This is a genomic window from Amycolatopsis saalfeldensis, from assembly GCF_900110575.1.
GTDB classification, from domain to species: Bacteria; Actinomycetota; Actinomycetes; order Mycobacteriales; family Pseudonocardiaceae; genus Amycolatopsis; species Amycolatopsis saalfeldensis.
In genome coordinates, this window is the sequence record NZ_FOEF01000017.1 from 1 (window position 1) to 57,412 (window position 57,412).

At 71.5% G+C, this 57,412-nt stretch carries 55 protein-coding genes and 1 pseudogene (1 of these 56 cut by a window edge); 40 read left to right on the top strand and 16 right to left on the bottom strand.

Features of this window, described 5'->3' with window-relative positions; genetic code table 11:
- The first annotated feature begins 310 nt into the window (after positions 1–310).
- The 4 genes from BMY97_RS48730 (at position 311) to BMY97_RS31210 (ending at position 2,122) form a co-directional block, all read left to right on the top strand.
- Positions 311–820, top strand: coding sequence for a type VII secretion-associated protein (locus BMY97_RS48730; protein ID WP_245787596.1), 510 nt, complete (start codon positions 311–313; stop codon positions 818–820).
- 9 nt (positions 821–829) lie between these two features.
- Complete coding sequence (locus BMY97_RS31200; RefSeq protein WP_091623786.1) at positions 830–1,186, top strand: hypothetical protein; 357 nt, start codon at positions 830–832, stop codon at positions 1,184–1,186.
- Between the two features lie 257 nt (positions 1,187–1,443).
- Positions 1,444–1,764, top strand: coding sequence for a WXG100 family type VII secretion target (locus BMY97_RS31205; protein ID WP_091623789.1), 321 nt, complete (start codon positions 1,444–1,446; stop codon positions 1,762–1,764).
- Positions 1,765–1,834: 70 nt separating this feature from the next.
- On the top strand, positions 1,835–2,122 hold the full coding sequence (locus tag BMY97_RS31210) for a WXG100 family type VII secretion target (RefSeq protein ID WP_091623792.1): 288 nt from the start codon (positions 1,835–1,837) through the stop codon (positions 2,120–2,122).
- A 262-nt stretch (positions 2,123–2,384) separates the two neighbouring features.
- On the opposite strand, the gene BMY97_RS31215 is transcribed toward BMY97_RS31210, so the two are convergent.
- Complete coding sequence (locus tag BMY97_RS31215) at positions 2,385–3,050, bottom strand: DUF4333 domain-containing protein (protein WP_091623795.1); 666 nt, start codon at positions 3,048–3,050, stop codon at positions 2,385–2,387.
- 940 nt (positions 3,051–3,990) lie between these two features.
- Positions 3,991–4,881: a hypothetical protein gene (locus BMY97_RS31220; RefSeq protein ID WP_091623798.1), complete on the bottom strand. Its 891-nt coding sequence runs from the start codon at positions 4,879–4,881 to the stop codon at positions 3,991–3,993.
- A 266-nt stretch (positions 4,882–5,147) separates the two neighbouring features.
- Between BMY97_RS31220 and rplM the strand changes: the two genes are divergently transcribed.
- The 9 genes from rplM (at position 5,148) to BMY97_RS31265 (ending at position 13,549) form a co-directional block, all read left to right on the top strand.
- The gene (rplM, locus tag BMY97_RS31225) at positions 5,148–5,600 is read left to right on the top strand and encodes a 50S ribosomal protein L13 (RefSeq protein WP_091623802.1); all 453 of its coding nucleotides are present in this window, start codon (positions 5,148–5,150) and stop codon (positions 5,598–5,600) included.
- Positions 5,601–5,614: 14 nt separating this feature from the next.
- The gene (gene rpsI / locus BMY97_RS31230) at positions 5,615–6,112 is read left to right on the top strand and encodes a 30S ribosomal protein S9 (protein ID WP_091623805.1); all 498 of its coding nucleotides are present in this window, start codon (positions 5,615–5,617) and stop codon (positions 6,110–6,112) included.
- A 195-nt stretch (positions 6,113–6,307) separates the two neighbouring features.
- Positions 6,308–7,642, top strand: coding sequence for a phosphoglucosamine mutase (gene glmM / locus BMY97_RS31235; RefSeq protein ID WP_091623807.1), 1,335 nt, complete (start codon positions 6,308–6,310; stop codon positions 7,640–7,642).
- An 85-nt stretch (positions 7,643–7,727) separates the two neighbouring features.
- Positions 7,728–8,042, top strand: a complete 315-nt coding sequence (locus BMY97_RS31240) for a hypothetical protein (protein WP_245787597.1) — start codon at positions 7,728–7,730, stop codon at positions 8,040–8,042.
- Positions 8,042–10,462 (top strand): WXG100 family type VII secretion target, encoded by a 2,421-nt coding sequence (locus BMY97_RS31245; RefSeq protein WP_091623812.1) that lies wholly within the window; start codon positions 8,042–8,044, stop codon positions 10,460–10,462. Before BMY97_RS31240 ends, BMY97_RS31245 begins: the two co-directional genes overlap by 1 nt.
- A 21-nt stretch (positions 10,463–10,483) precedes the next feature.
- Positions 10,484–10,936 carry a hypothetical protein gene (locus BMY97_RS31250; RefSeq protein ID WP_091623814.1) on the top strand — a complete coding sequence of 151 codons (453 nt, stop codon included), beginning with the start codon at positions 10,484–10,486 and terminating at the stop codon, positions 10,934–10,936.
- Between the two features lie 94 nt (positions 10,937–11,030).
- Positions 11,031–11,339, top strand: a complete 309-nt coding sequence (locus BMY97_RS31255; RefSeq protein WP_091623817.1) for a hypothetical protein — start codon at positions 11,031–11,033, stop codon at positions 11,337–11,339.
- Entirely contained in the window at positions 11,336–12,967 is a 1,632-nt protein-coding gene (locus tag BMY97_RS31260) for a WXG100 family type VII secretion target (RefSeq protein WP_091623820.1), read from the top strand. The genes BMY97_RS31255 and BMY97_RS31260 overlap by 4 nt, the downstream gene beginning before the upstream one ends.
- Positions 12,968–13,063: 96 nt before the next feature.
- On the top strand, positions 13,064–13,549 hold the full coding sequence (locus tag BMY97_RS31265) for a hypothetical protein (RefSeq protein ID WP_245787598.1): 486 nt from the start codon (positions 13,064–13,066) through the stop codon (positions 13,547–13,549).
- A 1-nt stretch (position 13,550) separates the two neighbouring features.
- Here BMY97_RS31265 and BMY97_RS31270 read toward each other — a convergent pair whose 3' ends face one another.
- Entirely contained in the window at positions 13,551–14,447 is an 897-nt protein-coding gene (locus BMY97_RS31270; protein ID WP_091623822.1) for a dienelactone hydrolase family protein, read from the bottom strand.
- Positions 14,448–14,642: 195 nt separating this feature from the next.
- Between BMY97_RS31270 and glmS the strand changes: the two genes are divergently transcribed.
- The 8 genes from glmS (at position 14,643) to tsaE (ending at position 24,117) form a co-directional block, all read left to right on the top strand.
- Entirely contained in the window at positions 14,643–16,505 is a 1,863-nt protein-coding gene (gene glmS / locus BMY97_RS31275) for a glutamine--fructose-6-phosphate transaminase (isomerizing) (RefSeq protein WP_091623825.1), read from the top strand.
- Positions 16,506–16,523: 18 nt separating this feature from the next.
- Complete coding sequence (locus BMY97_RS31280) at positions 16,524–17,975, top strand: NAD(P)H-hydrate dehydratase (RefSeq protein ID WP_091623827.1); 1,452 nt, start codon at positions 16,524–16,526, stop codon at positions 17,973–17,975.
- Between the two features lie 117 nt (positions 17,976–18,092).
- On the top strand, positions 18,093–18,896 hold the full coding sequence (locus tag BMY97_RS31285) for a DeoR/GlpR family DNA-binding transcription regulator (protein WP_091623830.1): 804 nt from the start codon (positions 18,093–18,095) through the stop codon (positions 18,894–18,896).
- Positions 18,886–20,325 carry a xylulokinase gene (gene xylB, locus BMY97_RS31290; protein WP_091623833.1) on the top strand — a complete coding sequence of 480 codons (1,440 nt, stop codon included), beginning with the start codon at positions 18,886–18,888 and terminating at the stop codon, positions 20,323–20,325. The genes BMY97_RS31285 and xylB overlap by 11 nt, the downstream gene beginning before the upstream one ends.
- A gap of 3 nt (positions 20,326–20,328) precedes the next feature.
- Complete coding sequence (locus BMY97_RS31295) at positions 20,329–21,420, top strand: ABC transporter ATP-binding protein (RefSeq protein ID WP_091623835.1); 1,092 nt, start codon at positions 20,329–20,331, stop codon at positions 21,418–21,420.
- 29 nt (positions 21,421–21,449) lie between these two features.
- Positions 21,450–22,568, top strand: coding sequence for an alanine racemase (gene alr, locus BMY97_RS31300; protein WP_091623838.1), 1,119 nt, complete (start codon positions 21,450–21,452; stop codon positions 22,566–22,568).
- A complete protein-coding gene (locus BMY97_RS31305) occupies positions 22,565–23,656 on the top strand; it encodes an alpha/beta fold hydrolase (RefSeq protein WP_177231627.1) in 1,092 nt (363 codons plus the stop codon). The genes alr and BMY97_RS31305 overlap by 4 nt, the downstream gene beginning before the upstream one ends.
- Positions 23,653–24,117, top strand: coding sequence for a tRNA (adenosine(37)-N6)-threonylcarbamoyltransferase complex ATPase subunit type 1 TsaE (gene tsaE / locus BMY97_RS31310; protein ID WP_218156922.1), 465 nt, complete (start codon positions 23,653–23,655; stop codon positions 24,115–24,117). Before BMY97_RS31305 ends, tsaE begins: the two co-directional genes overlap by 4 nt.
- Here the strand turns inward: tsaE and BMY97_RS31315 are convergent.
- The 3 genes from BMY97_RS31315 to BMY97_RS31325 are packed head-to-tail and all read right to left on the bottom strand — an operon-like array spanning position 24,085 to position 27,799.
- Positions 24,085–25,050 carry a prenyltransferase/squalene oxidase repeat-containing protein gene (locus tag BMY97_RS31315; RefSeq protein WP_091623843.1) on the bottom strand — a complete coding sequence of 322 codons (966 nt, stop codon included), beginning with the start codon at positions 25,048–25,050 and terminating at the stop codon, positions 24,085–24,087. The two genes, tsaE and BMY97_RS31315, sit on opposite strands and share 33 nt — an antisense overlap.
- Entirely contained in the window at positions 25,047–26,381 is a 1,335-nt protein-coding gene (locus BMY97_RS31320; protein WP_091623846.1) for a carboxyl transferase domain-containing protein, read from the bottom strand. The genes BMY97_RS31315 and BMY97_RS31320 overlap by 4 nt, the downstream gene beginning before the upstream one ends.
- Positions 26,378–27,799 (bottom strand): acyl-CoA synthetase, encoded by a 1,422-nt coding sequence (locus BMY97_RS31325; RefSeq protein ID WP_091624289.1) that lies wholly within the window; start codon positions 27,797–27,799, stop codon positions 26,378–26,380. Before BMY97_RS31325 ends, BMY97_RS31320 begins: the two co-directional genes overlap by 4 nt.
- A 158-nt stretch (positions 27,800–27,957) precedes the next feature.
- On the opposite strand from BMY97_RS31325, the gene tsaB reads away from it, so the two are divergent.
- From tsaB to tsaD, 3 genes are read left to right on the top strand one after another with little or no spacing between them, the layout of a single operon-like run.
- On the top strand, positions 27,958–28,623 hold the full coding sequence (gene tsaB, locus BMY97_RS31330; RefSeq protein ID WP_091624291.1) for a tRNA (adenosine(37)-N6)-threonylcarbamoyltransferase complex dimerization subunit type 1 TsaB: 666 nt from the start codon (positions 27,958–27,960) through the stop codon (positions 28,621–28,623).
- Entirely contained in the window at positions 28,620–29,102 is a 483-nt protein-coding gene (gene rimI / locus BMY97_RS31335; RefSeq protein WP_091623848.1) for a ribosomal protein S18-alanine N-acetyltransferase, read from the top strand. The genes tsaB and rimI overlap by 4 nt, the downstream gene beginning before the upstream one ends.
- Entirely contained in the window at positions 29,102–30,148 is a 1,047-nt protein-coding gene (tsaD, locus tag BMY97_RS31340) for a tRNA (adenosine(37)-N6)-threonylcarbamoyltransferase complex transferase subunit TsaD (RefSeq protein WP_091623851.1), read from the top strand. Before rimI ends, tsaD begins: the two co-directional genes overlap by 1 nt.
- 3 nt (positions 30,149–30,151) lie before the next feature.
- Here tsaD and wecB read toward each other — a convergent pair whose 3' ends face one another.
- The 3 genes from wecB to BMY97_RS31355 form a co-directional block, all read right to left on the bottom strand.
- Complete coding sequence (wecB, locus tag BMY97_RS31345; protein ID WP_091623854.1) at positions 30,152–31,309, bottom strand: non-hydrolyzing UDP-N-acetylglucosamine 2-epimerase; 1,158 nt, start codon at positions 31,307–31,309, stop codon at positions 30,152–30,154.
- Between the two features lie 68 nt (positions 31,310–31,377).
- Entirely contained in the window at positions 31,378–31,557 is a 180-nt protein-coding gene (locus tag BMY97_RS31350; RefSeq protein ID WP_091623856.1) for an LPXTG cell wall anchor domain-containing protein, read from the bottom strand.
- 18 nt (positions 31,558–31,575) lie between these two features.
- Positions 31,576–32,325 (bottom strand): choice-of-anchor protein CoaP, encoded by a 750-nt coding sequence (locus BMY97_RS31355; protein ID WP_281246944.1) that lies wholly within the window; start codon positions 32,323–32,325, stop codon positions 31,576–31,578.
- Positions 32,326–32,658: 333 nt separating this feature from the next.
- Here BMY97_RS31355 and xrtP point away from each other — a divergent pair, with 333 nt between their 5' ends.
- Complete coding sequence (xrtP, locus tag BMY97_RS31360; protein WP_091623862.1) at positions 32,659–33,162, top strand: exosortase P; 504 nt, start codon at positions 32,659–32,661, stop codon at positions 33,160–33,162.
- Positions 33,159–34,544 (top strand): glycosyltransferase family protein, encoded by a 1,386-nt coding sequence (locus tag BMY97_RS31365; protein WP_483860486.1) that lies wholly within the window; start codon positions 33,159–33,161, stop codon positions 34,542–34,544. The genes xrtP and BMY97_RS31365 overlap by 4 nt, the downstream gene beginning before the upstream one ends.
- A gap of 104 nt (positions 34,545–34,648) precedes the next feature.
- Here the strand turns inward: BMY97_RS31365 and BMY97_RS49650 are convergent.
- Positions 34,649–34,747 (bottom strand): annotated as a pseudogene (locus tag BMY97_RS49650) (IS481 family transposase); the annotation flags it as partial.
- A gap of 347 nt (positions 34,748–35,094) precedes the next feature.
- Positions 35,095–37,029 carry an N-acetylmuramoyl-L-alanine amidase gene (locus BMY97_RS31375; protein WP_091623865.1) on the bottom strand — a complete coding sequence of 645 codons (1,935 nt, stop codon included), beginning with the start codon at positions 37,027–37,029 and terminating at the stop codon, positions 35,095–35,097.
- 332 nt (positions 37,030–37,361) lie between these two features.
- Between BMY97_RS31375 and groES the strand changes: the two genes are divergently transcribed.
- The gene (gene groES / locus BMY97_RS31380) at positions 37,362–37,655 is read left to right on the top strand and encodes a co-chaperone GroES (protein ID WP_009072407.1); all 294 of its coding nucleotides are present in this window, start codon (positions 37,362–37,364) and stop codon (positions 37,653–37,655) included.
- A gap of 99 nt (positions 37,656–37,754) precedes the next feature.
- Positions 37,755–39,371 (top strand): chaperonin GroEL, encoded by a 1,617-nt coding sequence (gene groL / locus BMY97_RS31385; protein WP_091623868.1) that lies wholly within the window; start codon positions 37,755–37,757, stop codon positions 39,369–39,371.
- A 158-nt stretch (positions 39,372–39,529) separates the two neighbouring features.
- Here groL and BMY97_RS31390 read toward each other — a convergent pair whose 3' ends face one another.
- Positions 39,530–39,829 (bottom strand): WhiB family transcriptional regulator, encoded by a 300-nt coding sequence (locus BMY97_RS31390; RefSeq protein WP_218156923.1) that lies wholly within the window; start codon positions 39,827–39,829, stop codon positions 39,530–39,532.
- Between the two features lie 248 nt (positions 39,830–40,077).
- Here BMY97_RS31390 and BMY97_RS31395 point away from each other — a divergent pair, with 248 nt between their 5' ends.
- From BMY97_RS31395 to BMY97_RS31415, 5 genes are all read left to right on the top strand, one after another.
- Positions 40,078–40,992, top strand: a complete 915-nt coding sequence (locus BMY97_RS31395) for a MerR family transcriptional regulator (RefSeq protein ID WP_177231628.1) — start codon at positions 40,078–40,080, stop codon at positions 40,990–40,992.
- 132 nt (positions 40,993–41,124) lie between these two features.
- A complete protein-coding gene (locus BMY97_RS46300) occupies positions 41,125–42,168 on the top strand; it encodes a coiled-coil domain-containing protein (RefSeq protein ID WP_425425354.1) in 1,044 nt (347 codons plus the stop codon).
- Between the two features lie 131 nt (positions 42,169–42,299).
- On the top strand, positions 42,300–42,896 hold the full coding sequence (locus tag BMY97_RS31405) for a response regulator transcription factor (RefSeq protein WP_020662719.1): 597 nt from the start codon (positions 42,300–42,302) through the stop codon (positions 42,894–42,896).
- A 423-nt stretch (positions 42,897–43,319) separates the two neighbouring features.
- A complete protein-coding gene (locus tag BMY97_RS31410) occupies positions 43,320–43,892 on the top strand; it encodes a sigma-70 family RNA polymerase sigma factor (protein ID WP_091623879.1) in 573 nt (190 codons plus the stop codon).
- Complete coding sequence (locus BMY97_RS31415) at positions 43,893–44,855, top strand: anti-sigma-D factor RsdA (protein ID WP_245787599.1); 963 nt, start codon at positions 43,893–43,895, stop codon at positions 44,853–44,855.
- A gap of 137 nt (positions 44,856–44,992) precedes the next feature.
- On the opposite strand, the gene BMY97_RS31420 is transcribed toward BMY97_RS31415, so the two are convergent.
- Positions 44,993–45,388: a DUF5319 domain-containing protein gene (locus BMY97_RS31420; protein WP_091623882.1), complete on the bottom strand. Its 396-nt coding sequence runs from the start codon at positions 45,386–45,388 to the stop codon at positions 44,993–44,995.
- Positions 45,389–45,528: 140 nt separating this feature from the next.
- Here BMY97_RS31420 and guaB point away from each other — a divergent pair, with 140 nt between their 5' ends.
- The 5 genes from guaB (at position 45,529) to BMY97_RS31450 (ending at position 52,590) form a co-directional block, all read left to right on the top strand.
- Positions 45,529–47,040 (top strand): IMP dehydrogenase, encoded by a 1,512-nt coding sequence (gene guaB / locus BMY97_RS31425; RefSeq protein ID WP_091623884.1) that lies wholly within the window; start codon positions 45,529–45,531, stop codon positions 47,038–47,040.
- Between the two features lie 138 nt (positions 47,041–47,178).
- On the top strand, positions 47,179–48,318 hold the full coding sequence (locus BMY97_RS31430) for a GuaB3 family IMP dehydrogenase-related protein (RefSeq protein WP_091623887.1): 1,140 nt from the start codon (positions 47,179–47,181) through the stop codon (positions 48,316–48,318).
- Between the two features lie 76 nt (positions 48,319–48,394).
- A complete protein-coding gene (locus BMY97_RS31435; RefSeq protein ID WP_091623890.1) occupies positions 48,395–50,101 on the top strand; it encodes a GMC family oxidoreductase N-terminal domain-containing protein in 1,707 nt (568 codons plus the stop codon).
- Between the two features lie 16 nt (positions 50,102–50,117).
- The gene (locus tag BMY97_RS31440) at positions 50,118–50,819 is read left to right on the top strand and encodes a maleylpyruvate isomerase family mycothiol-dependent enzyme (protein WP_091623893.1); all 702 of its coding nucleotides are present in this window, start codon (positions 50,118–50,120) and stop codon (positions 50,817–50,819) included.
- A gap of 310 nt (positions 50,820–51,129) precedes the next feature.
- Positions 51,130–52,590, top strand: coding sequence for an FAD-binding oxidoreductase (locus BMY97_RS31450; RefSeq protein WP_091623896.1), 1,461 nt, complete (start codon positions 51,130–51,132; stop codon positions 52,588–52,590).
- 4 nt (positions 52,591–52,594) lie between these two features.
- Here BMY97_RS31450 and BMY97_RS31455 read toward each other — a convergent pair whose 3' ends face one another.
- Together BMY97_RS31455 and BMY97_RS31460 are read right to left on the bottom strand one after the other, a co-directional pair.
- Positions 52,595–54,040 carry an aldehyde dehydrogenase family protein gene (locus BMY97_RS31455; RefSeq protein WP_091623898.1) on the bottom strand — a complete coding sequence of 482 codons (1,446 nt, stop codon included), beginning with the start codon at positions 54,038–54,040 and terminating at the stop codon, positions 52,595–52,597.
- Between the two features lie 85 nt (positions 54,041–54,125).
- On the bottom strand, positions 54,126–55,160 hold the full coding sequence (locus BMY97_RS31460) for a zinc-dependent alcohol dehydrogenase family protein (protein ID WP_091623902.1): 1,035 nt from the start codon (positions 55,158–55,160) through the stop codon (positions 54,126–54,128).
- A 135-nt stretch (positions 55,161–55,295) separates the two neighbouring features.
- Here BMY97_RS31460 and BMY97_RS31465 point away from each other — a divergent pair, with 135 nt between their 5' ends.
- Positions 55,296–55,949, top strand: coding sequence for a rhomboid family intramembrane serine protease (locus BMY97_RS31465; protein WP_091624299.1), 654 nt, complete (start codon positions 55,296–55,298; stop codon positions 55,947–55,949).
- A gap of 24 nt (positions 55,950–55,973) precedes the next feature.
- Here the strand turns inward: BMY97_RS31465 and BMY97_RS31470 are convergent, their stop codons facing one another.
- Positions 55,974–56,528, bottom strand: a complete 555-nt coding sequence (locus BMY97_RS31470; RefSeq protein WP_091623904.1) for a DinB family protein — start codon at positions 56,526–56,528, stop codon at positions 55,974–55,976.
- 119 nt (positions 56,529–56,647) lie between these two features.
- Between BMY97_RS31470 and guaA the strand changes: the two genes are divergently transcribed.
- Positions 56,648–57,412, top strand: partial view of a glutamine-hydrolyzing GMP synthase gene (gene guaA / locus BMY97_RS31475; RefSeq protein ID WP_091623906.1) — the beginning only. Its footprint extends 792 nt past the window's final position; the window shows 765 of its 1,557 coding nt (coding positions 1–765); it begins with the start codon at positions 56,648–56,650; the stop codon falls past the right edge of the window.

Here is a 57,412-nt window from a genome sequence, read left to right on the forward strand (position 1 = left end):
TGGTGGCGCCGGATCTGCGTTGGGTGGCGGTCTTGGTGGCGCCGGATCTGCGTTGGGCGGCGGCCATGGTGGCGCCGGATCTGCGTTGGGCGGCGGTCCAGGTGGCGCCGGATCGGCATCGGGCGGCAGGCCCGCGCTGGTCGGCCGACCTGGCGGTGCCGGTTCCGCACTGGGCAGTGGACCGAGCAGCGGGCCGACTGCCGTCCGTCCGGGCGGTGCGCCGTCGTGGGCGCCGTCGTCAGGTCGCGAAGGCGCCGAAGCACATGATCGGAAGCGGCGTTCGAAGCTGCTGTGGATCGGCGTTCTCGTCGTGGTGGTCTTGCTCGTCGCGGGGCTGGTGGTGTTCCTGGTGACCCGGCCGGGCGACCAGTCCGGCCCGGCGCCGGGCCGGCCGTACGCGCAGTACGACTTCAGCCTTGTCGCGCCGGAAGACTGGGTGCAGACGAGCGACCAGGTCGCCCAGCGACAGGTGATCCTGCACCCGCAGGAATCCGTCGCGGGTGATGATCTCCTGGTCGCGCAGGAGTACGTGATGGACTATGACGCGACGGCAGACCGCCAGCGGCTCATCGACGCGTTGCGGGCCGAGGCGGGTAGTCAGGAGAAGTACAGCGGGTTCGATCCCGGCATGACCTATGGTGGCCGCACCGTCATCGGCTACCACGAGACCAAGGGCGACCAGTTGCAGGTCGATTGGTACGTGGTGGTGCAAGGGAAGTTCCGCGTGCACGTCGGCTGTCAGTACAACGTGCCGGCGTTGCGGCAGCGTGTCGCCGCGGCCTGCGACCAGGTCGTGCGAACGCTGAAGATCACCAGCTGAGGAGTGCCCGTGCCGTCCGAACCCGAGTCCGCAACGGCGGCTTTCACCCGAGCGGGGCAGGACGCGGTCACGTACGCGCGCCGTGTCGCCGGTACTGCGCTCGCCCGCAACGAACGGCACCGCACCGAGAACCGGGAGCTGCTGAAGCAGTTCGGCCGCCAGCGGCTCTCCGGCGGGGCCGAGCCGGTGCCGAGCGTGCTGCGGGGCGCCGCCCAGCGGTTCCGCGCGGCGCGTGGCCTGCCCGTGCCGGAGGTCCCCGCCGCAGCGGAATTGGCGGAGCCGGCGCCGAATTCTTCACCGCGTCCCCCACGGACGAGTGAAGGCGACGAAGACTTTTCGCAGTTGCGAATCATGCGTCAGGCGTAGTGAATCCGCTTCGGATCCCGCTGTGCGTCTGCTAACCATGCAGGTGGAAGTCTTCTTTTCCGACAACGGGTCTGTGCATGCCCAGCGCTCGGCGCCGCCCGTGGTGATCGGTTCCCGGATCTCGCGTTCACGCAAGCAACTACTTGCCGCCAAACAGCGACAAGGGGGAACCAGTCATGGCAATGTCTTCGTCGTAGGTCCGTACGAAACAAACACGAGCTAGTGCGGACAACCACTAAATGAAGGGGGTAGCTCCCATGGCTGGCGGTTTTACAGGGACTCCGGAGCAGTTCACCGACGCTGAGGGTCGCGTCACCGACGTTCGCGCCCGGATGGACCAGAACCTCTCGCAGCTGCGCGACCGGATCGAAGCGACCCGCGCGGGGTGGCAGGGCGAGGCGCAGAAGGCGTTCGACCACGTCATGCAGCGCTTCGACGAGGACGGCAAGGGCATGAACCAGGCCCTGCAGAACATCGCGAACCTGCTTCAGGAAGCGGGCTCCAAGTACAAGCGCTCTGAGGAGCAGCAGCAGGAGATCATGCAGTCGATGAACAAGGGCTTCGGCGTCCTCGGCTGATCTGGGCCTTCCGCCCGGTTTTCTTTCCACCCCAAGACTTCTTCTTCACTGATTAGCAAGGGAGTTCACCATGGCTGACGGCATTCTTGTCGATTACGCCACCATCCACGCGGCTGCCGACGACTGCACGTCGACCGGCAAGGAGCTGCAGCAGTCGTTCGACCAGCTGAAGGACGACCTGAACCCGCTGATCCAGAGCTGGTCCGGTGAAGCCAAGGACCAGTACATGAACGCGCAGCGTGAGTGGGACCAGAAGTTCGAGGACCTCAAGCAGGTTCTCGCGCAGATCGCCGCGGTGCTGCCGCAGATCGCGGATGGTTACCAGAGCACGGACAAGGGCGTTCAGAACCTGTTCTGAGCCACCTCCGGCCGAAACCACGGCGGGCCAGGCACTTCGGTGCCGGCCCGCCGTTTTTCGTTGCCGGGCGAGTGTTCAGCGAGTCTTTGTGCATACGACACCGGCGCGACACGGAATTCGGCAGCGGACCGGCCGTGCCGTCACGGCACAGTTTTCGACGGTGCTGGTGTTGTCGCCGAGTTCCGTGTGGCGGTCCCGGCCAAGAATTCCGTACCCACACGGAATTCTTGGCCGACGGATTATGTCCCCCACATCGGGGAATTCAGTGCGGGGCGCCGACCGAGTACTCGGGCTTGTCGTTGAGCACCCGCACGGTCACCTTCTTCGGCTGGCCGCCGATCTGCACGCTGCAGTCGAACGTCGTCCCGTTGGTCACGGATTCGCCTCCCGGGCACTGGACGTTCTTCACGTCGGGCTCGCCGTAGTTCTGGTTGAGCACCCGGGAAACGCCGTCCTGCAAGGACTTCTGCTCGAGAGTGTCCCCTTGGAACGCTCCGAGCAACCACGCCACGACCCCACCCACAACCACCACCGCAACAACGCCCCCGCCAATCACGAGCGGCCGCTTCGACCGCGGCGCCTTCCGCACGGCCTCCGCGGAAAACGCCCCAAGCCCCCCATACTGCGACGGCTGGAACCCACCCCCAAACTCCTGCGGCCCGGCTTGCAGTTGCCCGGCTTGCTGCTGGCCGGACTGCTGCGGACCACCTTGCTGCCGGCTGGCTTGCTGCTGGCTGGTTTGCTGCGGCCCGGCTTGCTGCTGGCCGGACTGCTGCAGACCACCTTGCTGCAGGCTGACTTGCTGCTGGCTGGACTGCTGCGGACCACCCTGCTGTGGCCCAGACTGCTGCTGGCCGGCTTGCTGGCTGGATTGCTGCGGACCGGCCTGGTCTTGCGCACCCGCCGGCGACGACCCCCCGAACACCACGCCCGCCGACGATGGCACCCCAGCGGCTTGCTGCCCGAACCCGCCACCGGGTGGCTGCTGTGCTTGCCAGCCACCACTCTCGGGAGTTGCGGGTTGCGCCCACGTGCCCGACTGGGCGAATCGCTGTGCCGGTTGTTGTCCTTGCCAGCCACCGCCGTCGGATGTGGTGGGCTGGCCCCAAGTACCCGGCTGCGCCGATTGCTGAGGCGACTGCTGCGCTTGCCAGCCGCCGCTGTCGGGCGTGGTGGGCTGGGCCCAAGTACCCGGTTGCGCCGGTTGTTGTGCTTGCCAGCCGCCGGTGTCAGGGGTGGCGGGTTGGGGCCAAGCGCCCGGCTGTGTCGGTTGCTGGGGTGGCTGTTGTGCCGGTTGTTGAGGCCAGCTCTGTGCCTGCCCTGGCTGCGCCGGTCCGGGGTGTGCTTGCCCTGGCTGTTGCCAGACAACCTGTTGCCCGCCCGGCTGTTGTTGCCATTGGCCTTGCTGGCTGTCACCGGGCTGCTGCCACGGGCCCGACGGTGCCGGACCACTCGGAGCCCAACCCCCGCCAGTCTGGTCCGGCTGCTGCTGCCAGGGCCCGGTCGCAGCGCCCTGCGGCTGCCCTACCTGCCCCGGCTGCCCCGCTTGGCCCGGCTGCCCCGGCTGTCCTTGTTGCCCCGCCTGGCCCAGCTGCCCTGCCTGGCCCGGCTGGTCCGCCTGTCCGACCTGCCCCGCTTGGCCCAGCTGTCCCGCCTGCCCCGCTTGGCCCAGCTGTCCCGCCTGCCCCGGCTGTCCGGCAGCGGGCGGCTGCCACCACTGCTGCTGTCCACCCGCCTGCGGCCCACCCGGCATCCCCGGCGGCCCGCTGTGCGACCCACCAGGCGACCCACCCGGCTCACCCGCCCCGGTCGGCTGCCCGGTCGGTTGCTCGGGCGGCTGGCTCATCGGAGATCACCTCGGGTGTTCATCAGTTGCCTTGCAGTTGGCTGAGGCGGGCGTAGAAGTCCTGTTTCGCGGCGGCGTCCGGCAGGGCCGTGACCTGGGTCGCGTCCGGGGGCTTGGGGAGGTCCTGGGCGCTGGCCTTGCCGGTGAAGCGGAAGTCGTAGCGGAGTTCGATGTTGTGGCCGCCGCCTTGGAGCTTGGCGTTCATCACGAACTCGATGAGGGAGCCGTCCGGGTTGAGGCGGATCGTGGTGGGCACCGGGTCCTTGCGGAGGTCGGCGCCGATCTTCGCCTGCAGGTCGGCCGGGATGACTTCCACGCGCTTGTCCAGGAACTGCGAGAACGGCACGTTCACGGTCAGCTCGGTCGTCCCGTCGCCCATGCTCTTGGCGCCGCGGACGGCTTTCTTGTCGGCGGCGTACGAGGCGTCGACGGCGTCGGCCATCTTGCACGCCGTCAGCACGCCGCCCCACGCGCAGGGCTGCACCAGGCCGGCGTCGGGCTTCGGCATCGACACCCACGGCGTCGGCTCCAGCGACTTGTACGCCGGGCCGAGGTACAGGTACTCGACCGGGCCGTCGGCGGGGGTGAACGAGTCGATGATCTCGTCCGGGTTCTTCTGCGACCGGTTGTGCACCACGCGGCTCTCCGGGCTGCCGGTGCGCGCCGACGTGATGAGGTTGTGCACGTACTTGTCGTCGATGCGCAGGTACGCGTCGGCGGAATTCGTCACGTCGCGGGCGTCGAGGATGGAGTCCTCGAGCTTGGACATCGCCTTCTCGAACTTGGCGCCGACGTACGAGGCCGCCTGGTCGCCGTCCGGCAGCGCGGTGCCGGCGCGCGCCTGCCCGCAAGCGCTCGCGAGCACCAGCACGGCGCTCACCGCGCTGATCGCCTTCACTGCCCGTTTCGCCATCGATGTCCCCCGGTCCTCGCCTCGCCGCCGCGATCGTCTCATCATCGCGTTCGACGCCGGGACGCGCAGGCGGTTCCGCTCGAACCACCCGGTACACTTCACTCTGAACGGGCCCACCGTGCACTCGTAGGATGAGGCCTTGTTCGCCACCCCGCTGTCCGGGCGCCGCGAACAGGGGGGTATCTTCATATGTCGTTGTGCGTTGCGGCGCGTCAGCGCTAGGCCCGCACAGAACCCACACGCAATGTTGACGACGAGGTAGACCCTTGCCCACGTACAGCCCCAAGCCCGGCGACGTCACTCGTGCCTGGCACGTGATCGACGCCGAGGATGTCGTGCTCGGCCGGCTCGCGACCGAGGTCGCCACGCTGCTGCGCGGCAAGCACAAGCCGACCTACGCCCCGCACGTGGACACCGGTGACTTCGTCATCATCGTCAACGCCGAGAAGGTCGCGCTCACCGGTAACAAGCGCGAGCAGAAGTTCGCGTACCGCCACAGCGGTTACCCCGGTGGCCTGCGCAAGCGCTCGTTCGGCGAGCTGCTCGACACCAAGCCCGAGCACCTTCTCGAGAAGGTCGTCAAGGGCATGCTGCCGAAGAACAAGCTCGGCCGCGCCCAGGCGAAGAAGCTGAAGGTCTACGCCGGCCCGCAGCACCCGCACGCCGCGCAGCTGCCGCAGGCGCGCGAGATCACCAAGATCGCGCAGGTCGCGCAGTGAGTGAGGAACAGTCTGTGACCAGCACCGAGACCGAGGCCGTCGTCGCGACGTCGGAGACCCCCGCGGTCGCCGACGCTGTCGCGACCAGCGAGACCGCGGCTGCCCCGCGTCCGTCGCGGGCCGCGGGCGGCAACGCCCAGACCGTCGGCCGTCGCAAGGAGGCCGTGGTCCGCGTTCGCGTGATCCCCGGCACCGGCGAGTTCAAGCTGAACGGCCGCACGCTCGAGGAGTACTTCCCGAACAAGGTGCACCAGCAGCTCATCCGTGAGCCGCTGGTACTGGTCGACAAGCCCGACTCGTTCGACATCTTCGCCAACCTGCACGGTGGCGGCATCTCGGGCCAGGCCGGCGCGCTGCGTCTCGCCATCGCCCGTGCGCTCATCGAGGTCGACGCCGACGACCGCCCGGCCCTGAAGAAGGCCGGCTTCCTGACCCGTGACGCGCGCGCCACGGAGCGGAAGAAGTACGGCCTCAAGAAGGCCCGTAAGGCTCCGCAGTACAGCAAGCGCTGATCGCGCCTCAGGCGCAACCCCGGGAGCGCCCATCCGTCCATCGGATGGGCGCTCCCGTGTTTTTTTGGGCGGGCCCGTCCCCGAAGCGATGCGTTTCGCGTTCCGCGAGCGACTTTCCAGGGGCGGGGGCAGGGGGCCTGTGGTCCGTGACGGCCGCTAGGTTGTCGTGGTTGTTCGTGGACAAGGAGGTCGAGAATGGCTCGCCTATTCGGCACCGACGGGGTACGTGGCCTGGCCAACGCCGAGCTGACGCCGGAGCTGGCGCTGTCGCTCGCCGCCAGCGCGGCGCGGGTGCTCGCCGCCCACGACCGTTCGCACCGGCCGATCGCCGTGGTCGGCCGTGACCCGCGGGCCAGTGGCGAGATGCTGGAGGCCGCGGTGGTCGCGGGCCTCGCCTCCGCCGGCGCCGACGTGCTGCGCCTCGGCGTCCTCCCGACGCCCGCCGTCGCCCACCTCGTGGGCGCGCTGGACGCGGACCTCGGCGTGATGATCTCCGCCTCGCACAACCCCATGCCGGACAACGGCATCAAGCTCTTCGCCGCGGGCGGGCACAAGCTCCCCGACGGCATCGAGGACGAGATCGAGGCGGGCCTCAGCAGTGCGGTCGTCCGCCCGACCGGCTCCGGCGTCGGCCGCGTCTCGGACGTTTCGGACGCGCTGGACCGCTACATCGAGCACCTGCTCTCGGCCACGCCGCACCCGCTCGCCGGGCTGAAGCTGGTCGTCGACTGCGCGAACGGCGCTTCGTCCGTCGCCGCGCCGGAGGCCTACCGCCGGGCCGGCGCCGAGGTGGTCGCCCTGCACGCGGAGCCGGACGGCATCAACATCAACGAGCACTGCGGCTCGAACCACCCGGACCTGCTGCGGGCCGCCGTCGTCGAGCACGGCGCCGACCTGGGCATCGCGCACGACGGCGACGCCGACCGCTGCGTGGCCGTCGACGCCGCCGGCGAGCTGGTGGACGGCGACCAGATCATGGCCGTGCTGGCGCTCGCGCTCGCCGACGAGGGTGAGCTGGTGAAGGACACCCTGGTCGCCACGGTGATGAGCAATCTGGGCCTGCACCTGGCGATGAAGGCCAACGGCATCTCGGTGGTCACCACGGCGGTCGGCGACCGTTACGTGCTCGAGGAGCTGCGCGCGTCCGGGTTGGCCCTCGGTGGCGAGCAGTCGGGCCACGTGGTCCTCCCGGCCCACGCCACCACGGGCGACGGCCTGCTCACGGCGCTGCGCCTGATGGCCCGCATGGCCGCGACGGGCAAGCCGCTGGCCGAACTCGCCGCGGTGATGAACCGTCTCCCGCAGGTGCTCGTGAACGTCCCCGTCGCGGACAAGGCCGCCGTCGCGGCGTCGGTCGAGGTCCGCGACGCCGTCGGCGAGGTCGAAGCCGAACTCGGCGAAGAAGGCCGCGTCCTGCTCCGCCCGTCCGGCACGGAGCAGCTCGTCCGCGTCATGGTGGAGGCCCCGTCCCCCGCCACGGCCCAGGCCGCCGCCGACCGCCTCGCGGGAGTCGTCTCCGCGGCCTCCTGACCACCCGAAATCGCCCGAATCGCTGCGCTCGCCGTCACCGGCCAGGTACATTCCGTGTGCAGGAGCAACGGGAGGGCGAACAATCGTGGGCAAGGGGCAGAACGTCGATCCGCAGTTGCTGGAATCGGCAGGCGGGTTCGTGCGAGACGTGGCGAAGGACCGTCTTCAGACCACGCTCGCCGCGTTGAAGCAGCTGCAGATCACGGAAGCCGACTTCGGCCGTAAGCACCACGGCTCGTTCCAGCTCTACAAAACCGGCGTGGAGAAGGTCGGCAAATGTGTCGACAGCTACGTGAAGGCGTCCGAGGACTTCGGCAACAACCTCGGTTCGGCGAGCAAGAAGTATTCGGCGAACGAGGCCGACAGCTCCGCCGCGGTGCGACAGAGCGGCGGTAAGTGATGGCCGAGCGCAACGGCACCATCCCGTCGTTCCAAGAGTTCCAGCAGTTGATGAACGACCCCGGCATCGACAGCAACACGAAGCGGGGACTGGCCCTCCGGTACTTCGACTACGTCGAGGACGAGGAAGAAGAGGGCGACGCCCAGAGCTACGGCTTCCAGGGCGACGAAGACCGCAACCACTGGCGGGACTACTACAAGGACAAGCTCAGCATCTCCGAAGGAGACATGGACTGGGAGACGTCGAGCGCCGGCGACGTCGACAAGTGGTACGGCATGGCCAAGGGCCAGGCCGACAAGAGCGCGCAGGGGCAACAGCAGAAGCAGCAGCAGGCGGTCGACGGCGACCGGCAGAAGCTGAAGGACCAAGCCGCGAAGGGCAGCGACACCGATCCTGGTGTGGCCAACTCGAACGAGATCTTCGACCTCGGCGCCTCCGGGCTGCAGCCGTTCCGGAACCTGCTCCCGCTGTACAACCGGGCCCGCGCGACGGTGGCCCAGAACCTGCCCGAGCACCCGTTCCAGCAGGACGTCGGCGACCCGTTCGACGAGCAGCGCGACATTCCGTTTTCGAAGTTCAAGACGGCCGCGCAGGGATTCACCGACGTCAACGGCTCGATGGTGGACGCCGCCGCCGACCAGGACAACCGCATGGCCACCGTTTTCGCCAACTGGGGAGGCGACGCGAAGGACTCCGCGCAGGATTCCTGGGGCACGGTGAAAAAGGGCACACAGACCGTCGAACAGACGCTGACCGGTGCGGCCGACGCGGTGAACCGGGCGACCGCTTCGATCGCGAAGCTGTGCCGGTCGAAATGCCAATGGCTGCAGGACTACTACATCACCGAGTACCCGAACAAGGGCGACCTTTCGCCGCAGGACATCGACCGGCTGATCCGCGTCGCCGAGATGGGCCGGAACGCGAGCGACGACGACTTCAAGCATTTCCTGCGGTTCATGCCGTCGGACCTGCAGGGCACCATCAACGACGACTGCGCCGACCTGGGCGACGACACGAAGGACGCGGGGCAGGCCTGGGCCAAGAAGTGGCTCGCCGACTTCTGCGGCTTCATGGACAAGCACGTGTCCAACTGGCACCTCGTCTGCGAGAACACCCGGACCGGCGTCGACCAGGTGTGGAACGGTCTCGGCGCGACCTTGAACAACGCGCGCGAGGACCTGTTCACCTCGGTCGGCCCGGGCGGCGACCAGGGCGGCGGGACCCACACCACAGGCGGGACGCCCGGCGGGGCGAGTAGCAGTGCCGGACCCGGTGCGAGCGGAGGGACCTCCGCCGCTGCCGCCCCTGCTGCCGGGGCGGCCCCGAAGCTGCCGGAGATGCCTCCCGCGTCCCCGGCACCGCAGACCGGGGTCCCCGGGCTCAATCCGGTCACCCACCAGCCGCTCGAGGTCGATCCCGCGACCGGCCGGCCGTACCCGATCGACCCGGGCACGGGTGCCGTGATCAAGGACGCGGCGGAGCCGGAAGAGGTGACGGTCGAGCAGGGCGATCACCGGATCTCGATGTCGGAACCCGGAGCCGACGGCCGGATGGGCATCACCGTCGACGACGGCTCCGGAAAGGCGAAGGACTACCGCCTCGACTTCGGCGATGGCCGGCCCACGTCGGCCGATGGACAGCCGGGCCACGGCGGAGCGCCGGCTGCGCAGGATGCCGGCCCAGCGCACCAGCCCGGACCGGACGGCAAGATCCACATCGACGACGGGAAGCTGAAGATCGTCGCCGAGCGGCCTGAAGGCGCGAGCGGCCCGACCGTGGTGACCGTCGACGACGGATCCGGCCAGCCGACCAAGTACACCCTCGGTGAGGACGGTGATCCCAAGCCGGGAGCGCCGGTCTCACCGGGTGGCGCTGCTGCGCCGGTCTCGTCAGGCGGTGGCGCCGCGATTCCCGCCGGGCAGACCGACGCGGGAGCGCATCCGGCGTCCCAGGTTCAGCACCACGTCGGCCAAGAGCAGCCGGTGGCGAGTGGCGTTCCGGCCGCTGCGCAGCACGGGATCCCGGCCGCGTCCGTCCACACAGGACCGGACGACTCGACTACGGCCCAGTCTCTCGTGGACCCGACCGACAGCCGCAGCGGTTTCGACGGCCACCACGCCGACAGCGGGCTGGGGGAGACCGGCAGTTCCACCGGGGTGGCCGGCGGCGGCTACGGCCAGGGGTCGACGTCCGAGCTGGGCACCGCTCCCGGAACTCCGGACCAGCAAGGCTCCGCATCCGGCGGGATGGGCATGATGGGCGGAATGATGGGCGGCGCCGGCAACACCGGCGCTGGTGGCGGGGAGGATCAACAGCGTGCGTCCAGCGCTTATCGCGTGGAGGCCGGCCTGTTCGGCTCGTCGTCTTCCGGCGGCCGGATCAGCGGTTCGCTGGACGACGACGAGGTCATCGGCCGTTAACGCTCGGGGAAGGAGCCCACGATGAGTTCCGACGACCTCTCGGCGAGCTTCCGGAGCAAGCTCGCCGACATCGAGCGGGAGAACGGTGAACGGCTGAGCCTGATCGGCAGCCGGGTCACCAAAGCGCTTCAGGAGAGCAAGGAAGCCAGCGACAAGCAGCTGCGGACGGTCGGCGAGGTGGTCGTCCGCATGCAGGAGAGCGCGCGGCGGGCACAGAAGGCCGGCGGCTGGGTGATGGAGTCGACCGTCGGCGACAAGGCGGACAGCGAGAGGGACTTCGGGTTCGAGGAGGACGACGCGGAGAAGGACCGGCGGGCCGGGTACCGCGCTGCCGGGGAGCACGCGGTTCCTCCGGTCGTGGCCCCGCCGGTTGTTCAACCCGCCGCTCCGCCGCCGGTGCCCGGACGGCATCGGCGCGGCGCGGCGCACCCGGACGAAGACGACTTCGCCAACACCGACTGGCTGGCCACCTAGCCGGGTAGATTCCCCATGCACGGAAAACGGCACCCGTGGGCGGCCCGGCGCGTCGAACCGGGCGAGACCAGGCGGGAGCAAGGGGGCGAGGGCCATGTCCGACGGTGGCTACCGGCACGACTCGGAGAGCATGCTGGCCGCCAAGGCGTCGCTGGAGCGCGCGGCCGAGAAGACGGCGGAGGGCGCCGGCAAGCCGACCCTGCTCACCGCGAAGGACTTCGGTCGTGTCCACGGTGACGCGTTCACGGGCTACAGCAACGGCATCAACGCTTTGGGCGACGCCATGAAGAGCTACGCGGGCCAGCTCTTGCAGCTCGGCGGTGGCGTCGGCGCGGCTGCGGCGCGGTATTCGGCGGGCGACCAGGAGCAGGGCTCGGTCGCGCGGGACGCGGGGCGCTCATGACCGTCACCGAGGCGCAGATCGAGGCGCTGCAGAACGACCCGTACATCACCGAGAGCACAAAGCAATCGGCGATCTCGGCGTACCACCAGCTCGGCCCGGACGGCGCCGGCGAGGCCTACGAAAAGGCCCAGGCCGAACGCGATTCGCACGCGCAGGGCGACCAGGCCAACCGCGACGAGACGGCGAGGGCGGAGAAGGCCCTCGACGCGCAGCAGGCCCCGGCGCCGGGCGGCGTCGGGGTGAACAAGTCCGACGAGGTGCTCGACCTCGCGAAGCCGGCGCTCGACTTCTTCTCGCGCTGGGCGGACCAGGTCTGGAACCGGATGCCCGACGCTCCGGCGGAGAAAATCGAGCCCGGCAAGGACATCCGGGACAAGTTCGCCGAGAACGCCGACCTCGACTTCCGCAAGTTCCTCGCCGACGCCGAGGAGCTGGCCAACGCGCGCCAGACCCTCGACGGGACGCGCACTGACGCGACCGCCGCCGTCACCACGCTGTTCCAGGACTGGCAGGGCGACGGCGCCAAGGCCGCGAAAGCCCAGTACGAGCAGCACATCCAGCCCGGCGCCCAGGACCTGCTCGACCAGGTCGACGGCGCCGCGAAGCTCATCCCCGAGACGATGACGCACATCTACACCGCATTGAAGACCAAGGTCGACGAGGTGCTGAAGCTGCGCGTCGACGAGATCGCCACGGCGCCGCTGTACCTGGCGAACCAGGTCGTCGAGGTCGCGCAGGGCAAGATCGAATCGCCGGACAGGCTGCTGGACATCGCGCAGTGGCTCGACACCGCGTGCCCCGGCAACAACCTGTGCGACCGGCTGCGGGACGACAACTGCGGGCTCACCGACGAGAACAAGGACTACGCGATCGGGGCCGCGAAGCAGTGGCTCAACGGGCCGTTCGCAGCGGAGTTCGGCCAGCGGTACGACTCGTTCAAGGGCCTCTGCGCCACGGCCACGGACACGATCAACACCCACTTCCAGACGCTTTCGCGATTCCTGGAGGGGTATGCGAAGCCGAATTCGGTGGCGGGAACGGGTTCTGGTGGTGGCGCGGGACCGGTGGCGCCAGACGTCTCGGGGATGTTCGCGTCGGTGGGCGGAGCGGGCGCCGAAGGGGCGGCCAGGTCCGTCGTGTCCGCGCACGGTGGTGGGTTCACGGCGCCGAGCGGCGTTGAGGTGGACGCGTCGACCGGCACGGCTTCGGCTGATTCAGGGGCATCCGACGAGACGACCACGGCGTCGGCTTCGCTGAGTGATCTCGGTGCGCACGTGCTCGACCCGGACGGCCAGGCGCACGGTGTCGAGCCCGACCAGTCGTCGGTCGATGGGCAGCTGGGTGCGGCGCCGGGCGGGTTCACCGTCGACCCGCTGGGCGCCGGCCAGCAGGCCGGCACGATGCCCGACGGCACGAGCGGCTTCGGCGGCATGGGCATGGGCATGGGCATGGGGATGGGCATGGGCGGCGGCCTGGGCGGCGCACCCGGCGGCGACCAGCAGCGGCCCGGCAGCCAGCACCGGCTGGGAGACGACGTGTTCGAGGCGCGGGGCACCGGCAACCGCATCAGCGGCTCCCTGGACGATGAGAGCGACCGGCCCGTTCGCAACGAGGGCGGCGGCCGGTGACCGGCTTGCTCGTCGCGAGGGGGCGGTTGGTGACCGGCTTGCTCGCCACGAGGGGGCGGTTGGTGACCGGCCCGTCCGCGGCGAAGGGGGCGGCCGGTGACCGGCGCGGCTGATCGGCTCGCGGCGGCGCGCTCGGCGATGGAGTCCGCGACGCGGGAGCACCAGGAGCAGCGCGGCCTGCGCGAGCGGCACCTCGAGGAAGCCAAAGCCCAGGCGCGCCAGTCGATGGAGCGCGATGCCGCCGTGCACGGCCGTTACATCACGCACATGCAGGAGCTGAACCGCCGGCACAAGGAGGCGGGCGGCTGGCTCACCGAGAAGACGCTCGTGGATCGCTGGCAGACCATGGAGTTCGGCCCGGAGGAAGACGACAAGCCCCGCGACGACTTCGGCAAGCACATCCCGCCGAAGCCACCCGGGCCGATCGACGCACCGATCCTGGAAGGGCCCCCGCCCGCGACTCAGCCGGTGCCCGCACCGGAACCGTCGACGACGCCGATCCCGCCACCCGCGTCAGGCGGCGGCCGTCACGGGTCCTTCGACGACGACGATTTCTCCAACAACAGCTGGATGGTCGACTAGGTCAGGCCGCGGGCTCGTCCGGCAGGTCGATCGGGGCGCGCTTCACGGCCGATTCCAGCAGGGGCAGGTACTTGTCCGTGCCCGTGAGGTGGGTCAGGAAAAACGCGGTGAACAGGGCCCGCGTCAGCTGCTGGGTGCTGCGGTGGGGCTTGCCGTGCAGCAGGAGCTGGCTCCAGTGCCGGCCTTCGGTGACCCCGAGGTGCGACGACTTCCCGAGCGTCCGCAGCTGCACCGGCCCGGCCCAGGCGTTGGCGATCGCCTCCGCGTGGCCGATCGGCGGGGCGACCAGGTCCTCCGCCGCCGCCAGGTGCAGGCCGGGCGCGGTGATCAGCTTCGCGGCCTCGGTGGCCGGGGGGAAGGTCTGGGCGGCGGTGATCGTGGCGACGGCACCGATCCGCGGGTACGTCCGGCCGAGCGGTTCGGCGTCGAGGTCCGAGCCGGTCGCGGCCTTGCCGGAGCCGGAAGAAGCGGGAGCGACCGAAGCCGCGGCCGAGGTGCCCGCGGCCAGTACCGCGGCGCCGCCGCCGGTGGAGTGCCCGGCCAGGCCGAGCTTCTCCGGGTCGACGCTGATGCCGTCCGGGCCGAGGCGGACGGTGGTGATCACGTCCAGCGTGGTCAGCAGGTCCGCGGCCAGCAGGCGGTGCGACGGCAGCGGGCCGCGCTGGGTGGCGGGCGCCGCGGCGACCACGCCCCAGCTGGCGAGGTGGTGCAGGAGCCGGCGGTAGCGCCCGGTCGGCTGCAGCCAGCCGTGCCCGAACGCGATGGCGGGCAGCCCGAGGCCGCTGCGCGGGGTGAACACGATGCCGGGCAGCCCGACCAGGGCGAGATTGCCGCGCAGGACCTCGTGGGGCCCCTGGTGTGACAGCTCCGTGAGCAGCTGCTTGGGCTTGCTGGCCATGCGCGTGACCTTACTGCCCGGGCCCGCGCCCGGCCCGCCCGCCGCTCCGAGCCGGCCGGCCACGCTTCAGGGGTGGGGTCGGGCTCAGCCTTACAGTGTATGTGCCGATGAGTGAAACGCCTGGTCAACCCGCCAGAAATCGCTCGTCAAGGTACCGGAGTAGGGGACTGGACATCCCTCGTTAGGCTTATCCGCGTGTGTGGAATCGTGGGATATGTCGGACACCGGCCGGCCCTGGACGTCGTTCTCGGCGGACTGCGGCGCATGGAGTACCGCGGCTACGACTCGGCCGGCGTCGCGGTGCTGGACGGCGAGGGCGCGCTGAACGTCGAGCGTAAAGCCGGTCGCCTGGCGAACCTGGAGACCCGGCTCGACGAGGTCGGCCGGGGCGCCTTCGCGGGCACCGCCGGCATGGGGCACACCCGCTGGGCGACGCACGGCGCCCCGGTGGACCGGAACTCGCACCCGCACCGGGACGCGTCGAACCGCGTCGCCGTGGTGCACAACGGGATCATCGAGAACTTCGCCGCACTCCGCTCGGAGCTGGAGGCTGACGGCGTCGAGATGACCAGCGACACCGACAGCGAGACCGCCGCGCACCTGGTCGCCCGCGCCTACGACGCCGGCGAAACCAAGGGTGACTTCGCGGCCAGCGTCGCCGCGGTCTGCCGCCGTCTGGAAGGCGCGTTCACGCTGGTCGTAACGCACGCCGACCAGCCGGACACCATCGTCGCGGCGCGCCGGTCGTCGCCGCTGGTGGTGGGGGTCGGCGAGGGTGAGACGTTCGTCGCGTCCGACGTCGCCGCCTTCATCGAGCACACGCGCGAGGCCGTCGAGCTGGGCCAGGACCAGCTCGTGGTGATCACCCGCGACGGCTACGAGGTCACCGACTTCCACGGCGACGCCGCGCAGGCCAAGCCGTTCACTGTCGACTGGGACCTGAGTGCCGCCGAGAAGGGCGGCCACGAGTACTTCATGCTCAAGGAGATCGAGGAGCAGCCCGAGGCGCTGGCCAACACGCTGCGTGGGCACTTCGAGTCCGGCCGCATCATCCTCGACGAGCAGCGCATCTCCGACCAGGACCTGCGTGACGTCGACAAGGTCTTCGTCGTCGCCTGCGGTTCGGCGTACCACTCCGGGCTGGTCGCCAAGTACGCGATCGAGCACTGGACCCGGCTCCCGGTCGAGGTCGAGCTGGCCAGCGAGTTCCGCTACCGCGACCCGGTGCTGGACCGCGACACGCTGGTGGTCGCCGTGTCCCAGTCCGGCGAGACGGCCGACACGCTGGAGGCCGTGCGCCACGCGCGCGAGCAGAAGGCGCGCGTGCTGGCCGTCTGCAACACCAACGGCGCGCAGATCCCGCGTGAGTCCGACGCGGTGCTGTACACCCACGCCGGCCCGGAGATCGGCGTCGCCTCGACGAAGGCGTTCCTCGCCCAGATCGCGGCCAACTACCTGGTCGGCCTGGCGCTGGCGCAGGCCCGCGGCACCAAGTACCCGGACGAGGTCGCCCGCGAGTTCGCCGAGCTGGAGGCCATGCCGGCCGCCGTCCAAAAGGTACTGTCCACTGTGGATCAGACGCGGGACCTGGCCCGGCGCATCTCGGACTCGCGCGCGGTGCTGTTCCTCGGCCGTCACGTCGGGTTCCCGGTGGCGCTCGAAGGCGCGCTGAAGCTCAAGGAACTGGCGTACATGCACGCCGAGGGCTTCGCCGCGGGCGAGCTGAAGCACGGCCCGATCGCGCTGATCGAAGAGGGCCTGCCGGTGGTCGTCGTGATGCCGTCGCCGAAGGGCCGCGCGGTGCTGCACTCCAAGCTGGTCTCGAACATCAGCGAGATCCAGGCCCGCGGCGCGCGCACCATCGTCATCGCCGAGGAGGGCGACGAGACGGTGCGGCCGTTCGCCGACGAGCTGATCGAGATCCCGGCCGTGCCGACGCTGTTGCAGCCGCTGGTGTCCACCGTGCCGCTGCAGGTGCTGGCCGCGGAGATCGCCCGTTCCCGCGGGTACGACGTCGACAAGCCGCGTAACCTGGCGAAGTCCGTCACCGTCGAATAAAAGCGGGAGGCCGCTGCCGTGTTGGGGATCTGGACCACGGAGCGGATCCGGGCGGCGGAGGACCGGCTGCTGGCCGTCACCCCGGACGGCGAGCTGATGCGCCGCGCCGCTTTCGGGCTGGCCACGCAGGTCGCGGACCTGCTGGCCGAAACCACCGGGTCGGTGTCCGGACGGCGGGCCGTGCTGCTCGTGGGGTCCGGCAACAACGGTGGTGACGCCCTGTGGGCCGGCGCGTTCCTGCGCCGCCGCGGGGTGGCCGTCTCGGCCGTGCTGCTCAAGCCGGAGAAGGCGCACGCGGCGGGATTGGCCGCGCTGCGCCGTTCCGGTGGCCGGGTGGTGTCGCTCGAGGACAGTCCACAATGGATCGATCGGGCGGACGTCGTGGTCGACGGCATTGTCGGCATCTCGGCGAAGGGGCCGTTGCGGCCGGACGCGGCGAAGCTGGTCGAGTCGGTGGACGCGCCCATCGTCGCGGTGGACCTGCCCAGCGGCGTCGACCCGGATACCGGCGCCGTGGACGGACCGCACGTCACGGCCACGCGCACGGTCACGTTCGGCGCGCTCAAGCCGGTCCACGCTCTTGCCCCGCAGGAGTGCGGCGAGGTGGTGCTGGTGGACATCGGCCTGCGGCCCTCGCTGGGCGAGCCGGACCTGCGGCAGCTCGAACTCGCGGATGTCGCCGCCGTGTGGCCGATTCCCGGCCCGGCGGACGACAAGTACAGCCAGGGCGTCGTCGGCATCGCGGCCGGCTCCGCGACGTACCCGGGCGCGGCGGTGCTCGCCTCCGGCTCGGCCGTGCACGCGACGGCCGGCATGGTCCGCTACGCCGGGCACGCGGCCGAGGTCGTCCGGTCCCGCTGGCCGGAGATCGTCGCGACGGGCTCGGTCACCGACGCCGGGCGCGTCCAGGCCTGGGTGGTCGGGCCGGGTATCGGCACCGGCGCGGACGGCCGCGAACTGCTGCGCCACGTCCTCGGCCAGGGCGTCCCGGTCTGCGCGGACGCCGACGCCACCACGATCATCGCGCGAGACCCCGACGTGCTCGACGCCCGCGACCCGGACACCCCGCTTGTGCTGACGCCGCACGCGGGGGAGTACGAGCGCCTGATGGGCCGCAAGCCCGGCGCGGACAGGCTCACCGCCGCGCGCGAAGCAGCGAAGAAGTACAACGCCGTTGTCCTGCTGAAGGGGCATTGCACGGTGGTCGCCGCGCCGGACGGCCGCGTCTCGGTCAACACCCCGCGCGGCTCCTGGCTCGCCACCGCGGGCTCCGGCGACGTCCTCACCGGGCTGATCGGCTCGCTGCTGGCGGCCGGCCTCGACCCTTGGCTGGCGGCGTCGGCGGGCGCGCAGGTCCACTCGCTCGCCGGAGCGCTTGCCGCCGAGGGCGTGCCGACTTCGGCGTCGGGGATCGTCGACGCCATCCCGTCGGCGCTGCGGGTGGTCCGAGCAGCCGGCCGCAGCTCATAGGGATCCCTGCCTGACGAGAAGTTATCGAGTTACCTGTTAACTCCTGGGGTGAAATCTGGTAAGAAGCAGGTGTGAGCGGCGACACTCCTGATCAGGCGGCCCCCGGCGGGGTGGCCTGTGCCTAGGACCCGGCCGTCGGACGCCGCCGTCGAGCAGCGGCGCAAGGAGATCCTCGACCACGTCATCGAGCTGGGCGAGGTCCGCATCGACGACCTCACCGCGCGCTTCGGCGTCAGCCTCATGACGATGCACCGCGACCTCGACGACCTCGCCGAGCGCCGCCTCCTGCGCAAGCTTCGCGGCAAGGTCGAGGCCTACCCGGCGCTCACCATGGAGACCGCGAGCCGGTTCACGCTTCACGCGGGCGAGAAAGAGGCGCTCGCCGAGGCTGCGATCCGTCAGGTGGAGCCCGGCCAGACGGTGTTCGTCGACGACTCCACCACGCTGTTCCCCCTGGTCGAGCGGCTGGCGGAGGTGCCGGGCCTGACCGTGATCACCAACTCCCTGCACGCCGCGCGGCTGCTGGGCACCGGCGTCGAGGTGGTGCTCGCGGGCGGCCGCTACGACGCCGAGTACGACTCCTGCTCCGGTCCGGACGTGCTGGCACTGCTCGGCCGCACGCGCGCGGACGTCGCCTTCGTGTCCGTCAGCGCCGTCGCCGTCGGGCGGCTGTTCCACCCGGTGCGGGACTACGCCGAGCTGAAGAAGGCCGTGCTGCGCGCCGCGAACCGCAACGTGCTGGTGCTGGACCACTCGAAGTTCGGCCGCACCGCCACGTACGCGCACGGCTCCGTCGGTGATTACGACCTGCTGGTGACCAGCGAGATCACGCCGACCGAGGAGATCGAGGCCGCGCTGAACGAGGGCACGGCCGTGGAGACCGTCGAACACGTCGAGGAGGGGCAGCCCTATGACAGCTGAGCTGGTGGCCGGGGTCGATTCGTCGACCCAGTCGTCGAAGGTGGTGGTCTGCGACGCGCGCACGGGTGAGGTCGTGCGCACCGGCCGTGCGCCCCATCCGGACGGCACCGAGGTGGACCCCGCCGCGTGGTGGACAGCGTTCGGGGAGGCCACCAAGGACGTGCTCGACGGCGTCGGGGCCATCGGCATCGGCGGTCAGCAGCACGGTCTGGTCACCGTCGACGAGGCGGGGGAGGTGGTCCGCCCGGCGTTGCTGTGGAACGACACCCGCTCGGCGCAGGCCGCCAAGGACCTCACCGAGGAGCTGGGCGGGCCCGGCGTCTGGGCCAAGTCCGTCGGGTCGGTGCCGGTCGCGAGCTTCACCGTCACCAAGCTGCGCTGGCTCGCCGAGCACGAGCCGGAGCACGCCGACCGCGTGGCGCGCGTGCTGCTGCCGCACGACTGGCTGACCTGGCGGCTGCTCGGCCGGCCCGAGACGGCCGTGACCGACCGCGGCGACGCGTCCGGCACCGGGTACTTCTCGCCGACCGAGAACACTTACCGCCTCGACGTGCTGGCCCACGCCTTCGGCGGCCGCACGCCCGAGCTGCCCACGGTGCTGGGCCCGGCCGAGGTCGCCGGGCACACCGAGAACGGCATGCTGGTCTCCGCGGGCACCGGCGACAACATGGCCGCCGCCCTCGCGCTGGAGCTGGCGCCGGGCGACGCGGTGGTCTCGATCGGCACCAGCGGAACCGTGTTCGGCGTGGCGGAGCAGGGCTCGGCCGACGCGAGCGGACTGGTCGCCGGGTTCGCCGACGCGACCGGCCGGTTCCTGCCGCTCACCGCGGCGTTGAACGCCGCCCGCGTGCTCACCGCGGGCGCCGCGATGCTGGGCATCGACCTGCCCGGGTTCGACCGGCTGGCGCTGGCCGCCGAGCCGGGCGCGGGCGGGCTCACGCTGCTTCCGTACCTCGACGGCGAGCGGACGCCGAACCTGCCGGGCGCCACCGGCTCACTGCACGGCCTGACCAGGGCGAACATGAGCCCCGAGAACGTCGCCCGCGCGTCCGTCGAGGGCATGCTGTGCGGTCTGGCCGCCGGCCTCGACGCCGTCCGCGCGCAGGGCATGGCGGTACGGCGGGTGCTGCTCATCGGCGGCGGCGCGCAGTCCGCGGCCGTGCGGGCCGTGGCGCCGATCGTGTTCGGCGTGCCCGTGGTGATCCCCGAGGTCGGCGAGTACGTCGCCCTCGGCGCCGCGCGGCAGGCCGCCTGGGCGCTGGCCGGCACCGCCGAACCGCCCGCCTGGGCGGAAAAGGGACCTGGAAACCGGCTCGAGCTGGACGAGCCGACCGGGGCGCAGCGCGCAGCGGGCCACGAGATCCAGCAACGCCACCTCGAGGCGCGCGAAGCCGCGCACGGGGTTCCCGCGAAATTCGGAGAGGACTGACCGATGGCCACCATCACCTACGACAAGGCGTCCCGGCGCTATGCCGGGACCGAGCGGCCCGCCGTCGACGCGCTCGAGCTGGAGATCGCCGACGGCGAGTTCCTGGTGCTCGTCGGCCCGTCCGGCTCCGGCAAGTCGACGGCGCTGCGCATGCTGGCCGGCCTCGAGGACATCGACGAAGGCGCCGTCTGGATCGGCGACCGCGACGTCACCCAGCTGCCGCCGCGCTCGCGTGACATCGCGATGGTCTTCCAGAACTACGCGCTGTACCCGCACATGACCGTGGCGCAGAACATGGGCTTCGCGCTGAAGATCGCGGGCCGCCCGGCGTCGGAGATCAAGCAGAAGGTGCTCGACGCGGCGAAGCTGCTCGACATCGAGGACTACCTCGACCGCAAGCCGAAGGCGCTCTCCGGCGGTCAGCGCCAGCGGGTCGCCATGGGCCGCGCGATCGTGCGTGAGCCGCAGGTGTTCCTGATGGACGAGCCGCTGTCCAACCTGGACGCGAAGCTGCGGGTGTCCACCCGTACGCAGATCGCCGCGCTGCAGCGCCGCCTCGGCGTCACCACCGTGTACGTCACGCACGACCAGGTCGAGGCCATGACGATGGGCGACCGTGTCGCGGTCCTGTCCGACGGTCTGCTCCAGCAGTGCGACACCCCGCGCGCGCTGTACGACCACCCGGCGAACGTCTTCGTCGCGGGCTTCATCGGCTCGCCGGCCATGAACCTGGCCTCGGCGAAGCTGACCGCGGACGGCGCCGAGGTCGGCGGCGCGAGCGTGGCGCTCAGCCGCGAGATCATCAGCGCGGCCGACGGCGACACGATCACCCTGGGCTTCCGTCCGGAGTCGCTGGAGGTGACCACGGACACCGAAGGCACGCTGCCGATGAAGGTCGAGCTGGTCGAGGAGCTGGGCTCCGACGCGTACGTCTACGGCAAGCTGGCCGGTGAGGACGCCTCGGGAACGCAGTCCAACGTCGTCGCGCGGGTGGACCCGCGCACACCGCCGCGCATGGGCGACACCCTGCACCTGCGGATCCGTCCCGACGAGCTGCATGTGTTCTCCGGCACTACCGGGCTGCGGCTCCCCTGAGGTCGTGACGTGGGAAACTGGTAGTCGCTATGACTGCCAGTTTCCCGCGGGCCGAGGTCGTGATCGACCTCGAAGCCCTGCGCCACAATGTGACCCTCCTGGCCGAGCGCGCGCCCGGCGCCGACCTGATGGCCGTGGTCAAGGCCGACGCGTACGGCCATGGCGCGCTGCCCGTCGCGCGCGCCGCGATCGAGGCCGGGGCCACCTGGCTGGGCACCTGCTCGCTGAGTGAGGCGCTGGACCTGCGCCACGGCGGCGTCACCACCCGGCTGCTGAGCTGGCTCGACGTGCCGACCGCCGATTTCGCGGCCGGGATCGAGGCGGACGTCGACCTCGCCGCCAGTTCCGTCGACGAGCTTCGCCGCATCGCGGACGCCGCCGGTCAGGTCGGCAAGCAGGCGCGGGTGCACCTCAAGATCGACACCGGGCTCTCCCGCAACGGCTGTCCGCCCGCCGAGTGGCCGGCGTTGGTCGAGGCCGCGGCCGCCGAGCCGAGGGTGGACGTCGTCGCGATCTGGTCGCACCTGGCCTGCGCGGACGAGCCGGGCCACCCGTCGGTCGACGCGCAGGCGAAGCGCTTCTCGGAGGCGTACGACATCGCTCGCGCCGCCGGGCTGGAGCCGATGCGTCACATCGCGAACTCCGCCGCAGTGCTGACCCGGCCGGACCTGCACTTCGACCTGGTGCGCACCGGCATCGCGATGTACGGGCTCAATCCCGTGCCACAGCAGGAAAACCTGCGCCCGGTGATGTCCTTCCGCTCCACCGTGGCGCTGACGAAACGGCTGCCCGCCGGCGAGTCCGTCTCTTATGGACACACGTGGACCGCCGAACGCGACACGACTTTGGCGCTCGTGCCCGTCGGGTACGGGGACGGGGTGCCGCGGTCGCTGTCCGGCCGGATGGACGTCTGGCTGGGCGGACGGCGGCGTCCGGTGGCCGGGCGGGTGTGCATGGACCAGCTGATGGTCGACTGCGGTGCGGACGCGCCCGCGGTCGGCGAAGAAGTCGTCCTGTTCGGCGCCGGCGAGGCCGGGGCGCCGACCGCGCGGGAATGGGCCGACAAGCTCGGCACCATCGACTACGAGATCGTGACCTCGATGTACCGGCCGCGCGTGCGCCGGCGGTATCTGGGAGGGCCGGCGTGACACCTTCACGGAGGCTGTGGGCCATCGTCGGCGGCGTCGGCGCCGTGGCGACCGGCACCGCGGCCGCGGCGCTCGTCGCCGCGCAGCAGCGCAGGCACAGTGAGGATCCGTACGTGGACGAGCAGCTCGGCGAGCTGAAGCCCGACCGTACGTCGACCGTCGCGGCCGAAGACGGCACACCGCTTTCGGTCGAGGAGATCGACCCGGAAGACGGCGGGACCCCGGAGCTGACGGTCGTCGGCGTCCACGGTTTCGCGCTGTCACGCCGTTCCTGGCACTTCCAGCGCCGCGATCTGGCGACGCTGCGGCTGCCGCGCGTGCGGCAGGTGTACTACGACCACCGCGGCCACGGGCTGTCCGGCCAGGCGTCGGCGGAGACGAGCACCATCGAGCAGCTGGCGCACGACCTCGACAGCGTGCTGCGGGCGATGGTGCCCGAGGGGCCGATCGTCCTCATCGGACACTCCATGGGCGGCATGGTGATCATGGAGCTGGCCGCGGAGCACCCCGAGCTGTTCGAAGACCGCGTGCTCGGCGTCGCGTTCATCGCCACGGCGGCAGGCGAAATCGGCTCGCGCGGGCTGCCGCGGCCGTTGCTGTCGAAGTACAACCCGCTGACGCGCGGCGTCGGCAACCTGGCCGGCTGGCAGCCTGGGCTGGTGGAGTTCGTGCGCGCAGCGGGGGGCCAGCTCACGCGTCAGGCGGTGCGACGGCTGGCGTTCGGCAGCCGCGACGTTTCGCCGCGGCTGGTCGACTTCATGCTGCAGATGCTGGACCTGACGCCCGTGCGGGGGCTGGTGAACTTCATCGACACCCTCGGCAGCCACAACCGCTACGCCGCGCTGGCCGGCCTGAAACACGCCGAGGTGCTGGTGATCGGCGGCGACTCCGACCGGTTCACGCCGTTCGCGCACGCCGAGCGGATCGCCGCCGAGCTGCCCGAGGCGGAGCTGGTGCGCGTGCGCGGGGCCGGGCACATGGTGCTGCTGGAGCAGCCCGAGCTGGTCACCAGCCATCTGATCGACCTCCTGCAGCGCTGTTTCGGCAGCGCGGCCCCGAACCAGCGGAATTGGTGGTGGAAGCGGTGACCTTCCGGTTCGAGACCCCCGAGGACACGATGGCGTTCGGCCGGGCGCTGGGCGCGTCGCTGCGCGCGGGCGACCTGGTGCTGCTCGCCGGGCCGCTCGGCGCGGGCAAGACGACGCTGACCCGCGGCATCGCGGACGGCCTCGGCGTCGGCGGGCGCGTCAGCTCGCCGACGTTCATGCTGGCCCGCGTGCACCCGGCCGGAAGCGCGGGCGTGCCGTTGATCCACGTCGACGCCTACCGGCTGGGCGGCGACCTCTCGCAGCTCGACGACCTCGACCTGGACACGGAGCTGGAGCGTTCCGCGGTCGTCGTCGAGTGGGGCGAGGGCACGGCGGACCGGCTGTCGGACGACTACCTGGTCGTCCGCCTCGACCGGCGTGACGACGACGTCCGCGTGGTGGAGCTGGAGCCGCACGGCGCCTGGGCCTCACGCACCGCGGACCTGCGCCTGTCCGCCTGACTCCCACCAGCCGAGGACCCGGGTGCCCGAGAGCGTGAGCCACTTGGACGGCTCGCCCGCGGGCACGTCGACCTCGAACCACACCCGGCCGGGACGACGGCGGGCCTGGAGCCAGGTGCCGTCCGGTTGCCGGGCGGCGCGGATCAGCTCGATCGCCTCGGCCAGCCGCGGATCCGGCCGGATCCCGTCGAACAGCGAGGCCTCGCGGAAGTACTCGGCCGCGTTCAGCACGTTGTAGTTCCAGCGGAACGGGTACGCGAACTCGCCCACCCACTCCGCGACCGGTTCGCCCGTCGAAAGGCGGCGAAACAGCTTGCGCTGCAACAGGTATTCCTCGCCGGAGCGACGGGCCGCGCGGGTCGCGTCCGTGCCTCCGGTCGCGATGTCGTACGCGAGCAGGCCTTTGAGCGTGTTCAGTGTCGAATGGACAGACGAACGGGTTGAGCCCTCGACCCATTCGCAGTTCCAGCCGCCGTCGGGCAGACGGTGCTCGACGAACCAGTCGACGATCCCGGTGACGTCGGCGCCGAGCCACAGGCCGTTCAGCACCGTCCAGGCGTTGATGCAGCAGTCGACCTCACCGCCCCAGTACGGCAGGTCGTCGTACTCCCAGCGGCTGTGTTCCGCGAGCAGCTCGGCCGTGCGGCGCGCCCGCAGGACCGCGGGGTCGAGGCCCCATTCCCGCAGGGAGTTGAGCGACCACGTCGTCGCGGTCCACGGCTGGCCGTCCTCGCCGCCGAGGAAGCCCGCCGGGAAGAACGCGCCGCCCGCCCACTGGCCGTCCGGGTCCTGAAGCGCGAGCAGACGCGCGCCGAAGCCCTCGGTCGCGACCCTGGCCCGCGTCGCCTCCCACACCTCGGGCGGCTCGTGGTGGACGTCGCGCTCGACCTGCCAGCGCAGGGCCGGGTCCGAGTCGAGCAGCCACTCCCTCACCGCGCTGCCGCCCGGACTATGCCGTTCGCGATGCCCAGCTCCACCAGGTCCGCCGGGCGCAGCCGCAGCCGGTCGGCGATCTCCGGGATCTCCGTCATCGGCCGTTTCAGGATCGCCGCGGCCGCTTCCGGTGACGTGACGGAGAAGTACGCGTCCGGCGCCACCCAGGTCGAGCCCGGCGCCGCGAAAGCCATCGCGCCCCCCGAGCCGCCCTCGCCGATGACCAGTGTGGTGACGGGGACTTCGGCGGTCGCGATCGCCTCGAACAGCTCCGCGATGGCCGCGCCGACGCCGGCCTGCTCGGCGTCCTCGTCGTTGGCCGCGCCCGGGGTGTCGACGAGCGTCAGCACCGGGATGCCCAGCCGCGAAGCCAGCCGCACGAGACGGGCCGCCGTACGGAAGCCCGCCGGTCGCGTCGCGGTGCCGCACTGCGCTGCGTACGCGACTGCGCGCCCGTTTCGCCGCCCGAAGCCGCACAGAACGCCTTCGTCGACGCTGCCGGCGCGGTCGCCGCTGATCGTTTCGCGCCACTCGAAGTAGCTGTTGAGGTACTTCGCAGCGCGAGGACGGGAAGACGCGCGCGCGGCGCGTACGGCCTCCCAGCCCGACTCCGGCGGCTCGACTGCGCTCAGTGCCGCAGGCGGCTCAGCGGCTTCGGTTGAACGGGCCGTGAGTAAGAAGAGCCATCGCGCCAGCACGTCGGCCAGGTCCTCGGGCTCCACCAGTTGGTCGATCTGGCCCCACTCGTACTTGGCCTCCGCCGTGTACGCCTCCGAAGGCGACGTCGCGGGCCGCACCCGCGAGCCCGCGAAGCCGACCTGCGCCTCCGGCAGTCCGAGCACCACGTCGGCGCTCGCGCCGAGCGTCGCCCAGCCGCCACCCGTCGTCGGATCACGCAGCACAGAGATCTGCGCGACGCCGTCCTTCCGCGCCGCCGCCGAAGCCCGCGCGATCCGTTGCAGCTGCGAGAGTGCGCGCATGCCGTGCTGCATCCGGCTGCCGCCGGTGGCGATCAGCGAGACCACGGGCAGCTTCAGCTCGCGCGCCTTCGCGAACGCGGCCTCCACCCGATCGCCGGTGCGCTGCCCGATCGAGCCGCCGAGGAAGCCGAACTCCCAGGTGATCAGCACCGTCTCGACGTCGCCGACCTTCGCCGTGCCGACGACCACCGACTCGGACTCGCCGCTGCGCTCGGCCGCCGCGGCACGGGCCACGCCGTAGCCGGGCCAGCCGATCGGGCCGTCCGGACCGTCAGTGTCCACCGAGGACACATTCAGTTCCTCGAAGCCGGTCGAGACCGCGGCGATCACCTCACGGGCCGGGGGCCTCATCCCAGCGCCCGCTTCAGGATCTTGCCCATGTCGTTGCGCGGCAACGCTTCCAGGTACCGCACGACCCGTGGCCGCTTGTGCGGCGCCAGCAGTTTCGCGACGTGGTCGGCCAGCTCCTCGGGCGTCGGCCGCTCGCCGTCCGGCACGACCCAGGCGACGATCCGCTCGCCGAGGTCGTCGTCCGGCTCGCCGGTGACCGCCGCTTCGGCGACGCCGGGGTGCTCCAGCAGCGCGTTCTCGATCTCGCCCGCGCCGATCTTGTACCCGCCGCTCTTGATCAGGTCGGTGGCCTTGCGGCCGACGATCTTCACGTACCCGTCGGCGTCGCGGGTCGCCATGTCGCCGGTGCGGAACCAGCCGCCGTCGAGCGCGGCGGCCGTGGCGTCCGGCCGGTTCAGGTACTCGGTGAACAGGTTGGACCCGCGCACCTGGATCTCCCCGACGGTCTCCAGCTTGGTGACCGCCGCGCCGGCCTCGTCGACCAGCCGCAGGTCGACCCCCGCCAGCGGCACGCCGACCGTGCCCGGCTTGCGCTCGCCGTCGGCGCGGACGCTGGTGTTCATCAGCGTCTCGGTCATCCCGTACCGCTCCACCACCTGCTGCCCGGTCGCCGCCGTGATCCGCTGGTGGTCGTGCACCGGCAGCGCCGCCGAGCCCGAAACCAGCAGCCGCGCACCGCGCAGTGCGGTCGACAAATCGCTGTCGGCCGCGACGGTCTCCGCGATCCGGTGGTACATCGTCGGGACGCCGAACAGCATCGTGGCGCCGTCCGCGAGCTCACGCGCGACGCCCTCGGTCGAGAACCGGCCGAGGTGGCGCACCGAGCCGCCGCGGCGCAGCGGGCCGAGGATGCCGAGGATCAGGCCGTGCACGTGGAACAGGGGGAGCGCGTGCACCAGGACATCTGAGGCGCTCCACCCCCAGGCGTCCTCCAGCGCGTCGAGCGTCGAGGCGATCGCGCGCCGGGGGAGCACCACGCCCTTGGGCGGGCCGGTGGTGCCGGAGGTGTAGACGATCAGCGCGGGCGACTCGGGGTCCGGCTCGGTGGCCGGGACCGGGCCGTCGCCTTCGAGCGTGACGTCGAGGCGCGGCAGCCCGGCCAGCCCCGCGGGCAGTTCGACACCCGGCTCGGCCAGCACCAGCGAGGGCTTGCTGTCGGCGACGATGTGCGCCAGCTCGCGCTCGCCGATCTTCGGGTTCACCGGCACCGCGGGGACCCCCGCGAGCAGCGCGGCGACCACGGCGACGCTCGTGGGCAGCGTGGACGTCGCCCACACCGCCACCCGGTCGGACGGCAGTTCGCCGGCCAGCGCGCCGGCGGCCGCGCCGAGCTGTGCGTAACTCAGGGCCCGGTCGCTGAAGCGCAAGGCCTCGGCGTCCGAACCGGTGGTGATGGCGGGGAACAGCGGATCGGGCACGTCGAGTACCTCCTGCGTCGCTTCGTCGACCGGCGCCTGGCTTCGCACGGTACCGCGCCGCGAGGCCTGCCACCTGCGATGCGTTTCACTCCGGTTGGGGGGTTGCCCGTTCAGCCCGGCAGTCATGCGCCGCGAGCCTGGTCGTAGGCTTGGACACCGTGCTAGTACTGGCGATCGACACCTCGACCCCGGCCGTGACCGCGGGCATCGTCGCCGTGGACCAGGCGGAGCTGACCACCCGCGGCGACCGCGTGACGGTCGACGCGCGTGCGCACGGCGAGCTCATCACGCCGCACGCCCTCGCCGCCGCTGAAACGGCCGGTGTGACGCTGCGTGAGCTCGACGCGATCGTCTGCGGCGTCGGCCCCGGCCCGTTCACCGGCCTGCGCGCGGGCATGGCGACGGCCGCGGCGCTGTCTCACGCGCTCGGCATCCCCGCGTACCCGGTGTGCAGCCTGGACGCGATCGCCGCGGACGTGGTCAAGACCGACAACCCGTTCCTCGTGCTCACCGACGCTCGCCGCCGCGAGGTCTACTGGGCCGCGTACGACGCCGCGGGAGCGCGGGTGGACGGACCGAACGTCCAGCGTCCGGCCGAGGTCGAGACCACCGTGCGCGTGGCTGCGGGCGATGGCGCGCTGCTGTACGCCGAAGCCGTCGGCGTGACCCCGATCGAACCGCGGTTCCCGTCGCCGGCCGGGCTGGTCTCCGCGGCGCGCGCGGCCCTGCTGTCCGGCGCGGCGCCCGAGCCGCTGACGCCGCTGTACCTGCGTCGTCCGGACGCCGTCGAGCCCACCGGCCGCAAGCGGGTGACCGCGCCGTGAAGCTCGACCAGCTGCGCCGCAGCGACGTGCGGAGGTGCGCGGAGATCGAGGAGATCCTCTTCCCCGGCGACGACCCGTGGAGCGCCCACGCGTTCCACTCCGAGCTGGACCAGGGCCATCACTACCTCGCCGCGCGCTCGGACGACGGCACGCAGCTGCTCGGTTACGCGGGCCTCGCCGTCGTCGGACGGCGCGGGGACTACGAGTCGAGCGTGCACACCATCGGCGTCGTGCCGGAGGCGCAGGGCCAGGGCATCGGCAAGGCGCTGCTGCGCGCGCTGCTGGAGCGGGCCGACGAGCTGAAGGCGCCGGTGTTCCTCGAGGTCCGCACGGACAACGCCACGGCCGTCGGCCTGTACGAGCAGCACGGTTTTCAGAAGCTCGGCGTCCGGAAGCGCTATTACCAGCCTTCCGGCGCCGACGCGTTCACCATGGCCCGCCCCGCGCAGGCCCCGGCGCGAGACGAGGTGGCCGGCTGATGTCGCGCATCATCATGGGGATCGAGAGCTCCTGCGACGAGACCGGTGTCGGCCTCGTCCGGCTGTCGGACGACGGCACGGTCGAGCTGCTCGCCGACGAGGTCGCTTCGAGCGTCGACCAGCACGCGCGCTTCGGCGGCGTGGTGCCGGAGGTCGCGAGCCGCGCGCACCTGGAGGCGATGGTGCCGACGGCCGAGCGGGCCTTCGCCACCGCGGGCCTGAAACTGTCCGATGTGGACGCCATCGCGGTCACCGCGGGCCCGGGCCTCGCGGGCGCGCTGCTGGTGGGCGTCTCGGCGGCGAAGGCCTACGCGACGGCGCTCGACGTGCCGCTGTACGGCGTGAACCACCTGGCCGGCCACATCGCGGTCGACACGCTGCAGCACGGGCCGCTGCCTTCGCTGGTGCTGGCGCTGCTCGTCTCGGGCGGGCACACGCAGCTGCTGCGCGTGGACGACATCGCGTCGAAGATCACCGAGCTGGGGTCCACTGTGGACGACGCGGCGGGGGAGGCGTACGACAAGGTCGCGCGCGTGCTGGACCTGCCGTACCCCGGCGGCCCGCCGATCGACAAGGCCGCTCGCGAAGGCAACCCGTCCGCGATCGCGTTCCCGCGGGGCATGACCGGCCCGCGCGACGCGAAGTTCGACTTCTCGTTCTCCGGCTTGAAAACGGCGGTCGCGCGCTGGGTGGAGAAGACCGAGCGGGGCGGCGCCGAGGTCCCGGTGAACGACGTCGCGGCCTCGTTCCAGGAGGCGGTGGCCGACGTGCTGACCGCCAAGGCCGTCCGCGCCGCGAAGGACCAGGGCATCGGCACGCTGGTGATCTCCGGCGGGGTCGCGGCGAACTCCCGGCTTTCCTCGCTGGCGGCGGAACGCTGTGCTGCCGCGGGCATCGAGCTGCGGGTGCCCCGCCCCCGCCTGTGCACGGACAACGGCGCGATGATCGCGGCGCTGGGCGCGCACGTCGTCGCGGCGGACCGGCCGGTGGCCCCGCTGGACTTCTCGGCCAACCCGGCCCTGCCCGTCGACGTGATCTCGCTGTAGGCCTCAGCTCCGCGCCTGCTCCAGATCGGGGACGGCCTGCTCCGGCAGGCCGAGCAGCTCCTCGATCGCCGCGCTCGCCAATTCCGCGGCTTTGCCGTCCCCATAAGGGTTTCCGACCGGCGACGGGCGCAGCTCACCGCGCAGCAGACGGCCCGCGGTGGCCGTGATCAGGTCGGTTTCGGTGCCGACGAGCCAGGCGCAGCCGGCGTCGATGGCCTCCGCGCGTTCGGTCACCTCGCGCAGCACCAGCACCGGGGTGCCGAACGTCGGGGCCTCCTCCTGGATGCCGCCCGAGTCGGTCAGCACCAGCGACGCCAGCCGCAGCGCCCGGACCAGGTCCGGGTACTCCAGCGGCTCCGTGATGGTCACCCGCGCCCGCCCGCCCAGCTCGCCGACCACCTGCGCGCGCACGGCCGGGTTCGGGTGCACCGGGAACAGCACCTGCACGTCCGGGTGCTCCGCGACGATCCGCCGGACCGCGGCCAGCGTCCGCCCGAGCGGCTCGCCCCAGGACTCGCGCCGGTGCGACGTCACGAGCAGCAGCCGTCCGCCGGTCTCGGCGATCTCCATCTCCAGCAGGGCCAGCCCCTGGTCGTGGGCCGGCAGGTCGCGGGCCGCGACGGCCAGCACCGCGTCGACGACGGTGTTGCCGGTCCGCACGATCCGCCGGCGGTCGATGCCCTCCGCGAGCAGCGCGGCCACCGCGCCTTCGGTCGGCGCGAGGTGCAACGACGCGATGCGCGAGACCATCTGGCGCGTGCCCTCCTCGGGGAACGGCGCGGCGAGGTCGTGCGTGCGCAGCCCCGCCTCCAGGTGCACCACGGGGATCCCGAGCCAGAACGCGGCGAGCGCGCCGGCCAGCCCGGTCGTCGTGTCGCCCTGCACGACGATGGCGCCGGGGGAGAACCGCCGCAGCGCCGCGTCGAGGGCCGGCAGCAGCGCCGACACCAGCTCGGCCTGCGTGCCCGAGACGCGCGGCGGGATGTCCAGCCACGCGTCCACGCCGAGGTCGAACGGCACCAGCGCCTGCTCGACCATGCCCTGGTGCTGCCCGCTGTGCACGAGCAGCGGCCGCAGCCCCGGGCGCTGCCCGAGCGCCAGCGTCAGCGGGGCGAGCTTGACGGCTTCCGGCCGGGTGCCGGCCAGCAACATCACGTCCACAGGTTCCACGCTTTCGAGTGTCCCGGAAGACCCGGGCTGCCGGCGCGCTCGCCGGCAGCCCGGGGCCTTCAGCCTCGCGCCCTGGCGAGGCGCCGATTGCGGCGGTGGGCGGCGATCACCGCGACGGTCCCGAGGACCACCAGCAGCAGGCCGACCGCCAGCCACCAGCCGAGGTCGGCACCGGTGGAGGCGAGGGTTCCCACGCTGCCACCGGCGACGCCGACACCGGCGCCTGGCATCTTGTACATCGGATCACCCCGTACCGGTCAGGCGCCCGCGCGGCGGCGGGAGAAACGCAGGCCCACCGGGACCGCGACGGCTCCGAGCACGCCGAGGCCCACCCACAGGCCGGCCCCGGACGCGAGCGGCATCGGCGGCGCGGCCGGGCCGCAGGTCGCCGACGAGACGATCACGTCACCCGAGCCGAGCGCGCCGACCACCCCGCCGAGCAGCTTGAGGTGCAGGGCGTTCACGGTGAGGCTGCCGTCCGGGTTCTTGATCTGCTCGTTGAGGATCAGCGTGGCCACGTTGACCGGCCCGAGCGCGACCTTGACCTGCGTGTTCGGCGCCGGGTTGGCGTCCACCGCGCCCACGCTGCCGAGCTTCGCGTCGGCCAGCGTGCTGCTGCCCTTCACGCCCTCCTGCGTCGCGGTGCAGACCGCTTCGATCGCCTTGACGCTCACGGTGCCGAGCGCCGCCTTGAGCAACGGCAGCCCGACGTCGGCGGTGCTCGCCTTCGCGGTGACCGCGCCGGAGTTGTCGTCGCGGACGGCGGAGGTGGTGATGACCCCCGCCGTGAGGATGCCGGCGGCGTTGGCGCTCACCGCGGTGTTGCTGGTCGGCCCGCTGGTGTTGGCCGCGGCCAGCGGCCCGACCTTGACCGCGGACTGCCAGAGCAGGTGGACGTCGACGCTGACGCCGTACGCGGAGCCGTCGCCGGGAGCCGCCGAGGCCGGGGCCGCTCCGGCGAGGGCGACGCACGCCACCACAGCGGCGAGCATTCCGCCCCGTCGCACGAGGTGTCTTTTCACTGGTCCTCCGATTTTTGTCAGAGCGAGCCGCTGCACGGACGAATCCCGCTGAGCAAAGAGTCGGCACGCGAATCGGTTATCGACGAAGGCGGCCGAAATGGCACACAATTCCCCGGTTCTCACCGGATCGAGTGGTTTCATCCGCGTTTATCCGCAGGTCGAGAGAGCATCACCTGAACGGCCTAGCAAGTTTCTCGTTGAGGGTGCCGAAAGGCGTTTTCAGGGACTCCTCGTAAGGGCCCGTCGCTTCCGGCTGAGAGGGTTGTCGTGGTTGTAGCGAACACACCTGTACCTGGTGGCGCCCGGTTTCCCCTGCGGGTGGCGGTGCTGGGGGTGGTGGCCGCCGGCGTCGGCCTGGTACTGGTCGAGCGGCTTTACCGGGAGCTCGAGGTGCAGCTGGCCGGGGTGATACTGCGGGCCGTCACCTCTTCGGGTGTTTATGTGGCGGGTAATCGTGAATCCGTTTACTTCGGGTTGGGTGGCGCTACTCCGTTCGGGTTGAGAATGACCCCGGAATGCTCGTCGGTATTCCTGTTGCTACCACTCCTGCTCGTCACCGCCGTGCTGCTCTACTTCCGGCCGGGAAATGCACGGCGGCTGTTCTTTTCGTTAGGAATATCCGCGATCTCCGTCATTCTGGTGAATCAGTTGCGCATTCTCACCATCGTCGGGCTCGTCAACGGGCTGGGCACGGACGAGGGCTACTACTGGGGCCACACCCTGCTCGGCTCGATGGTCAGCGTGTTCGGCGGCGCGGTTTCGCTGGTGCTGTTCGTGTGGCTCGCGACCCGCCGGACCAAGGCCGAGAAGAGCGCCGCGTGAGCGGGAACGGGCTGAAGATCCTGCTCTCGATCACGCAGGCGTTCGCGCTGACGATGAGTGTCGCGTTCATCGTGTACGTCGTGGTGATCGTGGTGCCGTACCTGCGCCGCAAGCCCGCGCCGGTGGGTGATCCGGCCGACTTCGAGTGGCATTTCTTCGTGCCGTGCCGCGACGAGCAGGCGGTGATCGGCGAGACCGTGCGTTACCTGCGCAGCACCTTCCGCCGCGCGCACGTCTGGGTCGTCGACGACGACTCCGAGGACCGCACCGCCCGCGTCGTGCGCGCGTTGTGGCGGCGAAACGGCGGGTACGACGAGCACCTCCACCTGGTCGCGCGCACGCGGCCCGAGGCCCGCACGGGCAAGGGCGACGCGCTGAACGCCGCGTACCACGCTCTCGACGAATGGCTGGACCCGCGGAAGTCCCGCGCGGACGTGGTCGTCGTGGTGGTGGACGCCGACGGCCGGCCGGCCCCGAACTGCCTCGAGGTCTGCGCGGCCGGGCACCTGTTCGGCGACGAGCAGATCGGCGCCGTGCAGCTCGACGTGCGGATGAGCAACGTCCGCACCCGCCCGCCGGGCCGCACCTGGGCGTCCCGCGCGTTCGGGCTGAAGCTGGCGCAGCTGCAGGACCTGGAGTTCCGCACGGCGATCGCGGCGATCCAGACCTCCCGCGGCTTCACCGGCACGATCTCGATGGGCGGCAACGGCCAGTTCACCCGCCTCGCCGCGCTGGACTCCATCGCGGGCGAGGAGCGGCAGCCGTGGCGCGGCTCGCTGCTGGAGGACTTCGAACTCGGCGTGCACCTGCTCACCGCGGGCTGGCGCACCGGCTTCACGCCGGATTCCCATGTGGCGCAAGAAGGCCTGTACAGCCTGCGGCGGTTCCTGGTGCAGCGCACGCGCTGGGGCCAGGGCACCATGCAGTGCTCCCGCTACCTGCGCCGGATCTGGGACTCGCCGCACGTGTCCACGCTGGGCGCCGCGGAGATGATGTACTACCTGGCGCAGCCGTGGATGCAGCTGCTCGGCTCGCTGCTCTACCCGGTGCCGTTCCTCCTCCTGCTGATCGGCACGGCCGGCGACCCGGCCCAGGTCTGGACCTGGTTCACCGGCGGCGCCTGGATCCTGTTCGTCATCTACGGCTCGTTCGGCCTGCTGCCCTTCATCGTCTGGGGCCCGATCTACCAGCTGAAGTGCTTACGCAGCAAGAACATCTTCCGAGGCATCGGCATGGGCCTGCTGTACGCGGTGTACATCTACACCTTCTACATCACGTCGTGGCGCGCGCTCCTGCGCCTCGTGCGCGGCCGCAACGGCTGGGCGAAGACCCGCCGCAACACCGAGGCCACGGCGGGTGTGAAGGTCGCTCTGGACTCGTGAGTGGCCATGGCGGTGAGAACCGGCTGTGCCGCTGAGGGTGATTGATTACACGGCCGGGGCTTCGGTCTGTGTCTTCTGGCGCAGTCTCTCCCCTGCCATTCCTTGAGTTCGGCGTTGAAGAGGTTGGCGTCGATCCGGTGGGAACGCTCGACCTTGCCGTTCAGCCGTGGTGTGCGGGGCTTGATGTAGCGGTGCTCGATGCCCTTGTCGAGCACGTGCCAGTGGAACGCTGAATGGCCGTGTACTGGTAGAACTTCCCGCGCCCGCCGCCGGTCTTGATCGGCACACAGGTGGCTGCTGCCGTGGGCAGCGGCTCGACGAATTTCACGTCGACCTGTACCTGGTGGCCCGGTCGTTGCTTCTCACAGCGTTTCCAGCGGCGGTCGAGGCGGTGCAGGGTCCGCCACACTGGCCACGTTTCCGGACACTTCCTCGACGTGACGCAAGACCGGGCTCGCGAACCAGCAACTCCCATGATCAGGAAGCCCCGGTGTCAAGCATCTCCGTCAGTTTTACAGACGGTTCTCACCGTCACAGCCACTCACGAGGGTCAGAAGGCCGGCAGCAACAGCACGTCGTTGAGGTTGACGTACTCGATGCGGTGGCCGAACTGGATCTCGACGTACTTCGTCTTGCCCTTCACGACCACGTGCTCGGCCGGGTCGAACGTGGTGGCCGAGTAGTACTCGGAGCCTTCCACGCCGCCGACGGAGTACTTCTGGCCCGCCGCCAGCGTGTACGGCATCGGCGCGAGCGCCTGCACCGGCACGTTCGCCGGGTAGGCCGAGGCCTCCGGGAACGCGCGGCCGTAGACCGGGATCGTGGCGAGGCCGGGCCGCGGCGTGGCGACCAGGCCCACGGCGGGCACCGCGGCGCGGGCGCCCGGCGCGTTGTGGAACCAGCCCTTCTGGCCGAGGTACCAGATCGCCGTCCAGTCACCCTGCACGCCGGCCACCGCGTACTTCTGCCCGGTCGCCGCGCGGCTCCCGACGTCTGAAACATCCATTGTGGACGGACCGCCGCCCGGGTGCAGGCCGGCGTCGGCGAGCAGCGGCGCGGCGTCGCTCGGCGCGGTGTGCAGCACGACCGCCTCGGAACCGCGGGCCGCGCACGCGTTGCCGGAGCCGATCTTGTCGCAGCCGGTGAAGATCGGCTGGTTCTGCGCGAGCGACGGGTTGATGGTGACCAGCGAGGAGTTCGGCCGTCCGACGGCCTGGAACGGCGCGCCGAGCAGGTCGAAGTAGTGCGACCAGTCCCAGTAGGGGCCCGGGTCCCAGTGCATTCCGGCGATCGTGGCCGGCGTGGTGCCCGGGACGTTGTCGTGGCCGATGATGTGCGCGCGGTCCAGCGGGATGTCGTAGCGCTTCGCGAGGTAGCCGACGAGCTTCGCCGAAGCGCGGTACATCGCTTCGGTGTACCAGGTGCCCTTCGCGGCGAAGCCCTCGTGCTCGACGCCGATCGACTTCGAGTTGATGTACCAGTTGCCCGCGTGCCAGCCGACGTCCTTCGTCGCCACGTGCTGGGCGATCAGGCCGTCGGCGGAGCGCACGGTGTAGTGCCACGCGAGGTAGGTCGGGTCCTGCACCAGCTTCAGCGCGTCGGCCCAGTAGCCCTCGGTGTCGTGGATGACGATGTAGTCGATCTTCTGGCTCTGCGGCCGGTTCGCCTTGTCGTAGTTGCCGTAATCGCCGCCCGGCAGCTCCTGGTACGGCGCGGGAACCGACTCGCACGCCACGCGCTTGGGGCACTCCGTCGCGGCGGGCGCGTCCGAGCGCAGGCCGAGTCGCGCCGCCTGCGCGCGGTCGGGCGCGAGGCCGGGGGTGGCGGCGAGGGTCAGCTGCTGGCCGTCGTCGGTGGTGCGGGCTTCGCCGGTGGAGATGGTGTCGAAGACCTCGTCGGCGAACGTCTGGGCGGCCGTGACGTCGTCGGATCCGCTGTAACGCGCGACGGCGCCGTACCAGTCCTTCGCGTCCTGGCTGTGGATGCCGAGCTGACGCTGGTAGTCCGCGAGCAGCGCGGCGCCGCCACGGACGTTCTGCGTGGGGTTCGTGCGCAGGGTGGCGGCGTCGGTGTGCAGCAGCGAGGCCGCGGTGTCGACGGTCTGCAGGGTCGGCGGCGGCGCGGCCGGTTCGCCGGCCTTCGGCTGCAGCGCCGGGCGGGCGGTATCGCCGCGCGGGTCCTCGGTGCCCTGGTCGAACTCGGTGCCGGCGACGCCCGCCGTCCGCAGATCGGTCAGGTGCATCGGGCCGTAACCGGCGGCGGTGCTGGGCGTGCCCGCGTTGTAGTCCCAGCGCGACTCCAGGTAGGACACGCCGAGCAGCACGTCGAGCGGCACGCCGAACTCACTCGCGGCGGCCGCGAAGTCCCGCTGCCGCTGCTGACCGGAAGGCTGGGCCTGCGCCGGCGCCGCGGCGAACAGCCCGGCGCCCAGCGAAACGACGGCGGCCGCCACGGCCAGCCGCCGGGGAAGGGGAGGGAACGACATGGTGTGACCCCCAGGTGTCGGTGTCATTCAGGCAAGACCTAACCAGAAGCCGGGGTATCCGGGTAAGGCCTGGTCCGGGTGTATCCGCGGGTTTCCGCGCGGCTTCTTCCGGCGTCGGCGTCGCGGCCGCCGCCCGCCCACGCGGCCGGCGGGCATACTGGCCGTACCGGCGCCCGTCGCCTCTCAGGCGGACCCTCCTTGCGAAGCTGGCACTCACGTGGCTAGAGTGCTAATCGCACGGCCCGAACACGCCCCGGCACCCGCGACGGCGGGGGTGGTAGGAGCCGTAAGTCATCCTGCCGACGCTTTCGACGACCGTGGAGGTCAACCCGGTGAGCGTGAACATCAAGCCGCTCGAGGACAAGATCGTTGTCCAGACGAGTGAGGCCGAGGAGACGACCGCTTCCGGCCTCGTCATCCCCGACACCGCCAAGGAGAAGCCCCAGGAGGGCAAGGTTCTGGCCGTTGGCCCGGGCCGGATCGACGACAAGGGCAACCGCGTGCCGCTCGACGTGGCCGTGGGCGACGTCGTGATCTACTCCAAGTACGGCGGTACCGAGGTCAAGTACAACGGTGAGGACTACTTGATCCTCTCCGCCCGCGACGTGCTGGCCGTCATCAACTGACGTTCCAGTCGCAGCGCAATGACGCCCCGGGCCCCGCACAAGCCGGGGGACGGGGCGTTCTTGTGTCCTAAGACACCTGAAAGGTAAGCGGAAAACGCTATGCCCAAGCAGATCAGTTTCGACGAGGACGCTCGTCGCGCGCTGGAGCGCGGGGTGAACAAGCTCGCCGACGCCGTCAAGGTCACCCTCGGCCCGCGCGGTCGCCACGTGGTCCTCGACAAGAAGTTCGGCGGCCCGACCATCACCCTCGACGGCGTGACCGTCGCCCGTGAGATCGAGCTCGACGACCCGTTCGAGAACCTCGGCGCCCAGCTGGCCAAGAACGTGGCCACCAAGACCAACGACGTCGCCGGCGACGGCACCACCACCGCCACGGTGCTGGCCCAGTCGCTGGTCCGCGTCGGCCTCCGCAACGTGGCCGCCGGCGCCAACCCGACCGCGGTCGGCCGCGGCATCGAGGCGGCCGCCGACAAGGTCATCGAGATCCTCAAGGCCAAGGCCACCCCGGTCAAGGGCCGCGAGAACATCGCCCAGGTCGGCACCGTGACCTCCCGCGACGCCGCGATCGGCCAGCTGCTCGGCGAGGCCGTCGAGCGCGTGGGCGAGGACGGCGTCATCACCATCGAGGAGTCGTCGACCCTGGCGACCGAGCTGGTGATCACCGAGGGCGTGCAGTTCGACAAGGGCTTCCTGTCGGCGCACTTCGCCACCAACCCCGAGGACCAGAAGGCCATCCTCGAGGACGCGTACATCCTGCTCAGCCGCGAGAAGATCTCGTCGCTGGCCGACCTGCTCCCGGTGCTGGAGAAGGTCGTCGAGGCGAAGAAGCCGCTGCTGATCATCGCCGAGGACGTCGACGGCGAAGCGCTGTCCACCCTCGTGGTGAACTCGCTGCGCAAGACCATCACCGCCGTCGCGGTCAAGGCGCCGTTCTTCGGCGACCGCCGCAAGGCGTTCCTGGACGACCTCGCCGTCGTCACCGGTGGTGAGGTCATCTCGGCCGAGATCGGCAGCAAGCTGTCCGAGACCGACCTCGGTTCGCTGGGCCGCGCCCGCCGGATCGTCGTCAGCAAGGACGACACCACGATCGTCGACGGCGGCGGCACCAAGGACGCGCTGTCCGCCCGGACCGCGCAGATCCGCAAGGAGATCGAGAGCACCGACTCCGACTGGGACCGCGAGAAGCTGCAGGAGCGGCTCGCGAAGCTCGGCGGCGGCGTGGCCGTGATCAAGGTCGGCGCGGCCACCGAGACCGAGCTCAACGAGCGCAAGCACCGCATCGAGGACGCGGTGGCGTCCACGAAGGCGGCCGTCGAGGAGGGCATCCTCCCCGGTGGCGGCTCGGCGCTGGTCCACGCGGTCAAGGAGCTCGAGGGCGACCTCGGCCTGACCGGCGACGAGGCCACCGGCGTGCACATCGTGCGCGACGCGCTGACCGCCCCGCTGTTCTGGATCGCGACGAACGCGGGCCACGAGGGTGCGGTCATCGTGAACAAGGTCAAGGAGCAGTCCTGGGGCCAGGGCTTCAACGCCGCCACCGGCGAGCTCACCGACCTGATCGCGGCCGGCATCGTCGACCCGGTCAAGGTGACCCGCTCCGCGGTCGCGAACGCGGCGTCCATCGCCCGGCTCGTGCTCACCACGGAGAGCGCCGTGGTCGAGAAGCCGGCTGAGGAAGAGGACGAAGCGGGCCACGGCCACGGCCACTCGCACTAGTCACTTCTGTTTTACCGCAACGAAAAACGGGGCGGCACTCCCTTACGAGGGGTGCCGCCCCGCTTTCTTTTTCGAGGGTCAGGCGCCGTCCGGCTCGCTGCCGAAGTCGAAGGGGCGGCGTCCGATGTGGACGCCGCCCCTTCCGTGCCCGGGTGAGCTCAGCCGGACATGCTCAGCGCTCGTTTGTCCTGCTTGATCAGGTTTTCCCGCTCCGATTCGGACAGCCCGCCCCAGATGCCGTAGGGCTCGTGCACTGCCAGCGCGTGCCTGCGGCACATCTCCAGTACCGGGCAGCTCAGGCAGACCACCTTCGCCCTGGCCTCGCGCCGTGCCCTCGCCGGCCCCCGCTCGCCGTCCGGGTGAAAGAAGGACGCGCTGTCCATCCCCCGGCACGACCCCTCCAGCTGCCAGTCCCACATGTCCGCATTGGGGCCGGGGAGCCTGCGCGTGTCTGCCATCCTGACCGCCTCCGTCATCCGGTCGATGCCATTAGCTGCTCTGCTGTGGTGCCGATACTCCATTCGGTGCAACGGCGGTAACGTTAGAAGCGCGCCAATAGTTGTTCAAGAGATCCGGGCCGATTCAGCCATTAGGCATCCCCCCGATGTGTGAGCAGGGCTTTTGGCTCCGGTTGCCGGGACCGGCACAGGCCTGGATATTGGGCCGGGTGGGATCCGGGTCGAGCGAAGGAGAGCCCACCCTGCCGGTGGCCTCGGTCGCTCGCCGGCTCGGGGTCGCCCCGTCCACCCTTCGTACCTGGGACCGCCGTTACGGGCTGGGGCCCAGCCGGCACACCGACGGCCGTCACCGCAGGTACGGCAGCTCCGACATCGGGCGCCTCGAACTCATGCAGCGCGCGCTGCTCCGCGGCGCGTCGACGGCGGAGGCCGCGCGCTACGCCCTCGACCACATGCCCCGCGCCGTCGTCGACGAACTCCCACCGCCGGCCCCGGCTCCCGATGAGGACGAGGCCCCCGCGCCCGACGGCGACCACGAGGTCCCGTCCCGCCTCGCCCGCCGGCTGAGCACGGCCGCGCTGGCCATGGACGTCGGCGCCGTCCAGCGCATGCTCGCCGACGCGATCGCCGAACTGGGCGTGCTCGCGGCGTGGTCCGGCGTGATCGACCCGGTGCTGACGGCGCTGGGCGCGCGCTGGCGCGGGGTCAGCGCCGGCGCGGAGGTCGAGTACCTGCTGGCCGAGTGCGTGTACGCGTCGCTCGTCCGCGCGACGCCGGTGCTCGACCAGCCGCGCAACCAGCGCCCGGTGCTGCTCGGCTGTGTGCCGGAGGAACGTGACAGCACTCCGGCGTACGCGCTGGCGGCCGCGCTGGCGGGCCGCCGGATCGGGACGCAGCTGTTCGGCGTGCCGCTGCCTGCGGAGGTGCTGGCGGTGGCCGTGCGCCGGAGCGCGCCCGCCGCCGTGGTGCTGTGGGCGCACCGCCGGGCGGCGGCGGACCCGCGCCTTTTCGCGCGCGTCTCCCGCGGCCGTCAGCGCAGCCGCCTGTTCGCCTGCGGCCCCGGCTGGGACCCGGCCGCGCTGCCGGACAAGGTGGAGCTGCTGGTGGACCTGCCCACGGCCGCGGACCGCGTCGAACACGTCCTGGTGGGGACGACGGGCTAAGCCGGTTGCCCGAACCGCTCGGCCGTTCGGCGGGTGGCCGCGCTCGTGGTCTCCGATTTTGTCGGTGGGAACCGCTAAAAAGAACGGGTGGAGGAACAGACCCTGCGGGCCCTCGCCTTCGGCGACCACCCGCTGCCCCCAGAGCCGGTCACGGCGCCGCGGTCCGCCGCGCCGTGGGACCGCCTGCTGGCCGCGATCGTCCTGGGCGCCCAAGGCCGTTACGCCGCGGCTTCCACAGCCCTGACCGACCTCCGCCGAAGCCGAGACCCGCTACTGGCCTCCCTCGCCGCCACCACACTGGCTTCCCACCGCCGCCAACTCGGCGGCCACACCGCCGCGCGAGCCCTGGACGGTGCGGCTTTGGCGCTTGTGGGGGGCGCTTTGGTGCCGCTGCTCGGGCCCAGCTTGCGCGGTGCTGTTGCTGGCCGCGCTGCCGACCCTGCTGTGGCCGGCCGCGCCGCCGCTGACCGCGCCGCCGACCCTGCTGCGGCTGGCCGCGCTGCTGCCGACCGCGCCGCTACTGACCGCGCTGCCGACCCCGCTGCGGCCGACCGCGCCGCCGATCCTGCTGCGGCTGGCCGCACTGCCGCTGACCGGGCTGTTGCCGACCGAGGGGTCTATTCCGATCCCGACGGCCTCGACTACCGAGGCGCCCGGGCCGATGCCCTGCTCGGGCTGGCGGCGGACAACCTCGCGCTGGGCCGGATCTCGGCGGCGCGGCGGTTGGCTGCCCTGGCGGTGGCCGGGGACGGGCGGTGGCGGGCGACCGTCCGGGCCGGGTGGGTGGGGGCCGAGATCGAGCTGGCCGCCGGGCGGCCGGCCGAAGCGGTGGCGCCGGCGCGGCGGGCCGCCGAAACCGCGCGGGAACGCGGCGCTCGCCGGCACGTTGTGAAATCCGACATCGTGCTCGGGGTCGCACTGTCGGCGGCTGGCGACGCCGGTGCTCGGGAAGCCGCGCTGGGGCTTGTCGAAAGGGCGCTCGCCGAGGCCGAAAAATGCGAACTCCATTCACTTATCTGGGTCGCGGCCCGGGTCGCGGCTGATCTAGGGGCTCAACACGCCGAGAAGTATCGATTCAGAGGCCAGGAGGTGTTGCACGCAGTGTTACGACGAGTCGATCCTTGCGTGATGCGTATCGCACACGATTCGCCGTGGGTTCCCACCGGGGGCGGTTGAGCCTCCTGGAAAGGCCGTTCCGGCATCCGGGCTAAGAAACTTCAAAAAAAGCCACCGGATCGTGTCAAGGTTCGAGCTAAAGCGTCCGATAGGGGAAGTGGAATGTCACCCGGCTGCAGGAAGGAAACCCCGTGACGACGGTCTTGATCTGCGACGACCGACGCAGTGTCCGCGAAGGGCTCACCCGTGTGATGTCCGCGGTCCCAGGGGTCAGTCGCATCGACTGCGTAGCGCACGGTGACGAGCTGCTGGCCCGGTACACCCGTCAGCCGGTCGACGTCGTGCTGGTCGGGACGCAACGCGCGGTCCCGACGGGCGTCGAAGCCACGCGCCGGCTCGTCTCCGCGAACCCCCAGGCGAATGTCATCGTCTTCGGCGCCCCGGACGACGCGGGCAGCATCGCCGCGGCGATCGCCGGCGGTGCCCGCGGCTACCTGCGCTGGGACGCATCGCGGCCCGAGCTCGTTGCCGCACTGGCCCACACCCTCGCCAGCACCTCGGTGCCGGCGCCGCGCCAGCCGTCGGACCCCGGCGTGCAGCTCACCGAGCGCGAGCTGCAGGTCCTGCGCGGCATGAGCCAGGGCAAGAGCAACGGCCAGATCGGCCGCGAGCTCTACCTGTCCGAGGACACGGTGAAGACCCACGCGCGGCGGCTGTTCCGCAAGCTCGGGGTCCGCGACCGGGCTCAGGCGGTGGCCCACGGCTTCCGCCGCGGTCTCGTCTCCTGAGGCCGGCCCCGGGTCTTCCCGGGGCTCGTTGAGGTAAAGCGCTCTCCAGCGGCTTCGTTACGGACGTGGTTGCACGGTGACGACGGGCCAGGGCTCGCGCCCTGGCCCGTACCTGTGTTCCGTGTCACGGACGGCGCCGTTGTCCCCACCGCTCGGGCAGGCTTCCGGACTGGTCGCCGCCCCGCCCGGGCCGCTTCGCGTACCGCACTGGCCAGCCGTTCGGCCGGATTCGGCGAATGCGCGTGAGCAGCCGGTAAAGCCGGGTTTCCACCGGCGCCGCGAGCGCGGCGCGCCGGGGACCACCTCTGGCGGTTGTCCAGGGGGTCCCCGACGGTACGGTGACTGTCACCGGCGGGCGGGGCAGGATGACCACGCGCCGGATTCTTTGCACGCCTACACGTAACACTGGGACTGTTGTCTGCGATGGCCAATGTGGGGGATGGACTGGATGAGCCAGTCGCCGCTGCTGTCGAGGGAGATCCTCAAGCGGTAGAGCGGCTGCTGGCGGCCATCCGTCCTCTGGTAGTGCGGTATTGCCGCGCTCGGGTTGGCAGGCAGGAGCGTTCCTTCGCTTCTGCGGACGATGTTGCGCAGGAGGTGTGTCTCGCGGTGCTCACGGCATTGCCTTCGTACCGTGACCAGGGGCGCCCTTTCCTTGCCTTCGTCTACGGTATTGCCCAGCACAAGGTGGCCGACGCGCACCGCGCGGCGGCTCGCAACCGGGCTGAGCCCGTCGCCGAAGTCCCCGACGAGGTCGAGGGCGGGGTCGGACCCGAGCAGCGCGCGTTGCAGGGTGAGCTGAACGAGCGGATGTCGCAGTTGTTGCAGGTACTGCCGGACAAGCAACGGGAGATCGTCGTGTTGCGGGTCGTGGTGGGGCTGTCGGCGGAGGAGACCGCGGAGGCCGTCGGGTCGACGCCGGGCGCGGTCCGTGTCGCCCAGCACCGCGCCTTGGCCCGCCTGCGCAAGGTGCTCGCCGCCGAGGAGGTGATCTGAGTGACCGATCGCGACGACGACCGTGACCTGTCGCCATCCACGTGGCCGAGCGGGATGACGGCGTTCGACGCCGAGGCCGACGGTGACCTGTCGGCCATCCAGGCCGACGACGCGCTGCTGGACGCGCTCGGGGGCACGGACCCGGCCATCGCCGACGGCCTCGGCGACCAGGAGCTCAACGCGCTGCTGCTGGCCTGGCGGCGTGACATCGACAGCGAGCCGCTCGCCGAGCTGGTCGACGTCGACACCGCGGTCACCACCGTCCGGACGGCTTCGCTGGCGCGCAAGCACTCGCAGCGCGGACGCCGCCGTCGTTACCTCGTGCCGGTCGCCGCCGCGTGCGCCGCCGCCGCGATCGCCTTCACCGGCACCGGTCTCGCGGCGCGTGACGCGCAGCCGGGCGACGCCCTCTGGGGCCTCACGAAGGTCCTGTACGCCGACCACGCCCACTCGGTCGAAGCCGCCGCCACGGTGAAGCTCGACCTGGAGAAGGCGAACCTCGCACTGGCCGACAACCGCCTCTCCGACGCCCGCAAGGCGCTCGACGACGCGCAGGCCGCCCTCAGCCAGGTCAGCGACGACGACAGTCGCAACCAGCTGATGGAGCAGCACCGCCAGCTGGCGGCGCAGCTCGACGACCCGTCCGCGCCGCACCCGGGCGGGAACCCGGCGAACCCGCCGGCGGTTCCGCCGGCGAACAACCCGGGCACCGGGTCACCGCAGGCCAGCGGTCAGCCGACGCAGCTGCCGGGCACGGGCAGCACCGCCACCCCGCCGCCCGCCACCAGCATCCCGGAGTCGCCGCCGCCGTCGGGCGACACGACCACGACCCCGCCGCCGCCCACCACGCCGACCGGCGTCACGGGCAGCAACCCGGGCTCGGGCAGCAGCGGCAGCCCGCGCAACGATCCCAGCGGCAGCGGCAGCGGCGCCGCGCAGAACGGGTCACCGGAAACCCCGTAAATCCGGACGCTTTCGAACAAAGGGCCTCGGCGGACCATCTCGCCGAGGCCCTTTTTCGTACGCGGGGCCAGGAAGCGGGTACGAAAAAAGGCCCCGGTGAGCAACGTCACCGAGGCCTTCGCCAAGCCGTCGCCGGCTCAGTAGGCGCTTTCGTTGGCCGTGACCCCGTCCGCGAAGCCGCGGCAGTAGTCCCAGCTCACGTAGTCGCCCGGGTTGGGATCGAAGGCCGGCTCGTGCGGGCGCATGCGGCCGTCGGCGAGCAGCTGCTCCAGGCTGGCGCGCAGCAGGTGCCAGTCGTGGTAGTGGGGTTCGTCGCATTCGCCGCAGTCCACGACGATGCCCCGCACACCGCGCGGCTCCAGGAGGGCCTGGTAGACGGCGAGATCGGAGAGATCGGCCAGCAGCTCGGTGCGTTCGTCCGCGCTGATCGGCTCGTCGAGGTTGTCTTCGGGGTCGAGGAAGGCCCGGGCCGGATCGTCCGGGTCATCCGCGAACGGATCTGGGGGCAACACATCGTGCGGCACGGCCTGCACGGTACCTGCTCACGCGGTGTCGTCCCCACCCGCCCAGTGCGGGGGTCCGGCCCGGATATCATGAGGGGAAGGCCCAGCCCCGTCGGTCGCTGCCCGCCGGCGACTTCGCACACCCCTGCCAGGAAGGCCCTTCGCCCGCTATGACCAGCGAAAGCATCACTGCCCCCGTGCCGAGCAAGTTCGCGATGCTCGGCCTGACCTTCGACGACGTGCTGCTGCTGCCTGCCGAGTCCGACGTGGTGCCCAGCGGGGTCGACACCAGCACCCGGCTCAGCCGCAACATCACGCTGAACATCCCGCTGGTCTCCGCCGCCATGGACACCGTCACCGAGGGCCGGATGGCGATCGCGATGGCGCGCCAGGGCGGCATCGGCGTGCTGCAGCGCAACCTGCCGATCGACGAGCAGGCCGCGGCCGTCGAGGTCGTGAAGCGCTCGGAGGCCGGCATGGTCACCGACCCGGTCACCTGCTCGCCCGACGACACGCTGGCCGAGGTCGACGCCCTGTGCGCCCGGTTCCGCATCTCCGGCGTGCCGGTCACCGACGCGTCCGGCTCGCTCGTGGGCATCATCACCAACCGCGACATGCGGTTCGAGGTGGACTACACCCGCCTGGTCAGCGAGGTCATGACCAAGGCGCCGCTGGTCACCGCCCAGGTCGGGGTCACCGCGGAGGCGGCGCTGGGGCTGCTGCGCCGGCACAAGATCGAGAAGCTGCCGATCGTCGACGGCGCGGGCAAGCTCCGCGGCCTGATCACGGTCAAGGACTTCGTGAAGACCGAGCAGTACCCGAACGCCACCAAGGACACCGACGGACGGCTGATCGTCGGTGCCGCCGTCGGCGTGGGCTCGGACGGGCACAAGCGCGCGATGACGCTGGCCGAGGCCGGCGTCGACGTGCTCATGGTGGACACCGCGCACGGCCACTCCCGCGCCGTCGTGGAGACCGTGAAGCTGCTGAAGAAGGAGCTGGGCGACACCGTCGACATCGTGGGCGGAAACGTCGCGACCCGCGCGGGCGCGCAGGCGCTGGTCGACGCTGGCGTGGACGGCGTGAAGGTCGGCGTCGGCCCCGGCTCGATCTGCACCACGCGCATCGTCGCGGGGGTCGGCGTCCCGCAGATCTCCGCGATCTACGAGGCCGACCAGGCCTGCCGCCCGGCCGGCATCCCGGTGATCGGCGACGGCGGCATCCAGTACTCGGGCGACATCGCGAAGGCCATCGCCTCCGGGGCGTCCACCGTGATGCTGGGCAGCCTGCTGGCCGGCACCGCCGAGTCGCCCGGCGACCTGATCCTGGTCAACGGCAAGCAGTTCAAGGTCTACCGCGGCATGGGCTCGCTGGGCGCCATGCAGTCGCGCGGCCAGGCGAAGTCGTACTCGAAGGACCGCTACGCGCAGGACGACGTGCTCAACGAGGACAAGCTGGTCCCCGAGGGCATCGAAGGCCGCATCCCGTTCCGCGGCCCGCTGTCGAACGTCGTGCACCAGCTCGTCGGCGGCCTGCGCGCCGGCATGGGCTACGCGGGCGCCGAGACGATCGCGCAGCTGCAGGAGGCGCAGCTGGTGCGGATCACCGCGGCCGGGCTCAAGGAGAGCCACCCGCACGACGTCACCATGACCGTCGAGGCGCCGAACTACACCACGCACTGAGCCGGACTCGTGAGTGTTCCGGACGGTTCCAACCGTCCGGAACCCTCACGAGCCGCTTTGCTCACCCCGTGCGCGGGTCACCCACGCGGCCTAGCGACAATGGAGGCCGTTGTCGTCGGTGCGGAGAAGGGACTTCACGTGCGGGAACTGGTCGAGATCGGCATGGGCCGCACCGCGCGGCGGGCGTATGACCTCGATGACGTGGAGATCGTCCCGTCACGGCGGACGCGGTCGTCCTCGGTGGTGTCCACCTCCTGGCAGATCGACGCCTACCGCTTCGACCTGCCGCTGGTGACGCACCCGACCGACGCCATCGTGTCGCCGGGCACGGCCGTCGCGATCGGCGAGCTGGGCGGGCTGGGCGTGCTGAACGCCGAGGGACTGTGGGCCCGGCACCCGAACGTCGAGGACGCGATCTTCCGGCTGGTCCGCGCGGCCGAGGACGGCGAGGACCCCACGGCCGTCGTCCGCGAGCTGCAGGACCTGCACTCGGCGCCGATCCGGCTCGACCTGCTCACCGAGGCGATCAAGACCGTCCGCGAGTCGGGGGTGACCGTCGCCGCGCGCGTGAGCCCGCAGCACGCCGCCGAGCTGACGCCGGACCTGCTCGCGGCGGGCGTCGAGATCCTGGTCGTGCAGGGCACGATCATCTCCGCCGAGCACGTCGAGCGCGAGGCCGAGCCGTTGAACCTCAAGGAGTTCATCGGACGGCTGGACGTGCCCGTGATCGCCGGCGGCGTGAGCGACTACCGCACGGCCATGCACCTGATGCGCACCGGCGCGGCGGGCGTGATCGTCGGCCACGGCTACACCCCGGGGGTCACCAGCACCGACCGCGTGCTCGGCATCGGCGTCCCGATGGCCACCGCGGTGGTCGACGCGGCCGCCGCCCGCCGTGACTACCTGGACGAGACGGGCGGCCGCTACGTCCACGTGCTCGCCGACGGCGGCATGACCACCTCGGGCGACATCGCGAAGGCCATCGCGTGCGGCGCGGACGCGGTGATGCTCGGCGCCCCGCTCGCGACCGCCAGCGACGCCCCGGGCCAGGGCCTGTACTGGACGGCCGCCGCGGCCCACCCGTCGCTGCCGCGCTCCCGCGTGGTCGCCGGGCCGGACTCGGACTACGCGGTCGACCTGAAGACCCTGCTCTTCGGCCCGTCCTCGGACGCCGAGGGCGTGGTGAACCTGTTCGGCGCGCTGCGCCGCGCGATGGCGAAGGCCGGGTACTCGGACCTGAAGGAGTTCCAGCGCGTCGGGCTGACCGTGCGCCGCTGACGGTCATCGGGGCGGGGGTGACCGGCGGGTAACTTACGTCTGGTCAGAAGGACATCCCGGGGTTACCCTCGAACCTGTGACTGCCAGTAACACCACCACAGCGACCGACAGTCCCGACTACGACGTCCTGGTCGTGGGCTCGGGGTTCGGGGGCAGCGTCGCGGCGCTGCGGCTGACCGAGAAGGGCTATCGCGTCGCGGTGGTCGAGGCCGGGCGCCGGTTCGCGGACGACGAGTTCGCCAAGACCTCCTGGGACCTCAAGCGTTACCTCTGGGCGCCGCAGCTCGGCTGTTACGGCATCCAGCGCGTGCACATGCTCTCGGACGTGATGGTGCTGGCGGGCGCGGGCGTCGGCGGCGGCTCGCTGGTCTACGCGAACACGCTTTACCGCCCGCTCAAGCCGTTCTACGCCGACCGGCAGTGGTCGCACATCACCGACTGGGAGTCGGAGCTGGCGCCGCACTACGACCAGGCCAGCCGGATGCTCGGGGTGGTGACGAACCCGACCGTCACGCCGTCGGACGTGGTGATGCGCGAGGTCGCCGAGGACATGGGCGTCGGCGACTCCTTCCACGCGACGCCGGTGGGCGTGTACTTCGGCAAGCCCGGCGAGAGCGTGAAGGACCCGTTCTTCGGTGGCGCCGGCCCCGACCGCGTCGGCTGCACCGAGTGCGGCGCCTGCATGACCGGCTGCCGCGTCGGCGCCAAGAACACGCTGGTCAAGAACTACCTGTACCTCGCGGAGCAGGACGGCGCGAAGGTCATCCCGCTCACCACGGTCACCTCGGTGAGCCCGGTCGGCGGCGGCTACCGCGTCACGCTGCAGAAGACCGGGACGCGCTCGAAGCGCTTCCGCACCACCGTCACCGCCGGCCAGGTGGTGTTCGCGGCGGGCACCTGGGGCACGCAGAACCTGTTGCACCGCATGAAGGACACCGGCACGCTGCCGAAGCTGTCACGCCGCCTCGGCGAGCTGACGCGCACGAACTCCGAGGCCATCATCGGCGCCGCGCGCACCGAGGTCGACGAGAGCCGGAACTTCAGCCGCGGCGTCGCCATCACCTCGTCCATCCACCCCGACGAGAACACCCACATCGAGCCGGTGCGGTACGGCAAGGGCAGCAACGCGATGAGCCTGCTGCAGAGCATCGCGACCGACGGGGCCTCGCCGGTGCCGCGCTGGCGCCAGGCCGTCACCTTCATGGTCAAGCACCCGGTCCAGTCGGCCAAGCTGCTCAACGGCTACCGCTGGAGCGAGCGGACGGTGATCCTGCTGGTGATGCAGAGCCTGGACAACTCCATCACCACCTACACCAAGCGCGGCCTGTTCGGGCGGCGCAAGTACACCTCGAAACAGGGTCACGGCGAGCCGAACCCGAGTTTCATCCCGGCCGGGCACGAGGCGAACGAGCTCACGGCCGAGCACATCGGCGGCCTCGCGGGCGGCACCTGGGGCGAGATCTTCGACATCCCGCTCACGGCCCACTTCATCGGCGGCGTGCCGATCGGGGACAGCGCCGAGGCCGGCGTGATCGACCCGTACCACCGGGTTTACGGCTACCCCGGACTGTCCGTTGTGGACGGATCGGCGATCACCGCGAACCTCGGCGTGAACCCGTCGCTGACCATCACGGCGCAGGCCGAGCGGGCGTTCTCCTTCTGGCCCAACAAGGGCGAGGAGGACCGGCGCCCGGCCCAGGAAGCGGCGTACGCGCGACTGGATCCGGTGGCCCCCAAGAACCCGGCGGTTCCTTCCGGCGCACCTGCCGCACTGCGCCGATAGGCCCTACGATCGCCGGGTGAGCGAAACGGCGGCGGTGGCCCGCATCCGGGACCTGCAGGACGAGTGGGCGCTCGCCGTCGGCGCGCTGGACGAGGCGGCGATGCGGGCGCCGAGCGCGTTGCCCGGCTGGTCGCGCGCCCACCTGCTGACGCACCTCGCGCGTAATGCCGACGCCGTCGTCAACCTGCTGACCTGGGCCGAAACCGGTGTCGAGCACCCGATGTACGGCCCGGGCACGGCCCGCGACGACGACATCGAGGCCGGCGCGGCGCGCGGCACCGCGGAGATACTGGCCGACTTCGTCGCTTCGGGGGAGCGGCTGGTGGAGTTCGCTTCGGCGCTGCCGGACCGCGTCTGGACGGCCCCGGTCCGCGCCCGGTTCGGCCAGCGGATCACCGGCGCGAACGCGGTGACGCTGCGGCTGGCGGAGACCACCATCCACCTCGTCGACCTGGACCGAGGCCACGATTTCGCCGCGGCCACGGCGTTGCTGGGCCCGTTTGTCGGCGACGTCGTCGAGAACATGATCGGCATGTACGGCGGCGAACTCCCGCCCTGCCGCCTGGCCACGGCCGACGGCGCCCACCGCTGGACGCTGGGCGACGGCTCCGGCGGCACGGTCACCGGCAGCCCCGGCGACCTGCTGGCCTGGGTCTCGGGCCGGGCCGACGGCTCCGCGCTGAGCGGGCCGGTGCCGGACCTGGGGTCGTTGATCTGACGGCGCCAGTCGTCGACCGGTTCGCCGGTGATCAGGAGGTGGTCGCCGCGCCGATCGTGGGAGCGCTCAAGCCCGGCCACATCGACGACGCGATCGCGGCCCTCTCCATCACGCTGACCGACGAGGAAGCGGCCCGGCTGGAAGCCGCCCTACACCCCGCGTCGCGACGTCCAAGGGGTGTCCGACCCGGCCGAGCCGGCCCGCCTGATGAAGGCGCCCGGGGTCGAGCCGGCGGCCGCCTGACCTGCCCGCGGCCACCCGGCCAGGCGACTGGGCGCAACCGCGGCCGCCGCCGGCACGTCTTCATCACATGACAGCAGTCGGGAGAAGGACGTTCCTGCGGGCGGCCGGGCTCACGGCGGTCGGCGCGGTGGCCGCGGCGTGCGCGCCGGGCAAGGGCAGCCCGCCGGCCGCGCCGAGCAGCAGCGCCATGCCGTCGTCACCGCCGCCGGCCAGCACCAGACCGTCCGGGCCGCCGGACTGGAACGCGTTGCGCGACAAGCTCAGCGGCGATCTCCTGCTGTCGGCCGACGGCCAGTTCGCCACCGCCAAGCGCGCGTTCAACCCGCTGTTCGACAGCCACAACCCGGCCGCCGTCGCGAAGATCGGCAAGCCCGAGGACGTGCAGGCGTGCCTCGCCGCCGCCGCCGGACGGCTCCCGATCGCCGCGCGCAGCGGCGGTCACAGCTACGCGGGCTACTCGGTGCCCGAAGGCGGGCTGGTGCTCGACGTCGGCGCACTGTCCCAAGTGGACGTCCAAGGCGACCGGGTGACGATCGGCGCGGGCGCTCGGCTCAAGGACGTCTACGCCGCGCTGGCCAAGGCCGGCCGGTGCCTGCCCGCGGGCTCCTGCCCGACGGTCGGCATCGCCGGGCTCACCCTCGGCGGCGGGATCGGCGTGCTGGCCCGCAAATACGGGCTTACCTGCGACCACCTCACCTCCGCGCAGGTGGTGACCGCCGACGGCAAGCTGCGCACGGCCGACGCCGGCACCGAGCCGGACCTGTTCTGGGCCCTGCGCGGCGGCGGTGGCGGCAACTTCGGCGTGGTCACCTCGTTCACGTTCAGCACCGATCCGGCGCCGGACATCACCGTCTTCTCGCTGCACTTCCCGGGCGGGGCGGCGGCCGAAACGCTGGACGCGTGGCAGCGGTGGCTGCCGACCACCCCGCCCGAGCTGTGGTCGAACATCGTCGTGTCCGGCGGTTCTCCGGTGCAGTGCAGGATCGGCGGCGCGTTCGTCGGCGGCTCGTCCGCGCTCACGGCGCTGCTGGGCAAGCTGGAGGCCACCCCGTCGAGCCGCACCATGAAATCCCTGAGCTACTCGGGCGCGATGGACTACTTCTCCGGCAGCTCCAGCCGGCAGACCTTCGTGGCCTCGTCTCGGATCATCACCGACCCGGTGGCCGGCGCGAAGGTGAGCGACCTCGCGTCCGGCCACAAGGGCATGGACCTGCTGATCGACGGCCTCGGCGGCGCGGTCGCGAACCTCGCGCCGTCGGACACCGCGTTCTGGCACCGCAAGGCGCTGGCCAGCGTGCAGGTCTACGCGCCGGCGACGGCCGGGAACCGCTCGTCGGTCGCGAAGTCGGTGTCCACTGTGGTCAGTGGGCTCGCCGGCGCGGGCGCCGCCGGCGGCTACGTCAACTACATCGACCCGGACCTGCCGGACTGGAAAACCGCGTACTACGGCGACAACGCCGCCCGGCTCGAGAAGGTCGCGAAGACCTACGACCCGGACGGCGTGTTCAAGTTCGCCCAGTCCTTGTGACGGCTTAGAGGTCCACCCCGGTGAAGACCGTCACGCGTTCCTCGGTGAAGTCGTTCATCGCCGACAGCACGCCCTCGCGGCCGACGCCGGAGCCCTTCACGCCGCCGTAGGGCATCTGGTCGGCCCGGTAGGACGGCACGTCGCCGATGATCACGCCGCCGACCTCCAGCTCGGCCGAGGCGTGGAAGGCGAGCTGGACGTCGCTGGTGAAGACGCCGGCCTGCAGCCCGTAGGCCGAGGCGTTGACGGCGGCGAAGGCCTCGTCCACACCGTCCACAACGGACACCGCGAGCACCGGTCCGAAGATCTCCTCGGCCCAGGCCTTCGCCTCCGGCGGGACGTCGGTGAGCAGGGTCGGGGCCACCGTCGCGCCGTCGCGGGTGCCGCCGGTGAGCACCTTCGCGCCCTCGGCCACCGCCTCGTCCACCCACGCGACGATCCGCTCGGCGGCGGCCTCGTCGACCACGGGCCCGACGTCGGTGTTGCGGTCGTACGGGTCGCCGGTCTGCTGGGCCTCGACGGCCTCCACCAGGGCGGGCACGAACTCGTCGGCGACCGCGGCGTCCACGATCACCCGCTGCACCGCGATGCAGGACTGGCCGGCCTGGTAGTTGCCGAAGGTCGCGATGCGGTGCGCGGCGCCCTCGGGGTCCGGCCAGTCGCGCAGGACGACGGCCGCGGCGTTGCCGCCCAGCTCCAGCACCACGTGCTTGCGCGGCGCGGCGTCCGCGATCGACCAGCCGACCGGGCCGGAGCCGGTGAACGACACCACGGGCAGCCGCGGGTCGGCGACCAGCGCCTGTGTCTCGGCGTTGCCCAGCGGCAGCACGGAGAACGCGCCCTCGGGCAGCTCGGTCTCGCCCAGGATCTCGCCGAGGACCAGCGCGGACAGCGGGGTGCGCGGCGCGGGCTTGACGATGATCGGCGCGCCGACCGCCAGCGCCGGCGCCACCTTGTGCGCCACCAGGTTCAGCGGGAAGTTGAACGGCGCGATGCCCAGCACCGGGCCGCGGGGCACCCGCCGCGTGAGCGCGAGGCGCGCGTCGCCGGCCGGGTCGCTGTCGAGCCGCTGGACGTCGCCGGTGAAGCGGCGGGCCTCCTCGGCGGCGATGCGGAACACCGACACCGCACGGCTCACCTCGGCTTCGGCCCACTTCAGCGGCTTGCCGTTCTCGGCGGTGATGATCTCGGCGATCTCTTCGGCGCGCGCCTGCAGACCGCGGGAGACGTGTTCGAGCGCCTTGGCGCGGACGTGCGCGGGGCTGTGGCGGAACTCCTTCGCCACGCCGGCCGCGGCGGCCACCGCGCGTTCGGTCTGCTCGGGTCCGGGCACAGCGACGGTCGCGACCTCGCTGCCGTCGTACGGGTGGTGCACCGTCAGTGTCGCGACGCCCTGCTCCGGCCGCCCGGCGATCCACGACGGCCGCGGTTCCGGGGTGATCATGTCCATACGCACCAAGGTATTCGGGCCGGGGTCCGGCCGGTCGGACCCCCACCCGTCCGGGGCAACGAGCGCGTCGCCCCGGACGTCGTCGTCACGGCTTGACGAGCACCTTCAGCGCCTCGCGGTCGGCCATCGCCCGGTAGCCCGCGGGCACCTCGGACAGGCCGATGGTGCGGTCGAAGACCCGACCGGGCTGGTAGCGGCCCTCCAGGACGTCGGGCAGCAGCTCCGGGATGTACTGCCGCGCCGGGGCGACGCCGCCGGTGATGGTGATGTTGCCGGTGAAGACCGGACGGCCGATCGGGCCCTCCGCGTACTGCGGCACGCCGACGCGGCTCAGCGCGCCGCCCGCGCGCACCACGCCGAGGCCCATCTCGAACGCCGGCTTCGTGCCCACGCACTCCAGCACGGTGTGCGTGCCGCGGCCGCCCGTCAGCTCGCGGACCAGCGCGATGCCCTCCTCGCCGCGCTCGGCGACCACGTCCGTCGCGCCGAACTCGCGGCCCAGCTCGGTGCGCTTCTCGTGGCGTCCCATGAGGACGATCCGCTCGGCGCCCAGCCGGTGCGCGGCCAGCACCGCGGACAGGCCCACCGCGCCGTCGCCGATCACCGTGACGGTCTTGCCCTTCGCCACCCCCGCGGTGACGGCAGCGTGGTGGCCGGTGGAGAAGACGTCCGAGAGCGTCAGCATCGAGGCCAGCAGCTCGTCGTCCTCGGTGTGCGGCAGCTGCACCAGCGTGCCGTCGGCCTGCGGCACGCGCACGATCTCGCCCTGGCCGCCGTCGACGCCGTTCGCGCCCCAGCCGCCGCCGTGCAGGCAGGAGGTCTGCAGGCCCTCCTGGCAGAACTCGCAGGTGTTGTCGGAGTAGAGGAACGGCGCGACGACGAGGTCGCCCCGGCGCACGCTCGTCACGTCCGCACCGGTCTCCTCGACGATGCCGAGGAACTCGTGGCCGATCCGGCGGCCCTGCTCCTGCGCCGGCATGCTGCCGTATGGCCAGAGGTCGCTGCCGCAGATGCACGACCGGACGACGCGGACCACGGCGTCCGTCGGCTCGACCAGCTTCGGGTCCGGCACCGTCTCCACGCGGACATCGCCGGCACCGTAGATGAGAGTCGCTCGCATGAAGGTCCTTTCCGTGATTCGGCTTCACCTGTTGTTAGTCGATCCGGCCGCGATTCATTCCACGTGACGCATGCCGTGGGTCACTGATGACAAATGTCCGGGGTGCCCCGCGGCGGCCGGACCTACCTTCAGAGCATGAACACCTCGGCGACATCGCGCTGGCACGAGAACCCGTTCGTGGCCGTTGTCGACCGCATCGGCACGCAGCGCAGGCCGGTGCTCACCGGGACTGTGGCCGTGGTCACCGCCTTGGCGCTCGTCGCGCAGCTCGTGCACCCCGCCCTGTTCGACCAGTTCCGCCGCGACGGCGCGGCCATCGACGCCGGCCAGTGGTGGCGCCTGGTCACCGGCATGTTCTTCCAGGACGGCAAGCTGCTCGGCGGACTGTTCAACCTGGTGGCCCTGGTCGTCCTCGGCACGCTTGCCGAGCGTTATTTCGGCCGGGCGCGGTGGTTTGTCCTGTACTTCGGCTGCGGCTTGTTCGGGCAGTTCCTGAGCTACGTCTGGCTGCAGCCGGTCGGGGCGGGGAACTCGATGTGCGTCGCGGGCCTGCTCGGGGCGCTCGCCGTCGCGCTGTTGCGGGCGCCGTCGCGGCACGGGGTGGAGCTGCCGAGACCGGCCTTCCTCGCGTCGCTGCTGGTGCTTCCGCTCGCGCTGCTCGACACGCTGCTGCACGACAACCACGGGATGCCGGCGCTGCTGGGGATGGCGCTGGGCTTCCTGCTGCTGCCGAAGGACCAGGGGGACGCCGGGGGTGGGGCGGTCCGGCCCGTTCACCGAGGGGGGTGAGCGGGCCGGACCGCCTCGTCGGCGTCAGCGCACCGGGCGGTTGCGGTAGAGGTCGCGCAACAAGAGGATCTCCGCGCCGTGGTGGATCGCCTCGCGGTTGATGTGCAGGACCAGCGTGGTCATCGGCGATTCCGCGTACGGGCCCTCCGCCGGGCCGACCGCGCGCGCCAGCGCCTCGGCGTCCAGGCCGCGAACGCCCGCGCTCCAGGAGGCGTACGCGTCGTCGAGCTGCTTGATCCCCTCGGCCGCGGTGCCGGCGTACGGGAACGAGTCGTAGCTCATCGGCGGCCCGCCGAAGTGCGAGGCCGCGCGCATGCCGAACACGCCGACGGTGATGTGGGCCATCCGCCAGGCGATCGTCGTCACCGGGGGCGGCTCCGGCGCGGGGGCGCTGTAGTCGATGGTGAAATCCGCGGAGCCCCACTCGTCCGGCCCGGTCCGCGGGCGCACGGTCCAGCAGCCGTCGACGGGCTGCCACAGGTACTCCTCGTCGGTCAGCCCGTCCAGGTGCGGGCGCACGTGGTTAGACCAGTGCCAGTCGAGCTGTTCGTGCAGTTCGGTGGTCCAAGCGACAGTCATGCGGGCACCGTAAGCCCCATCAAGGACAGCCTGCGTCCTCGTTCGTGGGGCAGCGGCGGCGTGACGGGGCCCACCTGGGACGATGGGGGGACAAAGCGCTCACCGCCTGGAGGTCTTAGGTGCCCAGTCCCACCGGTCCGGTACTCGTCATGGACTTCGGGGCGCAGTACGCGCAGCTGATCGCCCGCCGCGTGCGGGAGGCCCAGGTCTACTCCGAGGTGGTGCCCTCGAGCGCGACCGCCCAGGAGCTGCTGGCCAAGAACCCGTCCGCGATCATCCTGTCCGGCGGCCCGTCGAGCGTCTACGCCGAGGGCGCGCCCGGCATGGACCCGGAGCTCGTCGAGGCGGGTGTGCCGATCCTCGGCATCTGCTACGGCCACCAGCTGCTCGCGCGGGCGCTGGGCGGCGTCGTGGAGCCCACCGGCGTCCGCGAGTTCGGCCGCACCGACGTGCGGATGGTCGGCGAGGGCGGCGTGCTCCACACCGGCCTGCCCGCGCACCAGACGGCGTGGATGAGCCACAACGACAGCGTCACCAAGGCACCCGAGGGCTCCGTGGTCACCGCTTCCTCCGACGGCGCGGCGGTGGCCGGCTTCGAGGACGTCGAGCGGCGCTTCGCCGGTGTGCAGTACCACCCCGAGGTGGCGCATTCGCCGCACGGGCAGGAGGTGCTGCGCCGGTTCCTGCGCGACATCGCGGGCATCAGCCCCCAGTGGACCACGACGTCCATTGTGGACGAACAGGTCCGGCGGATCGCCGAGCAGGTCGGCGACGGGCGGGCGATCTGCGGGCTGTCCGGCGGGGTGGACTCGGCCGTCGCCGCGGCGCTGGTGCAGCGCGCGATCGGCGACCGGCTGACCTGTGTGTTCGTCGACCACGGCCTG

Bases quoted from the DNA above. Each gene is read 5' to 3' on its own strand.
- guaB (WP_091623884.1), top strand. From the start codon at position 45,529: ATGACCAGCGAAAGCATCACTGCCCCCGTGCCGAGCAAGTTCGCGATG.
- BMY97_RS31350 (WP_091623856.1), bottom strand. From the start codon at position 31,557: ATGTACAAGATGCCAGGCGCCGGTGTCGGCGTCGCCGGTGGCAGCGTG.
- BMY97_RS31245 (WP_091623812.1), top strand. From the start codon at position 8,042: ATGGCCGAGCGCAACGGCACCATCCCGTCGTTCCAAGAGTTCCAGCAG.
- BMY97_RS31460 (WP_091623902.1), bottom strand. From the start codon at position 55,160: ATGCGAGCGACTCTCATCTACGGTGCCGGCGATGTCCGCGTGGAGACG.
- glmM (WP_091623807.1), top strand. From the start codon at position 6,308: ATGGCTCGCCTATTCGGCACCGACGGGGTACGTGGCCTGGCCAACGCC.
- groL (WP_091623868.1), top strand. From the start codon at position 37,755: ATGCCCAAGCAGATCAGTTTCGACGAGGACGCTCGTCGCGCGCTGGAG.
- tsaD (WP_091623851.1), top strand. From the start codon at position 29,102: ATGTCGCGCATCATCATGGGGATCGAGAGCTCCTGCGACGAGACCGGT.
- BMY97_RS31220 (WP_091623798.1), bottom strand. From the start codon at position 4,881: ATGGCGAAACGGGCAGTGAAGGCGATCAGCGCGGTGAGCGCCGTGCTG.
- xylB (WP_091623833.1), top strand. From the start codon at position 18,886: ATGACAGCTGAGCTGGTGGCCGGGGTCGATTCGTCGACCCAGTCGTCG.
- BMY97_RS31410 (WP_091623879.1), top strand. From the start codon at position 43,320: ATGGCCAATGTGGGGGATGGACTGGATGAGCCAGTCGCCGCTGCTGTC.
- alr (WP_091623838.1), top strand. From the start codon at position 21,450: ATGACTGCCAGTTTCCCGCGGGCCGAGGTCGTGATCGACCTCGAAGCC.
- BMY97_RS31210 (WP_091623792.1), top strand. From the start codon at position 1,835: ATGGCTGACGGCATTCTTGTCGATTACGCCACCATCCACGCGGCTGCC.
- BMY97_RS31375 (WP_091623865.1), bottom strand. From the start codon at position 37,029: ATGTCGTTCCCTCCCCTTCCCCGGCGGCTGGCCGTGGCGGCCGCCGTC.
- BMY97_RS31390 (WP_218156923.1), bottom strand. From the start codon at position 39,829: ATGGCAGACACGCGCAGGCTCCCCGGCCCCAATGCGGACATGTGGGAC.
- BMY97_RS31205 (WP_091623789.1), top strand. From the start codon at position 1,444: ATGGCTGGCGGTTTTACAGGGACTCCGGAGCAGTTCACCGACGCTGAG.
- BMY97_RS31455 (WP_091623898.1), bottom strand. From the start codon at position 54,040: ATGGACATGATCACCCCGGAACCGCGGCCGTCGTGGATCGCCGGGCGG.
- BMY97_RS31260 (WP_091623820.1), top strand. From the start codon at position 11,336: ATGACCGTCACCGAGGCGCAGATCGAGGCGCTGCAGAACGACCCGTAC.
- BMY97_RS31270 (WP_091623822.1), bottom strand. From the start codon at position 14,447: ATGGCCAGCAAGCCCAAGCAGCTGCTCACGGAGCTGTCACACCAGGGG.
- BMY97_RS31320 (WP_091623846.1), bottom strand. From the start codon at position 26,381: ATGAGGCCCCCGGCCCGTGAGGTGATCGCCGCGGTCTCGACCGGCTTC.
- BMY97_RS31450 (WP_091623896.1), top strand. From the start codon at position 51,130: ATGACAGCAGTCGGGAGAAGGACGTTCCTGCGGGCGGCCGGGCTCACG.
- BMY97_RS31295 (WP_091623835.1), top strand. From the start codon at position 20,329: ATGGCCACCATCACCTACGACAAGGCGTCCCGGCGCTATGCCGGGACC.
- BMY97_RS31470 (WP_091623904.1), bottom strand. From the start codon at position 56,528: ATGACTGTCGCTTGGACCACCGAACTGCACGAACAGCTCGACTGGCAC.
- BMY97_RS31255 (WP_091623817.1), top strand. From the start codon at position 11,031: ATGTCCGACGGTGGCTACCGGCACGACTCGGAGAGCATGCTGGCCGCC.
- BMY97_RS31465 (WP_091624299.1), top strand. From the start codon at position 55,296: ATGAACACCTCGGCGACATCGCGCTGGCACGAGAACCCGTTCGTGGCC.
- BMY97_RS31250 (WP_091623814.1), top strand. From the start codon at position 10,484: ATGAGTTCCGACGACCTCTCGGCGAGCTTCCGGAGCAAGCTCGCCGAC.